This is a genomic window from Acinetobacter sp. P1(2025) (assembly GCF_051390655.1).
Classification (GTDB): Bacteria; Pseudomonadota; Gammaproteobacteria; order Pseudomonadales; family Moraxellaceae; genus Acinetobacter; species Acinetobacter junii.
In genome coordinates this window covers 1-57,444 of the sequence record NZ_JBPKBJ010000015.1, presented here as the reverse complement: position 1 = coordinate 57,444, position 57,444 = coordinate 1, and the positions used below count along the sequence as shown (strand labels likewise).

The 57,444-nt window shown below is 36.6% G+C and carries 56 protein-coding genes; 11 read left to right on the top strand and 45 right to left on the bottom strand.

What is annotated here, in order from left to right:
• Positions 1-126, bottom strand: a 126-nt coding sequence (locus ACSC97_RS05940) for a MerR family DNA-binding transcriptional regulator (protein WP_436659867.1), incomplete at its 3' end; no start/stop codon positions are given.
• A gap of 314 nt (positions 127-440) precedes the next feature.
• Between ACSC97_RS05940 and ACSC97_RS05935 the strand changes: the two genes are divergently transcribed.
• Positions 441-905, top strand: a complete 465-nt coding sequence (locus ACSC97_RS05935) for a dUTP diphosphatase (protein ID WP_436659865.1) — start codon at positions 441-443, stop codon at positions 903-905.
• A gap of 54 nt (positions 906-959) precedes the next feature.
• Here the strand turns inward: ACSC97_RS05935 and ACSC97_RS05930 are convergent, their stop codons facing one another.
• Positions 960-2,984, bottom strand: a complete 2,025-nt coding sequence (locus ACSC97_RS05930; RefSeq protein ID WP_436659863.1) for an AAA family ATPase — start codon at positions 2,982-2,984, stop codon at positions 960-962.
• Complete coding sequence (locus ACSC97_RS05925) at positions 2,984-4,402, bottom strand: hypothetical protein (protein WP_436659861.1); 1,419 nt, start codon at positions 4,400-4,402, stop codon at positions 2,984-2,986. The genes ACSC97_RS05930 and ACSC97_RS05925 overlap by 1 nt, the downstream gene beginning before the upstream one ends.
• Positions 4,403-4,503: 101 nt before the next feature.
• On the opposite strand from ACSC97_RS05925, the gene ACSC97_RS05920 reads away from it, so the two are divergent.
• Complete coding sequence (locus ACSC97_RS05920; RefSeq protein WP_436659859.1) at positions 4,504-5,685, top strand: hypothetical protein; 1,182 nt, start codon at positions 4,504-4,506, stop codon at positions 5,683-5,685.
• A 30-nt stretch (positions 5,686-5,715) separates the two neighbouring features.
• Here the strand turns inward: ACSC97_RS05920 and ACSC97_RS05915 are convergent, their stop codons facing one another.
• From ACSC97_RS05915 to ACSC97_RS05895, 5 genes are all read right to left on the bottom strand, one after another.
• A complete protein-coding gene (locus ACSC97_RS05915; RefSeq protein ID WP_436659857.1) occupies positions 5,716-6,261 on the bottom strand; it encodes a hypothetical protein in 546 nt (181 codons plus the stop codon).
• Between the two features lie 59 nt (positions 6,262-6,320).
• On the bottom strand, positions 6,321-6,680 hold the full coding sequence (locus ACSC97_RS05910) for a hypothetical protein (protein ID WP_436659855.1): 360 nt from the start codon (positions 6,678-6,680) through the stop codon (positions 6,321-6,323).
• 56 nt (positions 6,681-6,736) lie between these two features.
• Entirely contained in the window at positions 6,737-7,432 is a 696-nt protein-coding gene (locus ACSC97_RS05905; RefSeq protein ID WP_436659853.1) for a thermonuclease family protein, read from the bottom strand.
• Between the two features lie 163 nt (positions 7,433-7,595).
• Positions 7,596-7,883 carry a hypothetical protein gene (locus tag ACSC97_RS05900; RefSeq protein ID WP_436659851.1) on the bottom strand — a complete coding sequence of 96 codons (288 nt, stop codon included), beginning with the start codon at positions 7,881-7,883 and terminating at the stop codon, positions 7,596-7,598.
• On the bottom strand, positions 7,883-8,245 hold the full coding sequence (locus ACSC97_RS05895; protein ID WP_436659850.1) for a hypothetical protein: 363 nt from the start codon (positions 8,243-8,245) through the stop codon (positions 7,883-7,885). Before ACSC97_RS05895 ends, ACSC97_RS05900 begins: the two co-directional genes overlap by 1 nt.
• A 155-nt stretch (positions 8,246-8,400) precedes the next feature.
• On the opposite strand from ACSC97_RS05895, the gene ACSC97_RS05890 reads away from it, so the two are divergent.
• Positions 8,401-9,183, top strand: coding sequence for a hypothetical protein (locus ACSC97_RS05890; protein WP_436659848.1), 783 nt, complete (start codon positions 8,401-8,403; stop codon positions 9,181-9,183).
• A gap of 46 nt (positions 9,184-9,229) precedes the next feature.
• Here the strand turns inward: ACSC97_RS05890 and ACSC97_RS05885 are convergent, their stop codons facing one another.
• Both ACSC97_RS05885 and ACSC97_RS05880 read right to left on the bottom strand, forming a co-directional pair.
• The gene (locus ACSC97_RS05885) at positions 9,230-10,546 is read right to left on the bottom strand and encodes a hypothetical protein (RefSeq protein WP_436659846.1); all 1,317 of its coding nucleotides are present in this window, start codon (positions 10,544-10,546) and stop codon (positions 9,230-9,232) included.
• A gap of 134 nt (positions 10,547-10,680) precedes the next feature.
• Positions 10,681-11,445, bottom strand: coding sequence for a hypothetical protein (locus tag ACSC97_RS05880; protein WP_436659844.1), 765 nt, complete (start codon positions 11,443-11,445; stop codon positions 10,681-10,683).
• Positions 11,446-11,850: 405 nt separating this feature from the next.
• Here ACSC97_RS05880 and ACSC97_RS05875 point away from each other — a divergent pair, with 405 nt between their 5' ends.
• Positions 11,851-14,013 (top strand): hypothetical protein, encoded by a 2,163-nt coding sequence (locus tag ACSC97_RS05875; RefSeq protein ID WP_436659842.1) that lies wholly within the window; start codon positions 11,851-11,853, stop codon positions 14,011-14,013.
• A gap of 33 nt (positions 14,014-14,046) precedes the next feature.
• Here the strand turns inward: ACSC97_RS05875 and ACSC97_RS05870 are convergent, their stop codons facing one another.
• A complete protein-coding gene (locus ACSC97_RS05870) occupies positions 14,047-14,604 on the bottom strand; it encodes a hypothetical protein (protein ID WP_436659840.1) in 558 nt (185 codons plus the stop codon).
• Positions 14,605-14,759: 155 nt separating this feature from the next.
• Between ACSC97_RS05870 and ACSC97_RS05865 the strand changes: the two genes are divergently transcribed.
• Entirely contained in the window at positions 14,760-15,701 is a 942-nt protein-coding gene (locus ACSC97_RS05865; protein WP_436659838.1) for a hypothetical protein, read from the top strand.
• Positions 15,702-15,745: 44 nt separating this feature from the next.
• Here the strand turns inward: ACSC97_RS05865 and ACSC97_RS05860 are convergent, their stop codons facing one another.
• The 5 genes from ACSC97_RS05860 to ACSC97_RS05840 all read right to left on the bottom strand — a co-directional run bounded on the left by ACSC97_RS05860 (position 15,746) and on the right by ACSC97_RS05840 (position 19,956).
• Complete coding sequence (locus tag ACSC97_RS05860) at positions 15,746-16,654, bottom strand: hypothetical protein (RefSeq protein ID WP_436659836.1); 909 nt, start codon at positions 16,652-16,654, stop codon at positions 15,746-15,748.
• Positions 16,655-16,689: 35 nt separating this feature from the next.
• Entirely contained in the window at positions 16,690-17,463 is a 774-nt protein-coding gene (locus tag ACSC97_RS05855; RefSeq protein ID WP_436659834.1) for a hypothetical protein, read from the bottom strand.
• A 21-nt stretch (positions 17,464-17,484) separates the two neighbouring features.
• Positions 17,485-17,841 (bottom strand): hypothetical protein, encoded by a 357-nt coding sequence (locus tag ACSC97_RS05850; RefSeq protein WP_436659832.1) that lies wholly within the window; start codon positions 17,839-17,841, stop codon positions 17,485-17,487.
• A 101-nt stretch (positions 17,842-17,942) separates the two neighbouring features.
• On the bottom strand, positions 17,943-18,500 hold the full coding sequence (locus ACSC97_RS05845) for a hypothetical protein (protein ID WP_436659830.1): 558 nt from the start codon (positions 18,498-18,500) through the stop codon (positions 17,943-17,945).
• Position 18,501: 1 nt separating this feature from the next.
• Positions 18,502-19,956 carry an SEL1-like repeat protein gene (locus ACSC97_RS05840; RefSeq protein ID WP_436659828.1) on the bottom strand — a complete coding sequence of 485 codons (1,455 nt, stop codon included), beginning with the start codon at positions 19,954-19,956 and terminating at the stop codon, positions 18,502-18,504.
• 109 nt (positions 19,957-20,065) lie between these two features.
• On the opposite strand from ACSC97_RS05840, the gene ACSC97_RS05835 reads away from it, so the two are divergent.
• Positions 20,066-20,428, top strand: coding sequence for a hypothetical protein (locus ACSC97_RS05835; protein WP_436659826.1), 363 nt, complete (start codon positions 20,066-20,068; stop codon positions 20,426-20,428).
• Positions 20,429-20,461: 33 nt separating this feature from the next.
• On the top strand, positions 20,462-20,941 hold the full coding sequence (locus ACSC97_RS05830) for a hypothetical protein (RefSeq protein WP_436659824.1): 480 nt from the start codon (positions 20,462-20,464) through the stop codon (positions 20,939-20,941).
• Between the two features lie 56 nt (positions 20,942-20,997).
• Here the strand turns inward: ACSC97_RS05830 and ACSC97_RS05825 are convergent, their stop codons facing one another.
• From ACSC97_RS05825 to ACSC97_RS05775, 11 genes are all read right to left on the bottom strand, one after another.
• Positions 20,998-21,933, bottom strand: a complete 936-nt coding sequence (locus ACSC97_RS05825; protein ID WP_436659822.1) for an HpcH/HpaI aldolase/citrate lyase family protein — start codon at positions 21,931-21,933, stop codon at positions 20,998-21,000.
• Between the two features lie 20 nt (positions 21,934-21,953).
• Entirely contained in the window at positions 21,954-23,051 is a 1,098-nt protein-coding gene (locus ACSC97_RS05820) for a cysteine protease StiP family protein (RefSeq protein ID WP_436659820.1), read from the bottom strand.
• Positions 23,044-24,945, bottom strand: coding sequence for a phosphoribosyltransferase domain-containing protein (locus ACSC97_RS05815; protein WP_436659818.1), 1,902 nt, complete (start codon positions 24,943-24,945; stop codon positions 23,044-23,046). The genes ACSC97_RS05820 and ACSC97_RS05815 overlap by 8 nt, the downstream gene beginning before the upstream one ends.
• Position 24,946: 1 nt before the next feature.
• Positions 24,947-26,008, bottom strand: a complete 1,062-nt coding sequence (locus tag ACSC97_RS05810; RefSeq protein WP_436659816.1) for an ATP-grasp domain-containing protein — start codon at positions 26,006-26,008, stop codon at positions 24,947-24,949.
• Between the two features lie 187 nt (positions 26,009-26,195).
• Positions 26,196-26,786, bottom strand: coding sequence for a TerD family protein (locus ACSC97_RS05805; protein WP_436659814.1), 591 nt, complete (start codon positions 26,784-26,786; stop codon positions 26,196-26,198).
• A gap of 5 nt (positions 26,787-26,791) precedes the next feature.
• Positions 26,792-27,517, bottom strand: coding sequence for a TIGR00266 family protein (locus ACSC97_RS05800; RefSeq protein WP_436659812.1), 726 nt, complete (start codon positions 27,515-27,517; stop codon positions 26,792-26,794).
• Between the two features lie 9 nt (positions 27,518-27,526).
• Positions 27,527-28,804, bottom strand: coding sequence for a vWA domain-containing protein (locus ACSC97_RS05795; RefSeq protein ID WP_436659810.1), 1,278 nt, complete (start codon positions 28,802-28,804; stop codon positions 27,527-27,529).
• A gap of 92 nt (positions 28,805-28,896) precedes the next feature.
• Complete coding sequence (locus tag ACSC97_RS05790; RefSeq protein WP_436659808.1) at positions 28,897-29,979, bottom strand: DUF475 domain-containing protein; 1,083 nt, start codon at positions 29,977-29,979, stop codon at positions 28,897-28,899.
• 69 nt (positions 29,980-30,048) lie between these two features.
• Complete coding sequence (locus tag ACSC97_RS05785) at positions 30,049-30,888, bottom strand: SPFH domain-containing protein (RefSeq protein ID WP_436659806.1); 840 nt, start codon at positions 30,886-30,888, stop codon at positions 30,049-30,051.
• Positions 30,889-30,936: 48 nt separating this feature from the next.
• Positions 30,937-31,386 (bottom strand): NfeD family protein, encoded by a 450-nt coding sequence (locus ACSC97_RS05780; RefSeq protein WP_436659804.1) that lies wholly within the window; start codon positions 31,384-31,386, stop codon positions 30,937-30,939.
• Positions 31,387-31,449: 63 nt separating this feature from the next.
• Positions 31,450-32,028, bottom strand: coding sequence for a TerD family protein (locus ACSC97_RS05775; RefSeq protein WP_436659802.1), 579 nt, complete (start codon positions 32,026-32,028; stop codon positions 31,450-31,452).
• 289 nt (positions 32,029-32,317) lie between these two features.
• Here ACSC97_RS05775 and ACSC97_RS05770 point away from each other — a divergent pair, with 289 nt between their 5' ends.
• Together ACSC97_RS05770 and ACSC97_RS05765 are read left to right on the top strand one after the other, a co-directional pair.
• Positions 32,318-32,713 (top strand): IS200/IS605 family transposase, encoded by a 396-nt coding sequence (locus ACSC97_RS05770; RefSeq protein ID WP_436659800.1) that lies wholly within the window; start codon positions 32,318-32,320, stop codon positions 32,711-32,713.
• A 9-nt stretch (positions 32,714-32,722) separates the two neighbouring features.
• Positions 32,723-33,748, top strand: coding sequence for a hypothetical protein (locus ACSC97_RS05765; RefSeq protein WP_436659798.1), 1,026 nt, complete (start codon positions 32,723-32,725; stop codon positions 33,746-33,748).
• Positions 33,749-33,790: 42 nt separating this feature from the next.
• Here ACSC97_RS05765 and trbC read toward each other — a convergent pair whose 3' ends face one another.
• From trbC to ACSC97_RS05685, 16 genes are all read right to left on the bottom strand, one after another.
• A complete protein-coding gene (trbC, locus tag ACSC97_RS05760; RefSeq protein ID WP_436659796.1) occupies positions 33,791-34,687 on the bottom strand; it encodes a type-F conjugative transfer system pilin assembly protein TrbC in 897 nt (298 codons plus the stop codon).
• A 3-nt stretch (positions 34,688-34,690) separates the two neighbouring features.
• A complete protein-coding gene (locus ACSC97_RS05755; RefSeq protein ID WP_436659794.1) occupies positions 34,691-36,031 on the bottom strand; it encodes a TraU family protein in 1,341 nt (446 codons plus the stop codon).
• On the bottom strand, positions 36,015-36,635 hold the full coding sequence (gene traW, locus ACSC97_RS05750) for a type-F conjugative transfer system protein TraW (RefSeq protein WP_436659792.1): 621 nt from the start codon (positions 36,633-36,635) through the stop codon (positions 36,015-36,017). The genes ACSC97_RS05755 and traW overlap by 17 nt, the downstream gene beginning before the upstream one ends.
• Before the next feature lie 21 nt (positions 36,636-36,656).
• Positions 36,657-37,391 carry a DsbC family protein gene (locus tag ACSC97_RS05745; RefSeq protein WP_436659790.1) on the bottom strand — a complete coding sequence of 245 codons (735 nt, stop codon included), beginning with the start codon at positions 37,389-37,391 and terminating at the stop codon, positions 36,657-36,659.
• 2 nt (positions 37,392-37,393) lie between these two features.
• Complete coding sequence (locus tag ACSC97_RS05740) at positions 37,394-37,852, bottom strand: hypothetical protein (RefSeq protein ID WP_436659788.1); 459 nt, start codon at positions 37,850-37,852, stop codon at positions 37,394-37,396.
• A 6-nt stretch (positions 37,853-37,858) separates the two neighbouring features.
• Positions 37,859-38,851, bottom strand: coding sequence for a hypothetical protein (locus ACSC97_RS05735; RefSeq protein WP_436659786.1), 993 nt, complete (start codon positions 38,849-38,851; stop codon positions 37,859-37,861).
• A 203-nt stretch (positions 38,852-39,054) separates the two neighbouring features.
• On the bottom strand, positions 39,055-39,783 hold the full coding sequence (locus ACSC97_RS05730) for a hypothetical protein (protein ID WP_436659784.1): 729 nt from the start codon (positions 39,781-39,783) through the stop codon (positions 39,055-39,057).
• Between the two features lie 124 nt (positions 39,784-39,907).
• Positions 39,908-41,131, bottom strand: a complete 1,224-nt coding sequence (locus tag ACSC97_RS05725; RefSeq protein WP_436659782.1) for a hypothetical protein — start codon at positions 41,129-41,131, stop codon at positions 39,908-39,910.
• Positions 41,132-41,158: 27 nt separating this feature from the next.
• Positions 41,159-42,892 carry a PIF1 family DEAD/DEAH box helicase gene (locus ACSC97_RS05720; protein ID WP_436659780.1) on the bottom strand — a complete coding sequence of 578 codons (1,734 nt, stop codon included), beginning with the start codon at positions 42,890-42,892 and terminating at the stop codon, positions 41,159-41,161.
• A gap of 65 nt (positions 42,893-42,957) precedes the next feature.
• Positions 42,958-43,440 (bottom strand): zinc-finger-containing protein, encoded by a 483-nt coding sequence (locus ACSC97_RS05715; protein WP_436659778.1) that lies wholly within the window; start codon positions 43,438-43,440, stop codon positions 42,958-42,960.
• A gap of 81 nt (positions 43,441-43,521) precedes the next feature.
• A complete protein-coding gene (locus ACSC97_RS05710; protein ID WP_436659776.1) occupies positions 43,522-44,925 on the bottom strand; it encodes a hypothetical protein in 1,404 nt (467 codons plus the stop codon).
• Positions 44,926-45,101: 176 nt separating this feature from the next.
• Complete coding sequence (locus ACSC97_RS05705) at positions 45,102-46,094, bottom strand: DNA/RNA non-specific endonuclease (protein ID WP_436659774.1); 993 nt, start codon at positions 46,092-46,094, stop codon at positions 45,102-45,104.
• 21 nt (positions 46,095-46,115) lie between these two features.
• Entirely contained in the window at positions 46,116-46,643 is a 528-nt protein-coding gene (locus tag ACSC97_RS05700) for a hypothetical protein (protein ID WP_436659772.1), read from the bottom strand.
• 131 nt (positions 46,644-46,774) lie between these two features.
• Positions 46,775-47,491: a hypothetical protein gene (locus ACSC97_RS05695; protein WP_436659770.1), complete on the bottom strand. Its 717-nt coding sequence runs from the start codon at positions 47,489-47,491 to the stop codon at positions 46,775-46,777.
• Between the two features lie 593 nt (positions 47,492-48,084).
• Positions 48,085-53,883 (bottom strand): DEAD/DEAH box helicase family protein, encoded by a 5,799-nt coding sequence (locus tag ACSC97_RS05690; RefSeq protein ID WP_436659768.1) that lies wholly within the window; start codon positions 53,881-53,883, stop codon positions 48,085-48,087.
• A 341-nt stretch (positions 53,884-54,224) separates the two neighbouring features.
• Positions 54,225-55,115: a hypothetical protein gene (locus ACSC97_RS05685; protein WP_436659766.1), complete on the bottom strand. Its 891-nt coding sequence runs from the start codon at positions 55,113-55,115 to the stop codon at positions 54,225-54,227.
• A 163-nt stretch (positions 55,116-55,278) separates the two neighbouring features.
• On the opposite strand from ACSC97_RS05685, the gene ACSC97_RS05680 reads away from it, so the two are divergent.
• A complete protein-coding gene (locus ACSC97_RS05680; RefSeq protein WP_436659764.1) occupies positions 55,279-55,593 on the top strand; it encodes a hypothetical protein in 315 nt (104 codons plus the stop codon).
• Between the two features lie 20 nt (positions 55,594-55,613).
• A complete protein-coding gene (locus ACSC97_RS05675; protein ID WP_436659762.1) occupies positions 55,614-55,868 on the top strand; it encodes a hypothetical protein in 255 nt (84 codons plus the stop codon).
• A 45-nt stretch (positions 55,869-55,913) separates the two neighbouring features.
• On the opposite strand, the gene ACSC97_RS05670 is transcribed toward ACSC97_RS05675, so the two are convergent.
• Together ACSC97_RS05670 and ACSC97_RS05665 are read right to left on the bottom strand one after the other, a co-directional pair.
• Entirely contained in the window at positions 55,914-56,336 is a 423-nt protein-coding gene (locus ACSC97_RS05670) for a single-stranded DNA-binding protein (RefSeq protein ID WP_436659760.1), read from the bottom strand.
• 55 nt (positions 56,337-56,391) lie between these two features.
• The gene (locus tag ACSC97_RS05665) at positions 56,392-56,673 is read right to left on the bottom strand and encodes a hypothetical protein (protein WP_436659758.1); all 282 of its coding nucleotides are present in this window, start codon (positions 56,671-56,673) and stop codon (positions 56,392-56,394) included.
• Positions 56,674-57,444 lie beyond the last annotated feature (771 nt).

Below are 57,444 nucleotides of genomic sequence, written 5' to 3'. Positions count from 1 at the left end.
ATATCGTCTATGATTTTTAGGGGTTCGATCTGCAACCAAAGTGCCTTCTTCATCCCAACGCCTTAATGTTTGAATGGAAACACCTAATGTTTTAGCTGCAACGCTAATGCTTACATATTTACTCATGTTGTATATAATAGTATAGAAATAAGTAGATTTCAATTAGCAGTTACAAACCCTAGCCCAATTATCTCTATGGGTATTTAATTGTAGAACTTGTATATCCATTATTAATTATTCCGCAAATCACCATAAGGTCATATTATACCAACAACTAACCAAAAAATACGGAACATTCAATAAACAAAATAGGCATATTCAATTAATCTTCAATAATGTTTCCTTAACTTTTCAATGGTTTTAATAATGTTTAATGTATAATGTAAAACACTTGTGATAATCAACTTTCGATATTATTCAACCTACCAACGGAACCAATAATGGATATTAAAATCAAACGTCTTAATGACAATGCAATCATCCCTAAGTATGCACATGAAAGTGATGCGGGATTAGATGTAACTGCAACATCTAAAAGCTATGATGATGCGGGTAACATTAGCTACGGAACAGGTCTAGCTCTTTCAATCCCTGCGGGTTATGCAGCATTTTTAATGCCTCGTTCAAGCATTAGCAAAAAAAACCTAGCATTGGCCAACAGCATTGGTTTGATTGATAGCGGTTATCGTGGTGAGGTTTTCTTTAAGTTTAAACCTGTGGCATCAATTTCACCTAAAAATGAAGGTGATGCTGTTGAATACATCTACAACGAAAATGAATATGAAGTCGGGGAGCGTATTGGCCAAATCCTGATTTTACCAATTCCAAAAATTAACTTTGTAGAAGTTGATGATCTTGATAGCTCGGATCGTGGCGAAGGTGGATTCGGTTCAACAGGCAAGTAGAACCTTAGACCATAAAAAAAGGCATATCGAAATATGCCTTTTTTTATACCCGCTTTAGCTTGCTGCTACTTGGGGCTTAGAGAGTGATGTTTTTTGATCAAGGACTGAACTATAAAGAGCTAACGCTTCATCAATATCAATCACATAATCATCCATTAACTTATCCACTAATGCATCAGTAAACCACTTATACAACTGCAATATAGACATTGTTTGGTTGTATAAATCTAGCGACTTGCGCTCAATTAAGCTTACTTGTGCTGTGCTTAAACCCTTTTGATCTAAAAGAACCGAATAGTTGATTTTTGCATCCTGATAAAAACCAACCTCACCAATCATCACTCTAAGAAGCTGACTGACCTTTTCAATATCATTATGCGCCCCTGCCGTTACTCCGACAGAACTATAATAGATTTCTTCATTCGCCATACCGCCGTAAAGTTGGGTAATTTCCGCTTCATATTCGCTTAGAGTATTAAGCTTTAGTTCCTTTTCTTTACTCAATACAAAACCAAGCGCATTGTATTTTGAGATAGATTCAGTCGAGATTTTAATAACATCAATCAACTCTTTAACCTTACTCAAATCATGTCCCGCTTGAGTAAGCGCATGATGAAGCTTCATTATAAAATGCCCCGCTTCATGTCGTGCGATCAACTTACGATGCTCGTAAAGATTTTCTGTTGTTTTACGATCTGCCAAACCAACAGTCACACGTTCAAATGCACGGAATAAAATAGAATTACTAACCAATGTATTTTCTTTGATCGCAATCAAGCTTGCCCGACTTAAGGTATTTTCCAACAAAGCGGGGCTTAAACCACTTGAGATAGAAGCGAGTTTAGATACATCCAAATCATGCTCTGTGGTGTTTTCATCCATTCTAGAAAGCAATCGAGAAATAATCTCTTTGCGTTCCTCAAAGTTTGGAAGTCGGAAGTTGATCTTCAACTGAAAGCGTCTAGACATTGCCTCATCCACTTTCATTTTGCTTTCATCCAAGTTGGAAGCAATGATCCAAATAATTTCACTTTTCGATGTGTTTACACCATCCAACAACGATAAGAGTGTATTGTTCGTTTCACGTTCCCATTTTTCAACACGACCACCTACCCGATCTTGTAACAGGTTTTCAGCTTCATCAAGGAAGATAATTGAGCGATCATGCTTTTCAGCTTCTTTAACAAGCTGTCTTAATGTTTTCGGCCCACCACCCACGTAACCTGTTTCCAATCCCGAACCTGACGCATAAATCAAAGGAATATTTAGGCTTTTAGCCAAACAGCGTGTGATCTTGGTCTTACCAACCCCTGCGGGGCCTGTAAGCATGACGTTAAAATTTTTCTTTACGTTATAACGCTGATACACATCTTGAAGTACGACCATTTCCTCAAGTTGGTTCAATTCAGACTTAATATCTTCCATACCAACCAAGTCATCCAAGTGATCTGTAATATCCTTTGGATGAACGATATTAAAGCTTGATCTAGTTTGGTTACGGAAAAAGATAAATCCGTAAAGCATCATCCCCATAAACATAAGGTTAAATAGAAATGATCCAATACCACCACCACCACGCTGAACATTAGGATTATCAATCTTTGTAAACGATTGTTCAGGCTTACCTTTAAGCTCAAGTAATTTAGGAACCAAGTCATAGCTAGGAACAAATTTAATATCAAGTTTTGTTTTTGGCTGTTCTTTGATGTATGTACCAATCACATTTTGATTAAATAACTCAAATTCCTCAATGCTAACCGACTTATACACATCAACTGTCGTTGCACCCTTATACTTCACCAAAATATCTTTGTTTGATGAATAACTCGGGGAAACAACAACAATCTTCTCAACCTTATCAAGATTCTCATCACGCAAAGAGAAAACAGATTTAACGACTTTTATTTTGTATATAGAATCACTAGCAGCTACTTTTGCAGTTTCCGAATAATTAAGCCATGAGGTATAAGCAATACCGCCGAATGAAATGATAAATCCCATGATCAGGATGCGTAGAGAATATTTGCTCTTGAATAATAAAAAGCCTAGCTTTCTAAGAAACTCTTTAATTTTATCCATTAGTTATAATCCTCAATCCGCTTCATCAAACCTAAACTTTCTGCTATCGCTACAAACCGTGAGTTCTCACGAACACTCAACGGCACATAATCAAATAAGTCTTTTTTCGCTTCAATTGCCTTGATGCACTGATCAACTGTTCTAGAATCCTGTGGGATTAGTTTTAATACCTGTGGAATCGTTTTAATAGCCAAATCATAAAGTTCTCGGCTCTGATACTGCTTAGGAATACTGAAAATCGCATGTGGATTCTGCAAGACAGCTTCACGACACAACACCTCGTTAATACTGTAGTCGGGCAAGTATTTAATTGCTTCACCATTCTGTTTAATAGCCACACTAGGGATCGTGTCATCACGATAGGGCTGCGGAACATGGCGCAATGCCAAACCATTATTAGCAACCGCCACATGATACATTTCATCTGTTTGCGTGATTTTAGGTGCAAACTGCAATGCCATACCATCAATCGCAACCGCTTTTAAGCATAGGACACGATCTCTAAACTCAACAGGCACACCACCTAGTAAAAGAGGGTTAGCCATAACCAATTTATACGCAAGATTGGCGTTAAAGATACTTTCAGGAACGTGATAAAGATGCTCATACCGAGCGATAAAATCAGCTAATTTAAACATCAATTCGTATGTAATTTTTTCAGTAGGAACAGCACTAAGAATTGATGAATCCTTTTTGATTGCCTCTAAGATTAAATGCTCATCCCATTCATCAGCAACCAACAAGCTAATAAGTTGCTTCGCCTCATCTTGCTTACATTGCTGTAAAGCACTATAGACGTAATGGTACGCAACCAAATCTTTTGGAAAGCCAACAAGTTCACGATAATTCTTAGCGAATGCTTTATCACAGCTTTCTTTATCACGCCATTTTTCAGGCAAACAATCCAATGAGAAAGAACTAGATTGAATCGCAATATCACACAACTCACGGTCAATCAGACCATCATCTAAGGCTCTTAAGATATATGGGTTTACCCCACATAAATACTCAATAAAGGCTCTATCAGCAGTTAGCACTTGTGGTAGATACACAACATTGTGATAGTTAATTTCGATAAATTTTATGCAGATATTTTTTGTTTTCAGCACATCATCAAAGAACTTCAATATAGGGGTCTTAATATTACTGTTCACCCATGCACTTCTTTCCGATGGGATTTCAGCCAACAGAGATGGGCTAATTTGACATGCAGCTAAACACGCAAAATTATCCTGACGAAACAACGGTAATTTTCTAAAGTTTTCAACATTCTTCACAATGGCATTTATTACAACATTATGAGTTATAAGTAATTCAGGCAAATTCTCAAGGCTTATAGAACTTTCTTCCAATTTTGAAATTATTTCATTCTCATAAGAAAACAACTCATTTATAAAATTCTCTAACCGATTCTGCATATTCTAATAAACCCATTTCTCTAAGAATAACCTATACCATTTATTTTAATCTCTTTATAATTAAATTAATATTTATTTATTTAAGATATTTGAGTTATTTAATGAAAAAGATATTGTTATGGGCTATCAATATAGGATTGGGGTATGCTGCGTCCTTATTGATTATAAAATATTTCTTAGGTTTAGATATTCAGTCATCATTATATTTAATACTTTTTCTTTGCGCTTGGAACACTTACGGCATATATATAGGCTCTAAATATGGCTATGAGGGGTTCTTTGCCTCTTGGTACGCACCATTCATTGCATTTGATATAAGAATCTGCGCTGCCCTTTTAGCTATTCTAAGCGTATTTGGAAGCCTTGTAATCAATAAGTCGGTAGCTTGGGATTTATCTTGGGCTATTGTTCCTCTTATGCCATTAGGACTTGTGCTACTCACTGTACTACCCTTTTTTAAAGGAACGCCGTACTTAAGATCAATCGCACTCTTATCAACTTTAGAGCTTTATTTAGTCCTAGCCCTTATTGTCTTTATCTTTAAGATCGAAAGCCCTGAACACGCTTTGTTTGAACCAAAATCGGCTGTACATTTAGCATTACTCGTATTCAACACCATTGCGATAACACTAATTACCGTGATAAATATTTTTGCCTTAAGAGGGTATGAGTTTTATCAAAAAATGAGTACCAATCAGGATTTAACAAGCAAATTAACACATAAAAGAAAACTGCAAATTGCGGTGCATGAAGCGGGACATGCAATTACTTACGCTTATTTCAATCCTACACCCGAACAACTAAATATATACCTCTATGAAAAAGCAATGAATATAAATAAGGATTCTTACGGCCTTGTCATTGGAAAAATCCCAAATCTAAAAACAAAAGATTTTCAAGAGTGGGAAATGCTTATGACTATTGCGGGAAATCGTAGTGAAATCTTAGTTTACGGACAACACATACAAGGCTCTGCATCCGATTTTGATAAATGGCAATCACTAGCTACAAACTTTTTACTTCAACATGAAATCGCATACACAGAGCAACCTAGCAGCCCTGCACAAATGCAAACAAACAAAATTCTAGAATCCAAGCTTTTCGAGCGACACACCAAAATTATCGACACCTTTCTAAAGAAAAATAAAAGCATTCTTATGGCGATAGCCAAGCAAGCAATGGTCTTTCATAGCCTAGAAAGCCACCACTTAAAAAAGCATTTTAGTAAGGTGGTTATAACCAATAAATTCCCAACCCAAGCGTCAAAAAGTTTTTTCAAATAAAAAAAATGCCTACTTTAAGTAGGCATTCTTTTAGGCTTCTTCTTCCCACTTTATTCTATTTTCCGAATCAAATTCAATAATATTATCGGAAACCAACCGTGCAATAACTTGATTGAGAGTATTGTCCTGAATACCCCCCGAAACAACAAAATGGTTCTTCAAAAAAGCCTCAAGCTTTACTTTATTTTTAGGCTTCGCTGTTTGTATTTTGGACTTTATCTCAACATAAGAAACGGAAACTCCCCTCTTTGACTTAAAGGAATCAACTTTAGGAGTATCGCCATTACCACTACCAACCTTTCGAGGTTCTTCACTTAGAATCAAATCCGAGCTTTTTTCCCGATCAACGTAAGTAGGCTCAATATTTAATTGCCCTAGTTGGTTTAGATGTTCCGAAGGAATGGTAATTTCAGGTTCGACTTCAACAGGAATAGGCTTGGAAGTAGGCTTAATATCAGTAATCGAAGGTGATAAGCCTGAACAGTTATTCATAATCAATGTGGCAAGCTGTAATTGCTGATCCTTACTAAACTGCACCTTGATGAACTCAAATAACTTAAAAACAGATTCAGACATTTTAAACTCCAACCATGCAATTAAATACAAAGCATGGTTTTACAACAATTCAGATAAAATCAGACAACAGCAGTTCTAAGCTTAAGGTTTTTTACGAAAGGAACCGCAAAAAAGGCATGTTGCACCAACCAAAAGATAAAGAATAAAACAAAGACACCAATATTCGTATAAAGCTTATCTATGTCATAACCAAAATGGTTGAGTACCCGATCTGAAACAAATGCCAAATCCAACATAAACAAGATAAATAAAATTAGAAACCCGATCTGATAAAGTGACAATTTCACAGAGCTATTTTTTGATACCGAGCGAAATACAGCCAAGAAAGCAACAACAGGTAAAAATACAAATACAGATGCAATTGAGGTTTTAACAATATTTTGAGAAAAAGCAGTTTCAGGGGTTTTGCTAAATATCATGCAAACAATGATCTCTAGTAAAAACAAAAAGATCATCCAATATTTTTTTAAAAAAATCATAACCCATCACCTTTTTTCTTTTTACGTTTTGGCAAAATAGAAATAGAAAAGCCTTTGTTATCAAACCAAAATATAAACACCCAAAGAGCAACACCAAAAATCAAACTAAAAACAAAAACCTGAACCCATAACGTAAAGGTGAATCTATGTTTTTCAGCATAAAAAGCTTTTTGATCTTTCTCATCAGTAACAGGAATACCCTGAACAATACAACTACTTAGCAATTGCGAAGCATCATCAGGAATTGATGAAAACAAGAAATGATAGTCGGGGTTCCATAACCCAATATTTGCCGAATGATTTTGAGCTTCAATATCTAAATATCGCTGCGTAGCTGCACTCTGATCAAAAATCCAAGCATAACCTGTCATTAAGAGGGTTTCATTTAGATTAATTCCGTTGCTATATACCTCACCGCTAATACAACGATCCCCAATCTTATTCTTAGTCACGACAGAAACATTGCGTCCAAGAAAAATATTCTCACCTACAATTTTTGCCTGATCATAAACACTTTGATTTGGAAAAGGTGTAAGCAATGAGCGCAAATTAACTTGTACTGTTTGCTTCCCTGTATCTACAGCTATTCGACCACCATCACCAACCTCAACAACCTTTCCTGAAAAATCAGCAAAAGAGGCTGTGGTAAGAAGCATAGCCAAAATCGGTACGAAAGATTTAATGATCTTCATAAACTCGTAAGCCAAGAGTTAATATTTAATTATTTATTCTATAAAATTTCCAAAAATAAAACATTATTTTTTTAAAAACATTTCAATAAAATTAATTAAAAAATGAATAAAAAAAATGAGGATCATTAATCCTCATTTAAAATAAATTAAAATAAATTAAAATTTATTTCCCCGATTTAAGTTTATCAAGGATACTTTGAGCCAATGTTTTAGCATCAACATCTTGGACGAACTGCATAGCATCCTCGCCCTTTTCCGCTAATTCATCCAAAATCAACCACACTAACGGCGTAGCTAATTTTGCGTCAAGCCAATAAGACAAAGCTAATGCATGTTCATCACTCAATTCAACATCGTAACTCAAACCAATAGCCTTACGTGGAGTTCGGTGACGAGAGTTATGCGTGTTATCTTTGCCTTTAACAACATTATTCAAATTTAACTCTTGCATCAAGCTTTCCCCTCTAAGGTAATTTTACGGAAAGACGACATTGCCTCTTGTCGAGAAAGACCAAAAGAAGCAGCAGCCCGAACATAACCGTTAATATCCAAATAACCATTACGGACTAATAACTCCGCAACCTCTTTGGAATCAGAGTTTTTCATCAAATAGGATAAAGCATCACCAACGTATGTGCGCCACGTAAAATCCAATTTAGATGAAGCAACTTCCAACCCACCTTTTTCACCCAAAACACGCTTAGATTCATTTGCTGAACGGAATGCATCAAGTAGATCAAGGCGTTTTTCATTAACATCACGCCCATCTAGAGAAATAAAACCACTCCAACTAACTTTCGCTCTTTCGATCATACGAATCACCTAAAACACTAATACTTTTAAGAATTATATAATATATACCACGTGAACGCAAATAAAAACTCGCTTTAGAGCCATTTCGCAATCTTGCTATAATGATTTTTTAAAAATAAAATAAATTGCATTAGAAGATTGGTTGATAAACAGTTATGAAGCATCAAAAGGGAAGTGCAATCATTGCAATAATATTGCTTTTTATTATTGTCTTAACTGTTTACCTGATTATGTACAAAATTAAGCACCCTAAAAACACCACAAGAAATGAGTACCAATCAGGGCAACAAAGTACACCGAGCAACAATCAACAACCCAATAACCAACAGCCCAACAATACAGCAGCAGATAACACACCTGTGATCCTTGAAGATGGTGAAATAATTAACCCTTTTTATCTCGGCCCAAATAATCTTCAAGGTATTCGTACAGAAAGAGAAGCTGCCAAAAACCAAGATACAGCTACTAGCAATAGCCCTACCCCTGATAGCGATCAGAATGCTATCAGCTACCACCAAGAAATAATTTTGCCAAATGGAAAACCGATCCCACTACAAAGCGGGTTAATCGGGGATATTCCTCAAAAATATAATAACGGTAGTATAAATATCAACATTAATAACAGTATGAGTAAATCAAACATTATCGTTTACTTGTATCACATGCGCCCACTCAACACCCCACCAAGTCAAAATGTAGAGGAATTATCGGCGGGAGCTTTGGTAAATTCAGGTGGGGATTTTAATTTTACAAACATGGAATCAGGGTTCTACCGTTTAAAATGGTATGTTCTATCAAACAAGAAATCCTACCAAAATAATGTTTTCTCGATTTATAAAGATAATAAATACAGCTATGACAGGGAATTTAGATTTAAGGAAACACCTGATAGTGACAAAGTAAGAGCAATGCAAATCAAAAATGATTTTCTAAAATAAAATAAAGCGAACATTGTTCGCTTTATTAATTTGTAGGCAAGGATTCTTAAGATTCCTTATTATTGGTCACATACCCAATCGCATCACTTAAAGCCAAACGTAGTAAGGACACAAATTCCGCTTTAGCTTTTTCCCCAAGCTTACCAATTAAGAACTCTCGATAATCACACCAATTTTTCAATGAGCGATCTAGGTAAACATTATAGATTTTTTGCTCACCCTCATTAATCACATAGACATGGTTAGCCAATCGACTTTCAAAGCTTTCAGAGCGATAAACCGCAATATTCACAGATGGGTTATTCGCACGTATTTCATTGTATATAGCTACCATATCTGCTTCATTCGGGACTGCTACAGTTTTAACACCTGTCGCTGAATGAATGGCATTTGCTGAAAGAAAGTCCGTTGCAATAAAAACCCACTTATCAGCTTCATCAATCTTGCTGCCGAATAATTTAAAGTTAGATAAACCACCGCCCGAAGATATATACAACTCATCATAGCACTTGTTGTTGTATGTACTTTTCACGGTATATGTTTCATTTGAATTTTCATTATCCGCATACTTGATCAGAATATCCCCTCTTTTCAAATAAAGCGGATTCTCATAAACATCCAATACCTCAATATTCTGATCCACGATGCGAACACCCTGTAAATCTTCATCAGTAATACCACTAAATAATTTAGCGTATGAGCAAAGGGTATCTTCCAAGACTTGCGAGTTCTCAAAAAGAATAGCTAAATTCGTTGTACGCTGTTCGCTGTCCATTCGCTCTAGATCAGAAAGGCTTACAGCACGACTTTTAGGCTTTGGGTTTGCTTCTTTTTCAGGAACAGAAGCTACCTGAACATCCTGTTTTGGTTGCTCAATCTCTTGCTCTTGAATTGGCTGTTCAATTTTTTGCTCTTGGATTGGCTGTGTGACAGGAGCAACGTCATCCTGAACATCAGGATCAACAACCCCACCTCTATCTTTAATAAAGTCTTTGATGCGACCAAGTTCATTTACAAAACCTTTTTCGCTTAAAGCTTTTTTTCTCGATTCCTTTAAAATTTCTTCTTGGCTTTTAGCAACTGTTTCAGGAGCATTATCAATCACAAAATCAGCAACTTTCAGCGTTGATTCCACAAACAAAGCATTGTGTGTAACCGAATCATACGCATACAAAGCAAGATGGCCCAAGTGATCAAATATATGATACATACCCTGCCAATACTCACGACTTTTATTGTTATTATCATCAGCCAATGGGATTGGTAAAAGCTCACCAAAAACAAGCTTAATGTTTGATGCATTAAAGACTGAATTAGCAAACTTCTCTTTAAAATACTCAATAGCTTCTGTTTTGATGTTCATTTTACGCACCCTTAAATCTCATTTAATATATAATATATACTATATACCACACCAAAGCAATAAAATATCTAAACTATCTTTATGATGCACATATAAAAAAACGGCTAAAAAGCCGTTTATAAAACACCATGATATTACAAAATTTCTTCTTTCCGATAAAGAACCATGTGATATACAAAGATAATAAAGCTAATGATCATCCCAACCAAGTAAATGTACGTCCACTTCTCAACATCATTCACATACGGATCATACTGCGAAAGCTCGGATTTTATAGAAGATGACTTATATATACTGTACATCACATCATCATCAAAGAATCCACTAAATGTTTGATCTTGCTCTATCATTAAATTTACAGCTTTAGCATCAGCATCAAGCGTTTCTTGATTAGTCGGAGTTGGCGCATCCAAATATTGTTGCAAACTTACTTGAGCATCCATGTATGCTTTTTCAGATTCACTTGATCTATTTTGTGCAATCAAGCTGTATGCTCGTTCATAATCAGCAGAGTAAATTGCCTCTTTGATATTCGATGAAGGTAAATAGCTATCTTCTAACTTTTGGATATAAGGGTAAAAACTAGAGATTGCTAGATAAGATAAAATCAGCACCACACCAAGAGCAAAGAGCCACATTTTTTCAAGCTGCGATATGTAGTTGGTAATAAAAACAAAGCAATAAAACAAGGCAATAATCAAAGTACCAACGATAAATACCGAGCTAAAAATATGAGTAAAATCAAAAAAGTAACTAACAACAATATTAGAATCAGCCCCGCTTGGGTCGTGTGCAAGGAACACAGGAAAAATGGCAACACTTGGCAATCTAAAAAGTTCAAACATAAATAGGAAAAAGATACCAAAGAACAATGTAGCTAATCTCAACCGATTAAACATTTGATCCGATAGAAAAGCCTTAAAGAAATTGAACTTACTCATATTAAAAAATAAATATTAGCTAATTATAAGATTAATATTAATCCAATATACATATTTTACAATACAAATTCATTTTAATTACATATAATAATTGTTTTATAAAACATTACGGCAAAGACGTAGTATATGATTGAGTTACTATTCCTATTATTTGATTACTTTTGCGTTTTTGGCTTCCTGTATTTTTTGTACAGCTTTGCCATAAAGCCATCTTTATCAGACAAAAGCTTTAGTGTATGGGTTGCTCTATCTCTTGCGATATTCTCTCTGCTAATATTAAAAATATCTAACTATCATGGAGTTACGCAACTATATTTCTTTGCCGACATGGTGATCATCTTTATATTTTGCGTAAAGATGTTTATGAGCAGTTTCAAACAAGACAAAGACCTGTCCTTTATTTCCTCAAAATCAAAGAATTTACAAAAGCTATCCACTGATAATTTTTTTAAATTAATTATTATTCTTTTAAAGCAGTACGGTTTTCAATCAATTAAGACATTAAATATTAAATCAGAAAGTACACTTAATCGCTTTGATAACTACCTACTCGCCCACCGAGAGGGATTGTTATACGAAATTAGGATTATCCCCTTTATTTCAAAAGTAACACAAAAGGATATAGATCAAATTGCAGATGCCTTTCGTGATTCAGCATCAAGTGCTGATATACGAGTTGTTTTCTGCACAGCAAAACCACAACCTGAAACAGCAACTTACATCAAAAATTCAGGAATTGATTTCAAATTTTTCGATCAAAATAAAATAATTGAGCTTATTTCCGTTGTCATACCAAGTGGCGAAAAAGGTGGATTCGCCAACTTCATTGCCGACAATATTGATAAAGTTGTAATGATATTAAGTGCTTTTAAAAACAGAATTGCGCCCAATAGACCTGTATCAACCATCGAAGTTGAAGCAAAAGCATTTAATGATCTAGATTCTTACGACACCACAACACCAACAACCAAACAAGAGGTAGAGCAAACCCCTACCACTAATCAATTGGAGTTAATTAAGGATATACCCGATCAAAAAGAAGATAAGTCAGGGGATGAAACTGAAACCAAGTCAGATGATGAAACTAAGTCGGGGGATGAAACTGAAACCAAGTCAGATGATGAAACTAAGTCGGGGGATGAAACTGAAACCAAGTCAGATGATGAAACTAAGTCAGATGATAAAGCTAAGTTAGATGATCTCTCAACAGAGGACACAAACTCACATGAAGTTGCAGATGATAAAATAAATGGCCAAGCTGTAAATGACTTTGACGATGATGAAGATGACACATCATTCTTAGATGATTATGTTCAAACAGCCAACAATTCTGACGATATGGATCAAGATGGCGGGGCAAGCATCAATACAGCAGACTTACTTAGCGAGTTAGATTCTTTGCCTGATGTATCAACTAAACCCGAAGATCAGGACAGCAGCAGTACCGAAGATGACATTCAAGCGGAATTGGATGCACAGAACCAAGTAACAATACCTGTTGAGGAAGCTGTAGAGCCTAAATCAGTTATTGAACCCGAAGATCAGCACAGCAGCAGCACTCAAGATGACATTCAAGCGGAATTGGATGCACAGAACCAAGTAACAATACCTGTTGAGGGAGCCGTAGAGCCTGAATTGGTTATTGAACCCGAAGATCAGCACAGCAGCAGCACTCAAGATGACATTCAAGCGGAATTGGATGCACAGAACCAAGTAACAATATCTGTTGAGGGAGCCGTAGAGCCTGAATTGGTTGTTGAACTCGAAGATCAGAACAGCAGCAGTACCGAAGATGACATTCAAGCGGAATTGGATGCACAGAACCAAGTAACAATACCTGTTGAGGAAGCTGTAGAGCCTAAATCAGTTATTGAACCCGAAGATCAGCACAGCAGCAGCACTCAAGATGACATTCAAGCGGAATTGGATGCACAGAACCAAGTAACAATACCTGTTGAGGGAGCCGTAGAGCCTGAATTGGTTATTGAACCCGAAGATCAGCACAGCAGCAGCACTCAAGATGACATTCAAGCGGAATTGGATGCACAGAACCAAGTAACAATACCTGTTGAGGGAGCCGTAGAGCCTGAATTGGTTATTGAACCCGAAGATCAGCACAGCAGCAGCACTCAAGATGACATTCAAGCGGAATTGGATGCACAGAACCAAGTAACGATACCTGTTGAGGAAGTTGTCGAGCCTGAATTGGTTATTGAACCCAAAGATCAGCACAGCAGCAGTACCGAAGATGACATTCAAGCGGAATTGGATGCACAGAACCAAGTAACGATACCTGTTGAGGAAGCTGTAGAGCCTGAATCTGCTACAGATAAGGATAAGTTTTTAGATGATTATGGCCAAGAAATCCAATCAGATATTGAAAAATTAATTCAAAATGATGTGACAACCCAAAACCTAAAAAAGTCTAAGAAACCCAAGAAACAAGAACATCAAAACTCACAAAGACTGAATGATGCAACTCAACTGTTCTCAAGTCGGTTAAGCCCAAGAAAAAAATTAAAATAAAAAAAAGGAAGCCTTATCGCTTCCTTTTTTTATTCATACTCTTTTCCGCTTTTTTTGAGATTTATTAACAACCTCTTGTTTTGCAGTTGGCTTTGGGATCGGGGCATCTTCTATGATGCCAAGTTTTTTTTGTTGCGCTAACTTTTTCTGTTCCTCATCCTTAAGCATTTGCTTTTCTAGCATACGTCTAGCAATTAAATGATCTTTCTCTAAACCCGCATAATTATTAATTAAGAAGTTATATAACCCTGTAGCCAAGACCGTAGCGTATGCTGTAATAATAAAAACAGTATTATCCCCTGCACTAGAGAAGCCATCAAATATTTTAAAAACAATACCTGAATACGCCAACCCCGAACCAAATCCATATAATCGTGAGTAATATCGCCCTAGATCATCCGTGCTAAAAAATGATTTAGCATGTAGCGACAAAACAATAAATACGCCCAAACCAATCATCCACCACAATATGAATGAAACGGACATTATCTCTGCTTTCTGCAATACAACGGCTATGGGTAAACTTACAGCAAAAGCTATGACAGCAGTTAGAAGTCTTTTTTTTGCAAAAAATGAAAGAAACTTATCCATAATAATAAACATTAAAAAAACATTTCAAAAAAGTATATCACAAAATAACAAATATCATTTTTATATTAAAACTGTTTTCAATCGAGGGATAACATTAAACAATTTCAAAATATGATATATTAACAGTTATTTATATTTTACTTTTGGATGCAAAGATGGGCGAAATTAAAAATCCTTACACGGTTTTAGGCATACCAAACTTTTCAGACTATGACGTTATTGAGGATGCCTATCAAAAGCAAATGGCTGCTTTTGATAACATTGTAAAAATAAGCAATAAACAATCAGAGAAGCTAACAGAGTTAATGGATGCTTACGACTTCCTGATTGACACCTTTAGAAAGGAAGAATTAGACAATAAATTAAAAGAAGAAAATAATCATCAAATAATGGTAAACACCCAAACACCTGACATTGAAGAAATATACGATGCTCCACAGGAAGAAAAAGTTGAGCCAAGCAAAGAAAAGAATATTGTATTAGAAAAAACCAATACAGGATTACGCCCATTCACAATGCTGATCTTAGCTGTAGTCACGCTATTTGCCGTGACATACATTTACAGCACATTGTTCGGGGATAAGCCCAAAGAGCAAGTAAAGGTCGAACAACCAAAACCTGTTGAGGCCCCGAAAGAGCCACAGCAAAACCCGATATTAGAACCCAATGTTAATGCCATGAAAGATGTGGTGAGATACCCAAGCCCAACCGCATTTAACGACCAACAAATGATCTACGACCCAAATGGGAATGTCTTTCCAACCGAAGCAACAGTGATCTCATCACTACCCTACAATGGTGATGGAACCCACACTATCGCTTTAAACAACCCAAGAGATACTGCTATCTTTGGTCGTGTTGTCGATCAGTATTCAGTCGGCATCCCTGTCGCTGTTTTACGACATTTTTACATACCGCCAAATCAAACACTTTATCTTTTTAATATCCCTGCGGGTAAAATTCAGATTCAGATTCTAACACTTAACAACCCAACCGCTTATGTTTCACCAACTTTCAATCTATCTCTTGGTGGAACAGAAACAACAAATCAAGTGGCTAATTGGGACTACCCTATTCAAGCATCTGAACTATTCTAAGACAAAAAAAAGACACATGCCTAAGCATTGGCATGTGTCTATAACTACGTGATATGTTTAAATATATAATCAATCTTTTCTAGACTTATCTTAAACATATTGGTTAATTTCTTTGATCCAAAAATAAAAGCAGCAAGAAATAAGAATAGAATTATCGCAAAAATAGAGAACCCGAAACTTAGTCCAACAAATAGTAAACACCACAAAAATATTGCTGCAAAAACCCCCGCAAGGACAATTGCCAAATAATAAATTGATCCAAATAAGTTTGAGTAAAAAGTGATTTTTTTCTCAATATAACCCTTTGACTGACCAACCCGACTTACCGTTGATGGAATATCCTTTAGCATCAAATCCCTTTCTAAGCTTGATGCTTTTTCTTTAACGAATAATGCTTCACTATCAACTCTTTTACTTAAGTCGGAGTATAAAGTTTGTAAGTTATTAACTGCACCCAACGCATTTTTGCATAGCAAATAAAATTTATATGCCTGTTTATCCGATTTAGCATCAGTATTAATAATAGAGGTAAAACACTCCATTGAATGTTCAGCTTCCTTATCAAAACCCTGAAATTGCTGAACCTCGCCTCTTAGCCTTGCACTCAATTTAAATAATAAATCCTTGAGTTCTTGCAGACTTGAGAAAGCTGAAATTTGATTAGCATGTTCCCAAACATGATCTTTATCAAAAAACTTAGTAACCACATCAACATTAGATAAAGCTATTTGCTTTTGTATTAACAGTTCATTGAACTTGGAGTTGTAATCGACTAACTTTTCGCTAGAACCATTAAACCGATCACCCAAAAAGGCTAACTTAAATAGCGTGTCTAATTCGGATTTATGATTAACAAAATATTGATCCAAAAAACGGTAGCTTTGGTTATCTTTGTTCAAAACATAATTTTTTTGTCGTTCAGCTAAATCACTAACAACCTTATTTCCACGCATATTAGTCACCAAAAATAAGACCTATCAAACACTAACTACTTAACATTAATCATGTTTTGTATTTTTTGAATATTATCATTCAACAGATTAAATGTATATTGCATACTATTTAGTGCATTTTCAATATCACTTTCATTTGTAGATAATGATGTATTTCCTTTCAACTCGGAATTATCAATATCCCTTTCTCTTTGGGAAATAATAATCGCCTGTTGCTTTTTAAGACCGATCCTTAATTCCAATGAAGGGATTAATATAAATGAAAAATTATCAATACTATCAAGTATCATATTATAACTTTCAAGAGATAATCCTGTCGAAACTATGGTTTGCTGCTGTAGCAAATATAACTTTCGGGCATTCATTAAAGTCCGATCCAAGTATTCACCCGCTTCTTTCTTTTCATCACCCTGAAACTGACCAACAATTTCTCTACGAACATCATCCTCAATAGATATTTTTCTATCAAGTTTTGTGTTCGCATCTTTAAGGGCAATCAGCAATTCAGAGATTTCAGAAATACGATCATTTGTCTGAAATTTAAAAAGCTTAAAGTCGGCCATACCTGCTTTAATTTCATCTAAATAACTTTGATACTGCTTGGCTTGATAATTAGCACCCATAATCTTAAAAAAGAAACCCTCTTTAAGAATAAACCTGCCTCGCTCCATCAATGAAGTTAATCGCTCAAGATGATGTTGGTAAGCCTTACCAAACTGCATCAGCAACAATCTAGATACTACCGAATCCACCTGATTGATTTCAGACAGGTAAATTTGATCAATTAGTTGCTTGTATCTTGTCACCATTAATGCAAACCCAAACAGGACTTAAGCCATAAGTACATCATTATTAACAATCACGGAATCAAAATCACCCTTATCATAAACTTTAAATAATTCCGCAACCACACTAAGGCGATAATCAATTAAGCAAATAACTTCATGCGTAGTCGCATTTACAACCTCAAAGCAACCAATAGATTCAACACATACTACATCAAGCCCCATTTTTTGAAGCAGAACCTCTGTAGCAAGAACCTTAGCTTGTTGCCCTCTGCCGACATAAGATTTCAAAGAAAAACTTTCCATCAACTCTGCGAAGTAATCCTCAACAGGCTTCCGCATGTATTTTTTATCATTTCGCTTAAGTTGCTTATATTCAGGATCAAAACGAAGTTGAGCCATAGGAAACTCCATATATTTATTTTGCATGAATAAAATATACCACACATGAGAAATATATACCACAACATACAAAATAAATATTTTGGGTTATTCGTTGTTTATTAAAAATTATTTAAGAGGTTATCAACCTGTGATTCAATAGCATTGTACTCGGTAGTCTTATTAGCCTTTACGAAAGACATAACTTTCTTTAATGAAACGGCGGTACTAGGAATCTTAAGCAAACAAGCTGAAAGGTAGTTCTTATAAAAGTAAGACATACCAAAAGCAAAATTAGAGGAATTTCTTGCAGCCACAACCATATTTTCACATGCAGCCAAGATGGAAATCGCAAAACAGAACTCGGCATTATTTAGTCGGGCGGTAGTTCCATCTTTATTAATAACAGAAATATTTTTCTGCCTATTCTGAATGTGCAAAATAGAGTTCTGATAAAACTGCCAATCCTCATTAACCTTGTTTTGAGTAGCCCCTATGCTCAACAAGACACACATCACCCCCATGTCCTGAACAAAAGACAATTGCTCTATAGTGGTGGTTTCTTGTCTAAGACCGTAATTAACAAGCCCTTGATGGTACTGTATTTCAAATCCTTTAAGATTGGCTATCTCACTATCAGATAGCGCAATCTTGGATAGGTTAAATCCCTTATTCAGCATGTTAAGATTTCTCTTTTATGTGTTTTCCACGCTCAAGTGATGTTTCAGAACGCCCCATATTGCGCCATAGGTTTTCCACTTTTTGAGCATTTGGATTGTCATAAGACTTTGCTTTTTCCATCCATTCATTTGCTTTGGTTAAATCTTTTGCATAACCATAGCCACCAACATAATAAGCATTTGCCAACATCAGCATTGCATCACTATCCTCTAACGCAATTGATTTATTTAAATACTCACGTGCTTTCTCATTATCTTTTTCAAAGCCATATTGACCTTGAGCGTAATATTCAACAACTTTGTTAATTGCGGGAGTATATTCATTATCGGCTGCAAACAAAGCAAGGCGTTTAGCCTCACCCTGATTTGGTGGTGTAAGCATATTTAAAGCATAAGCAGACGACAAATTAAATGCTGCCATTGGGTTGCCTTGAATAGCACCCATAGAAAGGTATTTTTTGGCTTTAACCAAGTCTTTCGGAATGACCTCGCCTTTCAGGTAAAGCATACCCAAGTTATTTTGAGCATTAGAGTAACCGTGATCAGCAGACTTGGTAAATAGATCAACAGCCTTAGCAGTATCAGCCTTGACGTTATAGCCCATTAGGTAAAGATACGCTAAAGAGTATTCAGCTTCGGGCCAACCCAATTTTGCTGATTTTTCCAAATACTCAAGTCCTTTGTCCTCATTGGTTTTAACCATATATCCATTTTGGTATGCCATGCTTAAGACATATAGAGCTTGAGGGTTATCGTTGTTAGCTGCTCGTTGAATCAAGGCAAAGGTTTTCTTCGCATTTGCAGTATCTTCTTCTGTATCTAAACCATCTTGTAGAAGATAAAGTAAAGCTAGTCGGTTGATTGCTGTTTCATCATTTGCATCAGCACCTTTCTGATAATACTGCTCTGCTTTTTTAATGTCAGGTGTAATGCCCTTACCTGTAGAATACATATCGCCTAGTGCAACCATAGCGGGCGCATAACCCTTTTCGGCTGACTTGCTATACATATCCAATGCGAGTTTGTTTTCTTCGGGCTGTGTACGATCAATCATAGCCAAGTTGCCTAAGTTAAAATAAGCAATTTCATCATCTTTGGCTGCTGCCTGATCAAAGAAGCGTTTGGCTCCCTCATAATCCTTATTTTTAATCTTAATTAGACCTAGAGCATTTAGTGCATCTACCGATCCAAGTTTTACTGCCTCTTGGTAATAATATTGAGCTTTCTTTAGGTCTGTTTTGCGACTACCACCCTCGTCATACATTGAACCCATTTGATAAAGCCCAAGCGCATTCGTTGTTTTTTTTGCCTCTTGTTGTTCTTGACTGTTCAACACATCAATAGTGATTGGATCATTATCTTTTGCGCTTGTTGTGTTGCTAGAAACTTGAGAGCTTAAAGGTGAGCATCCGATCAAACCAAAAAGACAAACCGTGATTAAAGATTTCTTGAACATGAGGATCATTACGTTAAAGTTAATTAAATATATAATACAATATTTAATTAATATTTTTCACTTTAATATTGTTATTGAAATATAATAAAAATAATATTAGGAGTATCTAATGATTAAGAAGATATATTTAATTCCATTAATATTTGCATTAAGTAATATTGCAAAAGCTAACGATATACCTGTTGGTAGTTTATTTACTCCAATAATCGACATTAACCCAAGTGAATACAATGGAACCACACCCAAAGACATTCATGTAAAATTGCTCATAAACACCAATGGGTTAATAGAACACATCTATTATCCTGAAAACATGCCGACAGAACTCATTAAGCGAGTAGATTCAACGGTAAAGACTGCACGGTTCACACCATACTACCGTGATGGCCAAGCTGTAAAAAGCATTGTTCCGTTCACAATTAAATTTCAACTCACAGACAACAGCGAAGAAGAAACACCGCAAGATCAATAAGATCAATCCGATTAAATCAACTAAAGGTTAATTATGCGTAAATTTATATTCATAGCACTTCCACTTATTGCTTTCAGCTTTCACACGGCGAATGCGAATGAAGCCCCAAGCCCTGAAACGAATAAAAATTTAGAGCTTCTAACCCAAGATGGTGATATTGAAGGGTACGACAATTACAAAGTCTTTTTAGATAAATCCTCTGTAAAGAAAGTAAAAAACAAAGTGTTATTTAACATGGTCGTTCAAGGTTTAGATGTGGATCGTGATAAGACGTATGAAACCAACAACACTACATCTAACGAAGATACTTTCGACATAAGTAACAACACAATGGTTGTAATCAACGATATTGATTGCAGTACCAAGAAGATCACGCCGTTAAAGTATCTCACTCGGGATATGAGAACAGGCGAAAGAACCGAAGTGAAGGCGCAAGAAAGCGATTATTCTGCCCCTAAAACAGAGGAAGATATTAAGTTTGTGGATAAGATACATCAGCTAGTTTGCAAGTAAAGAAACCATGTAAAAAGCCACTTTGAAAGTGGCTTTTTTTGAATCAAGAATTATATTTATGCCGATTCTAGCGCAAGGGATAAGTCGGTATTTACCCCATAGGTTTTTTGACGCAACATAATCTTTTCAGCCCACCGTTTATGCGTGGTCACTTCTAACATTGATCCATTGCTATTGAATACGCTTTTTGCCGAATCATCCAAGATATTTTTTGCATCAACATAGTCTTGGAATGTAACCTTATACGCACTCATAACAGTCGGGATTTGGGTAGGATGAATTACGGTCTTTGTAAGTAACCCATGATCTATATCCTGTAAGATTTCTTGGTGAAGCAAATCGTAATTAGAAAAATGCTCACAAACAGGCGCACTCAAATCAAAACCATACGGCGCAAACTGACCAACCAATTGAGGAATCAACGTACCGACAGGTGTTTGATAGATCGTTTTATCTTTAGGTCGGCGTAGATTCAAGCTAGACAAAAGATCATTACCACCGATGCGTAAACAGATTGGGCGATCCATTGATTCTTGTAGGGCAAATCGCATATCACGCTGATAGAACGCATCAAAATACTCGAAAGTTTCTAAAGTCGGCATAAAGTGTAAATCATCAGGCAAAATCCCCGCCCAATTATGCATGTTATCCAAGTTAAACTTAGGCAATACGAAACCGACAAAAGTATCGTTAAGCTGCCAATTCAGTATTTTTTCAGCAACATCAATATTACGAGGGCGAATAAACAAAGAAACGGAAGGCGTTTTAATATTTTTCGCTTTAATCCGCATCAACAGGATTTTCAAGTTATCCAATGCATAAGCTAAGTCTTTATCACTTACAGCATCTTCCAAACAAACAACCATTGTTTGCGGAATTAAGGCAACAAATGGGTCAGCAGTCAAAATACCGAACATTTTATCAACGGACAAAGTAGCGGGCATATACATTGTGGCCCCTAACTCTAGTGCAAACTTAATAGATTTTTTCATAACAGCACCTTTTTTATAATTTAAACAGACTTAATGACTGTGACAGCGTGGTAATTACCTAATAAGTTACCCACAACATCAACAGGAACATTGTTCTTTTGCGCTAAATGGCGCAATAACAGTGTGTTCTTATCATCAGGCTCTCTTAATAGAATCCGATCAGGAACACGGCGTAAAACCGCACGTGTGGCTTCTGCGATACTTGGTTTAATTCGGTTGATATTATCAATCTGATATTCACTTTGAATAAATGCAACCACATCATCAGATTTTACTTTTTGGATTGCCCGATCTGCATCAGACCACACGCACTTATCGGACGTTGGTTGCTGATTCATTTGATTGGTTAAATCCTCAATAAACTTTTGGCTAATATCATGCTCTTGTAGGTGTGAGTATTCGACACAACCATGAAGATCACCATTCTTAGCATGTTCATCAATAATACTTCGTGAGATCAAGCCCGAAACAACACTACCCAAAATCCCCGAGGGGATTAACCAATCATCACGACTAGATGCCAACCATGCACCACCCGCAAGATCAGACAAGGTAACAAGCTTAGGGATACTCATTCCATGTTCAAAAAAGACAGGCATACCTTTCAGACTAGAAGTAAGCTCTCTTGAGATTGCCCCTTTACCTGTCCAACCATCAACAAAGACAATATTTTCTAAATCATTTGGATGGTTCAACATAATATGATTTAAAGCAGCTTGATCAATCCCTTTATCTCGGACAATGCTAATCCCATAATGGAAGCAAGCACGATGCTTGGAAATATGGTTTTTTAGCAACACGCCTAGAGGCACACCCGCCCGAACCAAACTCACAAGAATAATTGGTTTTTCAGGATTTAAACGATCCAACAAGGCATTACCCAAAAGCTGTGTTTCCAAAGCCATTCGGGAGCCAAAATGCTCAAGGGCATAATTAAAGTTTTCCCAATGATTTTCAGTCGGTGGGTTTTCCAAGCTAATCATTTCTGAATAATGCTTTTTGCCTGATTGAATCAATTTCTCTTTATCTTCAACATTCGTATGAGCGATATTAAGTTTACGCAATAAGAATGAAACATCATTCGGCTGATAAGAACCACTAAAGCCTAAATTACTCATTTCCGTAATACCCCTTTTCGCTATAAAACTGTTGAACACCGTGATTAGACTGATTGGCCAATTGACTAGCTTTAGGAAAACCAAACCAATCACAATTCTGCAAGAAATCGAAATCCGATAAACTGTCACCAAACCCAATACACGGCGTTAAAGGGTTTTGCTTTTGCATTAAATACAAAACTGCATTTTTCTTACTGATCACATTAGGGATGATTGCAAGATTATTGCCATTGGTATGCACATAGAACAAATCTCTTAAACTTGATGGGATGTGCTGTATCAATGAGGTTAAGAACAACGGCGTAGGCGAGTTTTGCTTCACCACGTAGTACAAAGACATATCATTTTCTTGCACCACCCATGAGCGAATTTCACCATATTGGGAAGCTGCTGCACTGATCACCTGTTCCAAATCAAGCATGTGCTGTTTATACGGCTCTAATAGGTCTTTTTGCTGCTTAAGCCAATACTGATCCACTTCACCATTAGGCAATAAAACCGTACCACCATGCGAACAAACAGCCCCATATTTAAAATCAATCTGAACTCGACTTAGAGCTTCTACCGATCTTGCTGTTACAGGAATCAATCGGGTACTTTTAGCCAACCAATCAACAAAGAATTGTTGTTTTGGGTGCATATAAGCCAAAGGACTAAGATGCTTATCTAAACTCGCCACACGGTCAGTATCTTGAGGTGTGCGTCTGCGGTGAGTTTGGAATAAGGTGTCATCCAAATCCACATAGGAAATAGGCTCTTTATACGAGGCACTAATGATTTCAAGATTTGGGATAGCCTTAAGCGAATCATCAACCTGATCAACATCAGTTTCGACAATCAGAATTAAGCGATCATACGCATCAGGATTGACGTTATAGGCATAATTACGCATTCCCATACCATAATTATCAGCAAACTCTAACTTATGCTGAATGCACTCACCCACTTGAATTGGTGAGCGTGTAGTAGAGCTAAAGACAACATTTGCGCCTTGCTTTTCCAAGTTTTCAGCAATTAAAAAAGGAATCCAAAGATATTCACCCGAGCCTAAGACATGGATACGTTCACCTTTGAATTTCGGCTTTAAGTTTACCCATGCTTGAGGCAATGAGAATGTAGGAACACGCCCCCAATCTTGAGGTGCTGTAATCTCAACACTCCCCGCTTCAACGCCGTTCACATTCGGCATATCAATAGCTTCATGGTCTTTATGCGTCCACGACCAATAACCTGAAAGCAACGAATGATTTTCCCAACGAACCCGATCAAAAGTCGGGGTTTCATCCGACCAATCCACAAGCGTTACCGTAATCACTTGCTCGATGTGATCCATACCGCCCTGAACAAGCGATTGATACAGGTTGCAAAAGGTTTTACCTGTTGTGACTTCATCATCAATCAACACAAGAACTTTGGTATTTTTCAGGTGTTCTTGGATTTTTGAATCGTTAGAACCATGAACGACTTGATCTTGAGCATGAGAGTGTTCTTCTAGGAACTCGCAAAATACAGGCACATTATTGTCTTTGTGGCGTGTAGTGGTCACAAACAAGGTATTGAGATCATGTTTTTTGACAAATTCGCTATACACCCCTGAACCCAAGCCTATTGCGGTTTCTGCCATAGCAACAAAGGTAATTGGTGAATCCACATTAGCCAAGTGATCTAACTTTTCAGCTAAATCAATATAGCTTTGACGCATCGTACTTGGTGCAACAGGAATATGCTTACCTAGCACTTTAGAAACGAATAAAAATGCACGTTTTGGATTGATACGCTCTGCGACAGCCAACAAGTGATTAAATTTATTTGAGGCATGATCTTCTTGGAAAAACGACAATTCCAAGTATCCACGCTTAAGCGGAAAGCCCATTTTCACATTTAAATCTTTCATATTATTTAACTCGCATACTGCTAGTGGTAGGACGCACTTTCACGCTTTCAATTTCAGAATATTCAACATCAGCAAGCCCCAATTTATGAGCAATCAAGTTATTAAACAGGCTAAAACCCAAGTGATGCGTGAATACATAGCCACCCGAAGGGCGAGAATTTACTTCCAATGGAAGCCAAACATCATCACTATGTTGAATAAATTGAATATTGATCAATCCATCTAAATTCAAATCTTTAACGATCAGTTTTGCAGTCTGCACAAGCTGCTCTACTTTTGGTCTTTGGATCAATTGAGTTGAATCCCCTTTGATACGTTGGATCGCATCAAGATACTCACCTTTATCGCAAATAATATCCAATGAGCATTCAGCACCTTTAATGTGAGGCATAAGGACATATTCAGGTTTTGTCACATACTCCGAATACGCTTTAATAAAGTTTTCGGTAGATGCAACATACTGTTCAGATAATTGCTTAAACATCGAAGCATCATCATCAAGCACAAAAAAACCACTCGCATAAATACCTGTAGATGGTTTAACGCAAAACTTAGGTGATCCATCTTGTGCTACATACGAGCAATTTAGGTCAGCATCAGCCATTTTTTCTTTTAATTCTTCCACACTATTAAACAAATAAGTCGGGATGAATGGCAATCCAACTTGTTCACAATATTGAGCAAACAGATATTTATTGTTAATTTGGTCTTTAGTGTCTAAACCATAAGTTCCTGTAATGAGCGTCACGCCTATACGTTCAAAATTGGATCGCATACCCTCAAAAACAGAGGTGTTTTTACCGACAAATAAAATATCCATTTTACCTTGTTCGCAATAACCCAAAATATAATTGGTATAATCATGTAGATTATAACCATATTCTTTAAAGTCGATATAATTACAAAAAACATCAGGAAGATTGTCGCTAAAAATTGGGTTTTCTTTAGTATAACTAAATGCGTGAATCGAAATACGATCCCCAAAAGTTGAGTTCAATAAACTCTCAATTAAATCAAACTGACAGGAAAAACAATCTGCAATGCTCACTTGTAACTTAGACATTACCACTCCAATTTGGGTATTAATTATTTAATGTTTCAATAACGATTAATATAGCATATATACCACACCAAGACAAATAAAATAAAAACGTAATCTTATATTTTATAAAATATTTTTATTAAATTGATTTTGAAGTAGAAACGAAAAAAGATGCAATTTATGCACCTTTTTTCAACCTAGAGCAAGATTACAGAATAACTTGCTTGATGAATGGAATCATCTCTTGTAGATGCTTCCCATTGGTAGGCTCACCCGAAGCAACCATTTTCCATTCAGAATTATGGCGGTAGAATTTACTAATCACCAATGCGGTGTAGTCACCTTTAGCAGAAAGGTCATAACGAGCCAACTCACTACCTGTTTGCGTATCTACCACTCGACAGAATGCGTTTTCCACATTCGCAAAGGTTTGGCCACGAAAACTTGAGATCGTAAAGACAATGCTTTCAATATTGGCGGGAACAGATGACAAATCAACTTTGATCACCTCGTCATCACCATCACCCTCACCTGTTAGGTTATCACCCGAATGAGCGATACTTCCATCACGACTTCTTAACTGACCGAAATACACCTGATCCACAACATTTTTACTTGCATCAAAAAGGATTGCAGACAAATCTAAATCAATGCTTCCACCACCACCACCAAAAAGACCACCAAGAAAGCCACCTTTTTTAGCAACATCCCACCCTGCGCCAAACATAACAGTCTTTAATGCAGAACCATCATTTTTAGACAATGAAATCCGTTGTCCTTTTGCTAAACTAACTGCCATTTCTACTACCCTCGATTGCTATTATTTAAACCTAAAGCAGCTACCAACCATGTAAGGTAGCTTTTACTATTACGAGAACAAACTACAACCGTTCCCTTACCACGAAACTTAAGAACCATACCCTCGCCCGATGTAACACTTCCAAGTAATCCACCTAGAAAGCCACCGTTGCTAGTTGGTAAGCCAATCGTGTAACTAAGCGTATTCGTCCAAGCCACACAATGACCATTATCCACGATATATTCACCACCACTTTGAGTAGTATCTATATCCAACTCCATTAAAGTACCTGATCCACTAATACATAGATCGCCATACCCGCCTGTTTCCATGACAACAAAACCGCCTGTGTCACCAAAGATCGCACCACCCAAATTGGTTTGCACTTTAGCCTTTACTTGCACGGTTTCTGTCGCTGCCAAAAATGAACCATCACTCAAGATATATTGATGTGCCTGATCCACTTTTAGAACTTTCATATCCCCTGAAATTGGGGAAAGTAAACACTCACCATCACCATTGGCTGCTTTGATTTCCTGTTGAAACAAACTCTCGCCTGTGGTGAATTTACGCATAAACGATTGGAATAAACCGCCACGCAACTGACCACCAATGACAAGATTAGGCTCCATTGTCACCATTGCATCAGATTCACAAAAAATCTTCTCACCTCTTTTAAGTCGGGCAAGCAAGAATGGTTCAGGCGAACCGACTAACTGAAATTCAGCCATAACTAATACCTACCGTAAAATGCCTTTTTGTTTTGCCTCTTTGAGCCATTGAGGAAACTCGTTAAGAAGCATGTCGTAAAGCTGTTCTTCACTAATCTGCTCTAGGCGATCTAATGAAAAGAAATTGCAATTATCAATAACACGGCCCTGCATGGTGTCTAGCTTTTCCAAAATACCGTAATTCCGACCACCAATGCCGACAAACTGCCAAAATATCGGATAACTCGCTGCTTCTGTAATGATCTTAGAAATACGCTTATTGTCATGTACGCCACCATCACTAATAAAGATGACATACGTTGGAATATTTCGAGATTGTGAGCTATAGAAATCCAAAACATCACGGATCACGGCGTATTCATTATTAACCTCTGCACCGACACGCCAATTACGCCATGCACCCGATCTACCACTACCAACAATGGTATCGACATTCCGCAAAGACACATCATCCAAGCGGAACGGTTTATCACCAAAAGCCCAAGATTCCATTTCGCCGTTATCATCAAAACTTAACGCCAATGGAATGACACGATCCACAATTTTCTGAACATCACCACTTGCATATTGATTATACATAGAGCCTGAACGATCCAAGACCAAACAAACCCGAGCCTGAACCCCTAAAAGATTATTCTTTTCGAGAGAAATCAAACTTTTCTTCGTCAAATCAACCAAACGAGGTTTTTCAAGAGAAACACGATTTACGATTTGTTCTTTCTTAAGACTAATAGCATTTACTTGAGGCTGTGGTGCTTGTTGTGGTGCTTCTTGAGCGACTTCCGCACCAAAGTACACAACCAATGCGTCCAACCCACCATTAAAGCCCTGACCATTCACACCTAACCGCCAAACAGCATCTTTCACATAAACATCAACAAGCATTAACGCTTTTTCTTGGTTTAGCGTACTTGCATTGAGATCGTATGTTGCAACAACTGCACCTGACTGATTTAGTATTTCAACCTTACCCGATTGAATAGCGGATAAAGGCTGATTTGCGGTTGCAACTAAGGTTAATTTCTGAATTTTAGGATCAACTAAACCTAAGTCAATTTCAAAATGACCGCTAGTTGTTGTTAAATCCTTAATAGAGATTTCACGATTAGGTGAAACACGGTTGTTAAAAAACACCATGTAAGGATCAGATATAAGATGCCCGACAGGGTTTAAACCGAATAAAGAAATATCAACATCAAAACGAGCATTGAAAGAAACACGTAACGAAAACTTTTGCTGAATTTGAAGATCAGACAATTTTATTTTTTGACCTGTTTGTAGATTCATTACCTCTCTCTTTTTTTGATCTAAGAATAGATTAATCGAACAATGATCAATCTAGTCTTAAATCAATCGTGATGATTGATTTAAGGTGCTTTTTAGTCGGATAACCGAGCTTCTTTCTTCTTGTATGCAATTGAGGAAAGTACAGCCCAAACAATAAAGGCAACGCCAATTAAGCCTGTAACCAATTCGGGAACATGAACACCTGTACCACTCGCAAGCATAATGATTGCCAATGCACCGATAGCGTAATGTGCGCCATGTTCAAGATAGATATAAGCATCCAATGTTCCTTTTTCTACCAAGTAAACAGTCATAGAACGGACAAACATTGCACCAATTGCTAAACCTAACATAATGATCACAACATCATTGGTGATCGCAAAAGCTCCGATCACACCATCAAAGCTAAACGAGGCATCCAAAACTTCAAGATATAAGAACCCGCCAAAACCCGCTTTAATGACGTTTGTAGCCACTTTCCCGCCGTTACCGCTTGATTCAGATTCTTCTTCTTCATCACCACCACCCTCAAGCAAGTGACCAATCACCTGAACACCAACATAAACCACAATGCCCCATATACCCGCAACCGTTACCACTAGCTTGCTTTCATCAGGCACATACGCTGACATAAGCAAAATACAGATCAAGGCAATAAAGACAGACATAGCTTGCACATTAGCAAGGTGAGCCAACTTTGTTTCTAACCAATGGAACCAATGAGTATCTTTTTCATCGTCAAACAAGAAGTTTAGGAAAACAAGCAATAAGAACGATCCACCAAAAGCTGCGATTTCCGCATGGTGAGCGATTAACTTTTGCGAATACTCAACAGGATTGTTCAATGCCATATTAACTACATCAGCAATCCCCATATCAGCCGTAACCGCAACAATAACCAAAGGAAAGACTAAGCGCATACCAAAGACAGCGATAACGATACCAACCGTTAAGAACAAGGTGCGCCAAAACTTATCCCAATGCTTCAACACAGAGGCATTTACTACAGCATTATCGAATGACAATGACACTTCCATAACCGCTAGAATGCCTGTAATTGCCAAACATTTAAGCATCATTCCAACACCCGCATCAGCCCCATGAGTGAAGCCCCAATATGCAGAGATTGCTAAACAGACAATCGTAAAAATTATAGAAAAGCCAAAGTGCTTCATGTGTATAGATTCCAAATCAAAGTATAAAAACGTGATCTAACCAAATCGGCTAAATCACGCACTTTTCAATTACCTACCCATAACACCACGAATGGTATTAAGAATATCGCTAGGGAGTACAACAGTTTTGGCATTGTTTGACTTAGCCATGTCTTGCATAGCCTTGATGTACTGCTCACCCAACAAGTACGCCACAGGTGTTTCTTCATCACCGATAGCCGAGCTAACCATTTGAATTGATTGTTGTGATGCTTGCGCTAGGATGACTTGTGCTTCCGCATCACGGCGAGAGGCTTCCAATCGTCCATCAGCTTCCAAGATCGCTGCTTGTTTTTCACCATCAGCCTTAGTGACTGTCGCTCTACGCTGACGTTCTGCTGCTGCTTGAGCTTCCATTGCAGACTGCATAGTAAGTGATGGTTTAATGTCTTGGACTTCACAGCCTTTTAGCGTGACACCATATTCAGAAATTTCATCAGAAATAGCAGCTTTAAGTCGGGCTTTGATATGGTCACGTGATGACAAAGCATCATCCAATGTCATTTCACCCACGATTGAACGTAACGATGTTTGCACTAGGTTTTGAATGGCCCATTGATAGTTTTCAACACCATAAACCGCACGTTCAGGAGTTGTCACATTGATATAAGCAAGCGCATTCATCATTAATACAGCGTTATCAGCCGAAATAACTTCTTGAGTAGGAATGTCTAAAACAATGTCCTTTGTTGTTACACGGTACGCAATGCTATCCACAAAAGGGACAATAAAATTCAATCCCGCACCCAAAGTTGCATGATATTTTCCTAATCGCTGAACAATATATTTATTACCCTGCGGAACTAAAACAACAGATTGAAAAACAGCAATACCAACCAATACAGCAAGAACAACAACAGAAACAAACATAATAAACACCTCTCAATAATTTATTTATTTTTTAATAAGAGCAGATACTTAATAAGAATCAACCACAAGCTGATTACCTAAAATATCTTTAACAGTCACACTATCGCCTAGAGATACAGGACTAAGAGTTCTACAACTCCACTCGTCATTACCCAAAATCGGCAACACGAATCGAACTGTTACATCGTTGGTATCCGCAACCACCTTAACAACAACACCTATTTGCCCTATCGTTGCTTCTCTTGGCATTCCCGCCAAAGTTTTATCTTTTGATAAAGGCTTAATAAATTTAAACCAAGCAACCATTACAACAACTGACAAAATTGACCATGTAAGAATTTGCGAAACAACAGTAAATTCAGGAAAAATAAATAAAATTAAACTAACTACAACAGCAGACAAACCAAACCAAAGCAGGGTAAAACTTGGTATAAAAATCTCAAAAACAGATAATGCAATACCAAAAACAAACCAATGGTACGGCTCAATCACGAACATAAAACACCCCCCTTTTTTACTATTTGATTAGAGGGCGCACCCGAAGATGCGCTTTAAATTACATCATGCTGCGTTAATGCCAAATTGAGCGCACATTGCAGCCAAACCGCCTGAATAACCTTGACCAAGAGCTTTAAATTTCCACTCTGAACCATGACGATAAATTTCACCAAATTCCAAAGCAGTTTCTAATGAATAATCTTCTGACAAGTCATAACGGACAATTTCAGTATTATCCGCATCATTCACCACACGAATGAACGCATTTTTGATTTGACCAAAGTTTTGATTACGAGCAGCAGCATCATGGATCGTTACAGTTAAAACAATACGTGTTACATCAGCAGGGACTTTTGATAAATCAATTTTGATCTGTTCATCATCACCATCACCATCACCTGTGCGGTTATCACCTTGATGTACAACGCTTCCATCAGCAGAGGCTTTTTGACCATAAAAAATAAAATCTGAATCGCTACGAGCTTTACCATTCGCACCAAGCAAGAAAGCAGAAGCATCTAGGTCATAAGCTGCACCATCAGTTACACGTGCATCCCAACCCAAGCCCAACAACACATTTACCAATGTTGGTGCTTCTTTTGTTAAAGAGATATTACCGCCTTTAGATAAGCTAATCGCCATGTTCTTCTCACTTTAATTTAAGATTATTAATACTAATAAATGCTTTGGTATTGTTTATATAATATTAATAATATAAAAACGAATACCAACCTCAAGATCAATATAAGAATTTTTAAATTAATCTCAAATAACTTATATCAACCCTTAATTAAATATAAGAAATTATATACTTGGTGTCAAATAACCTATACTTAGATATATCAATTACTTAGTTAATATTTGCAAAATTAGCGTTAAATATATTAATATTTAGGTAATGTTTTTTGATTTTTATAATGGCTTTCCAAAAATGAAAGAAAATTATTACCTAGATTACGAGCTTTATTACGTTCTTGCCTTAACGACAAAGAACAAGGCTCAACTACTCACCAAAGAGCTAATTGAGTGTATTAGCAATGCTATTCAGCGCAACAAAGAGGCATGGCATATTCAGGATGTTGTAATCGAGAGTGGATCACTAGATTCCTTAGTTGTTCACTTTAAGGCAACACCAACAACCGAACTAAGCAAGATGATCAACACTCTTAAGACTGTGACAAGTCGGGAAATTCACAAGGAGTTTCCAAATACAAAAGCAATATCATTATGGCAAAAGGGTTATGCTTTATTTACAAAATCCACCCCTACAAGCGATCTATACGCTAAACTAGCAGAACATAACAATCGAATACTACCAAACGCCTAGTTTGGTAATTTGTTATTATCTCTTGGAGTTCCCATGAAGGGCAAAACACTAAAAATACTGATTACACATTCTTATTTTTTTTACTACAAACATCTAAGTAGCAAGTTAGCAGACCAATATGATTTCATCATGCTTGATCCTGAACTTAAGGACGAAGTGTTCTTTATCAACAATACAGAGCATACCCTCTTAGATACGCCGTGTGATTCGTTTAGCATTTTGTATGGGAACTCAAAAATCATAAAACAAGCAATCGTAATGAATCCCAACCCGCCCAACATTAAAGGCACAGAGATAGATACATCCACTCTATTTAATGACGCTTTAAAGCTTTTGCCAAAAATGGCCCAAGCATTAAACATCAAGCCTAAAAAGATAAAAAAAATTGAAATTGATTACATTGAAAACAATGTCGCCAATATAACCATGCAAGATAAAATCATTTTTCCAAATGAACAAAGCAAACATACTGTTGAATTTAATCAAACAGACTTACTAGATTCAGCAGACCTTATTGATAAAGAACACCTCAAAATAAACAAGAAACAGCTAGAGAAGTTAAGGAAACAACTTGCTTCAACCAAGCACATAACTCGACAGCTACTCACCGATGATATAAAGCAAGAAAGCATCTTGGCCACACACTTAACAGCATCAATCATGCGAGTATTTAGATATTCACTCGATAAAAGCCTTAAGTTAATTCAGAACCTTGTTTACACAGGTCACTTAAGATGTTCCTACATAGATGGTTCAGAAAGCATCACCATCAGCTACACAGGTGATCATAAAGTTAAGAATATTGAATACATGATCGGTAAACGCTTTAAAAACTCAAGAGAGCAAGCAACAATTGAAGTCGGGAAAAATATCTCTAAAGAATTTGATAAAGATCGTAGTGCAAATCAAGTTGAAATAGAGATTAAAAACGAAGTCATCAAGGCACAGAGCAACCAATTAACCATAAAGCAAAAGCTAAAAGACAACCAAACTGTTGCCGACTACTTAGATTCAGAATTACCAACGATTGAGTAAAAAAAAGCATCCGATATAAGGATGCTTTTTTTACAAGTGCCGTTACTGTGTAACAGCCCCCGCCTTAATAAATTTCTGATACTGCCGAGCCACATCTTTAATATCAGGACTTGAAGCATTCTCGTAAATCTTATTGAGATTGTATGCAATATCCAAGTCACCATACACAATGTCATAGTCGGACAAATCAGCACAGCCTTGTTCATCTAAACGATCTTTAGCATCCGAAGCTGCCACAACTAAAGCGGGAACTTTGTCGATTTTAAACATCTTGAAGGCATCAGGATGAATATATAGTTCAGGTGGAGTATCAATCTTTAGCTTTTGCATAAAGGCTTGAGTACCCGCAAACTTTAACGGATCATCACCAATATTGCCCTTAAGGAAAACAGCAACATTGTATTTACCCGCATCGTTCAGCAATTTCTCTAAGGTTGTTTTAGGAATCGTAGCAGAGATAAATAAGTACGCTCGACCAACTTCAAAGTCACTAAGCGAATCATGCTTATTCTGTTTTTGAGCATCCTTAACCAACGCATCATTGTACTGCTTTGTGATCTTAGTAAGATCAATCATGCCACGCTGTTTCTCAAGTTCCTTATCATTTATATAATCAGGAACTTTTGGTTCAGCAAGCCGAACATTACTTATGTCGGGAGCTTTGGTTTTAACATCACCAACATCGACACCACTTTGAACAACAGCTTTACCAATAGTTTGTTGGTTCTTTTTGCGGATCGCCTCAATCGCTTTGTCATCCAAACCGCTTAAATCAATATTTTTGCGAACACTATCAATATCAACAGTACCCACAACCTGATTTTGCATTGCACCTGTTTGAACACCAACTTTCTGACCATCAAATGCTTGGCTTGGTGCTGCATAAGCAGCACAAGCAACCATATTGAACAGGACTAGGCTTAATAGACTTTTTTTCATGTATTAATCCCCATATCCATATACTTTTTGGCAACAGTCACGTTTTCGATAGATTTGGAAACTCATATCTTCCCCTTTAATCGGGTAGTAACGTCCTGAACCCCAAATAAACGTACTGCGACCAAATGGCTGACAGCATTGTTTTTTGGTTTTGTCATTGGTACTTACAAAGTCGATTGCATCTTTAACCGTTTCACCGATGCCACCACCCTCGCTTGTAGTTCCCGTATCACCTGTCGCACCCGCCGTACCACTTAAAGCGGTCTGCATAGCCTTAACCACCGACTTAGTTTGCGAAACAGGGAACAACATACTGTATTTATACTGTCGCTTATTCATCAGCAATTGACGATAACCACCGCACAAACCATTGTTGCCGTAATAACTCAAGTTAATACCTTGACGATGTAGCTTATTCAGTAGGCGCAACATAATTACACCACTCGCATCAATCGTTGATGACGTATCTTGGATAACCCCTGTCATTGGGTACATCAAACCATTACAACCCACACACCAATGCATTTCAGCAAAGCCAAAGCTTTTCGTGGCTGCAATACAATCCCCTGTACAGGCGACTACTGCGGGAAGTGATGAATATAAGAAACCATCAGGCGAAAGCATGTTTGCATATTCAGGTTCCAACCAAGATGGATCAACCTCTGTCATGTAAGCCACATCAAAACCACTTTGTTCAAAGCATTTTGAGTTATCCATGACCTGACCAAGAATGTACATGATCGGGTTAATGTAGTAATGCGCCTGATAAACGTGTTTTAGCTCGTTTTCTTGTTCTTCACCAACAAAACCGAAGCTATCACCCTCAAAGGAACCTGTATCACCAAAAGAGATACCGCCCAAACCAACCATACAGTAAGGCTTTGTAGTTACATCAATTAGTCGAGCAGGCTCATAGAATGAAATCGGGACACCAATGTATAGATCACAGGTACAAACATACTGCTTCCAACCTGTTAAATCCTTAGTACCATCCTGATTCCCTTTAAAGAAAACACTTGAGATACCAATCGGCATAACGCATGACCAACACATGCCATCAACAGGGTTTACAAACTCACCTGTACAAACACTAGCTGATAACTTTTCATTAACCGTACTGCTTAAGCCACCATCTTCCACATCAACACGATCACCCAATGCGCCCGAAGCTGTACTTGCACCATCACCACCCGCATCAGCATAAGTAAATGTTGGGTGCATCATAAAACCAAAAAACAAGAATGCGAAAACCTGTAGGCTTCTTATGGTGGTTCGATAGCAGTAAAATACCACTTGAGCAATCAGCATAAATAATGCGTCTAAAAACTTAGTAAGCAACTTCATCTACTCTCAACCTCAATCCATCTTGTGTGACTAAACTTGGAGTGCGCTTAATATCAAAACGATTAATAAACTCACCTGTTTGGTCAAACCAAAACTTAGTTTTATTTTTGACACTTAGCTCATACCAACTTCCATTTACGAGCATGATTGTCACTCTTGGATTTTTCTTATGCTCCGCTAAAGCCCAAGCCACCTGTTTTGGCTCATCACCATCAATGAAGGCAATTGGTCTAGACATATTGCTTTGCTTAAGTGGATTAATTCGATCACCACGCCTTGCTAAATATTTACCATCAGGAAGCTTAATATCCATTTCCAAAATGATAGATGGATCAACATAGCGTGTCTGTGTGGTGAGAACGTGAGGTAGTTGAGTACCTTTAGGACGCTTTAAACCATCAAGCGTTTTTTCTGTATATTCCTTTCGATACTTATCCCATTCACCGTTGTCAACCAACGCTTGCATTTTTTTCTGTATCGCCTCAATGAAGCTTACCTCTTTGACAGGGTAAGTTTCACCGAAAGTTCCGAAGTTCTTTGCGTGAACAACGGAACTAAGAGCAACTAAGAGAATGCAAACAAACTTAAATAGGCTTGCTTTCATATCTACGCTCCAACGATCAAATTATTTTTTCTTTGCTTTTAAATCACTAGCAACTTTATCAAGCTTGTAGTCCAATTCCCCTGCTGAAACAGCACCCGCAACAACAGAACCATCCTCAAGAACGGTCATTGGTGTTCCATCAAAGCCTAAATCACGTGACAACTGAACATTCGCATCAACAGGGTTATTACAAGTACCATCAGAATTAGGTGCAATGCTAGAAATCAAGTATTCACGCCATGCCTTTGCACGATCAGGCGCACACCAAATCTTTTTCGCAACATTACGTGCATTTGGATGTAAGCCAACTAAAGGATTGGTAAACACGTAAATCGTTACGTTATCTAATTTTGCGAGTTGAGGTTCAAGTTGTTTACAGAAAGGACAATCAGGATCACTAAATACAGCGAGTTTACGAGAGCCATTCCCTTTTTTGTAAGTAATGGCATCTTTAAATGGAAGTTTATTAAATTCAATTTTATTTAGTTCATCACGCTTTGGTGAGGTAATGTTCGCCTGATCTTTCATGCGAATAATGTCACCAAACAAGAAATAAGCACCTGTTTCATCGGTATAAGCTAAGTTCTTACCCAATACCACTTCGTAAACACCTTTAATCGGGGTTTCAGTTACCGATGTAATCGTGGTTGCGGGATACTGTTTTTGTAGATTGGCTTTTGCCGTGTTCACATCTGCACTTGCGCTCATTACCGCAACAGAAGCTAACGCACCAACTAAAAGAGATTTTAATTTCATCACTATTCCTTTCTAAATACCTTAAATGGTGTGGGGATCGCTTGAATCGCTTGTTGATCATCCGAATCATTAGAATCACGACCTAAAGGCGATTCAAACGACTGCTCTGAATGCTCCGCAAATGTTGATGGAACAGAAATATCCGCATGACTTACACTTGCTGCGGGAACAACACCGCTTTTTAATAAGGCTGAAATTTCTTCAACCCTAATTAAAATCTTTTCTTGTATATCGCTATCAATCTCACGGTGCATATCCAATGGTTTTTTTTGGTTTTCAAGCAAAATATCAGGCGAAGCCATACTGCCATTAACCAACAAACCCTTTTCATGCATCCATTTCAGATTTTCAACTACAAGTCGGGAAAAAACGCCGTAGGATAAACTTTCTACCCAACGGTACAATTCAGGGTCTTTATCCCCTGAAATTGTCACTTTAAATTCCTTTTTCTTCCTCGACATACTTCATCATTCCACGCAAGATGGATCAGACAAAGCAACGTGAATGCCGTATTTACGCATTCCCACGACAACAGAGAATCGTGGATCATCAATTAAAATACATTGTGGCCATAACGCTTTAAATTCATCAAAAACGCTACTCGCACCACCACCCGCAATTAAAATACGGTCAATAGTACGTGCTTGTGATCCAAGCAAGTTATTTGCAAATTGAACGATCTGTGAACGTGCGCTTAAAATAGATTTCTCAACCAAATCATTAACATCACGGTAAGAGCCATACTCTTTAACTTTTCGTGATTTCATAATTTCTTGAACTTCAATCGTAGTCGCTGTAATGCCTTGCGCTGCGAGTAAAGTTTGTAATTCGGAACAAGATTTACTCATTCCAATCGTTGAACCTGAACTTTCCTGAATCCAATTACCATTACTCATTAAAAGAATATCAGTCGTGAAATGACCAACATCAATAACAGCATCACGTTCAGAAAGTGCTTTAGAGTTTTTCAATCGACCTGAATCATTTAACAAATAATCTTGGTAAACACCCCACGGTTGAGGAACAGGCAATACACCACAGCCAAAAACGGCGGTAACTTGCTCGTAAAGCTTTTCCATGTAGGCATTAAAGGTATCAACAGGCAAACCCGCAACAATCAACTTAGGAACCACACCATAACTGCTTAAAAGCGATTTACAGCGCAATAACAACGCACGATGCTCAAAACCCTCAAGCCAATTTTGCGTTAAGCCAACGGTATGCTGTGCGCCCTGCTCAATCGCCGTTTCCCCAACAAAATATTTAACACCATCCAACTCAACAGTATTTTCTTGCGTTAATCGTTGATTGGTATCGTAGGTAATTGTCTTGGCGGGAATAACAACAGAAGGGATAAAGTAAGTCTTAACCTCACCCCCAAAGAAGAAAGCAAGCTTAACACCGCTTCGACCTACATCTAGTCCAACCACGACATTTATTGGGTTGTTCGCTTTAGCCAATTTTCTACTCCAAACCTATAAAATTTTTAAGATATTAAAGCCATTAATAACATGCTAATAATATATTATTTATAAAATAATAACCACAGTAATAATATAAATTATAATAATGTTTTGCCATTAATTAATATTATATTTTAGAAACATTAATAAAATATAAACAAAAAAAAGAGGCAAAACGCCTCTTTCCTTTTACATTAAAATTACTTAATTGATCGCAACAGGTTATCTTCCAAGAATTTATTACCAAGACCATTCTCGAAAGCACGTAGAGCTTCGGGTGAGTAGTAGATTTGCGTATAGATGCGACTATCCACACCAATCGTTGAGATCGTTTGCCAAGAGCGTGTCATAATCGCCACAGCCGAACCTGTCTTATCAAATTCAATAAATGCGTTATCAATACCGTATTGGTTTTCAGCACCCTTAAACTCAACAGGATACTGCTTAAGGTATTTATTAAGCTCTTTGTTCACAGGAGCTTTATAAACACGCACTTCATGGCCTTGAGCCAAAGCTTGCTCAACAAATAACTTTGCTGCTAAATCCTTTTCAGAAATATAAGCACCCATACGGATTTTACGGTTTGCTTCTGCAAAGTTAGCTTCATGTAGGACATAAGTTTCAAGGAACAAGAAAGATTCAGTACGCTTCATTAGCGTAAATTTCTCTTTTGCAAGCAAAGGATTTATAGCAATTCGCTTAGAACCATTTTCAGTTGTTGTTAGTGTAAGGAATTTATCTCGAATCGACTTATTCTCAAATTCATCCCAAGTTCGTTGTGTTCCATTGCTATTAAACTTTTCAATAGCACCAACACCCTGATTTAGTTTTTGAGTAGCCACTTGTTTTGCAGTTTCAATTTGCTGACAACCTGAAACAACAGCACCAAAACCAACCAATGCTAAGACCAATGCTTTCTTATTCACCATGCCCTCGTTATATAATTAAATCCCATTTGGATAATGTAATTATAACATTGGTTTTTTGGATAATGAATCGAATTAATACCCAATCAATCCGATTAATAAGCAAAAACATTATTTTATTGTTAATTTAAACAAATAATTCGGAAAATATATCACCTGAACGTGTTTTGTTTAATTCGGCATAATTCTTCAAGTCATCCAACTCAACCCCATACGCCGTACACGCCATCTTGATTGCTTCCCACTTTCCAACGATATTAAAATATTCTTCCTGTCTGTGAATCAGGGCCAACATATCTTGATCAGACATTATTTCCGCTAGGTCATTCCAATCACTTCTATTTTCATTTTCTTTCGTTTCATCAAATTTCGGAAATAAGAAAGGAAACCCTGTTTGATAGGCATAATCAAAGCCTTTAAAAAGCCCAACCCTTGTTTTCTTCTTGCGATCATTATCAGTACAAAATGAGATTTTCACCTTACCTTTGTATTTAGCAATAATTGCTTTTGCCACATTCAGGACATTATCTACATCGAAGCAAACCAAGACTGTTAATTGGGTAGCTCTAAACAAACTCGCCCCTGTCGCATAACCCTCGCACAAATACACCCTAACGGTATTTTCATCCAATGTACCAAAGATAAAAAATGCCTCTTTCGTAGAAACATCTATACGTTGTCGCTTTGATCCATCAGAACGAATAATCTGATAAGTCATAAACTCCCGATCAACATTCATAGCAGGGATAATAAGATCACCACGCTTGATATACGTGTATGTCTTATTTTCATCATTTAGCTCTTTGTTGTAGTGTGAATCCACAGTTAAATCTTTAATCGCCAATGCAACCCCTTTGGCTGCCTGTACTTTTTTCTTAAGTAAGTACGGATGATTGTTCACATCATTAAAGCTACGCACATCGAAATATTCAGATTGTGCTTGTTTGCGTAATTCAATCTGTAATTGTTGGGCTTTTCTCTCACGTTCAGCACGTTGCTTCTTATAATCATCACTTCGCTTTTTCGCTTCTTTAACACGCTCACCATGATCACTAGAATTGCCCTCATTGGGTGGCTTGTACCAAAAGTAACTCGTTTGTGATGCTGACGTTTCCTTGCCATTTTTATCGGTAATAGCAAAGATCGTCCACATAATTAACGGATAACCACTATCACCCTCAAATATATATTTATATCGACCTACAGCTTTCCTTTTACCATTCACACTCTCATAAAACCGTTCACCCTTACTTGATTCAGTAAATGGTTTAGTAAAATAAAACCCCTGTGATTCGATCATGTTTTCAAATTCAGAAACAAACAATGCATGGTTATAATCTAGCATTGACATAACAACTACTCCAAAACCGCACGACTACTACGCTTTAATTTCACCAACCGCATCTAAGAACAAACTCGCCGAATAGATTTCCAAATCAGTAAGTGTTTCACTAGAAAGCGCATTCACATACGTTTTTACAAACAATGGGTTATTTTTAAAGAACGGCGTAGCTTTCCCACTCTCTAAGTATGCCTTTACAGCAAAGCTCACAGCATTCAAAACATTCTCTTTAGGCTTAAACGGCGCAAGATCAACCTCACCTTTTTCAGCCAACAGCGCAACATGCTTCACAACTGTGGTAAGCGACAAGTTCTTATCTTTTGCGAGTTTCTCAAGGTTTACACCCGCAACAATCTCACTCTTATTCTTTTGAGCATTTTTCTCTGCCACTACTCCGACAGGTGGACGCTTCTTGGTGTAGCTAGACGTTGAACGAGCCTCATAACAACAACCTTGCTCAAAAACATGCTTATAAAACTGCTTATGCAAATCTTTAAAATCAGCATCTTTAAACTGTTCTTCAAGCTCATTTGAAAGCTCAAGAAAACGAGCATCAGCTTTACGCACAATAGGCGCAATCGAAAATACAGTTTCATTCAAACCAAGTAAGCGCATCCCATCCAAAGAACGCAATCGGGACAGTGCGACATATCCCATACCTGTTTCAAAGGCTTCACTTAAATCCATTTCAGCAGCATCTAGGGTCATACCCTGACTTTTATGTACAGTGATGGCCCATGCAAGCCGTAATGGTAAAGTTGTAATAGACGCTAATTCATCACCGTTTGCATCAGTAAACTTCCAAGAATCAGGCTCAACAACAATATTTTCCTTAGTCGAGGTGAGCTTCACAACAGGCAAAGACATACCACCATCAATAACCACATCAACAATAACGCCACATGAACCATTAGAATAAAGCTGTTCAGGATGATTTTTACTAAACATCACCAATGCACCGATCTTATATTCAAACCTATCAACTAAACGGTTTTGGTTAGCGATCATGTCACACAAGGCTGCATTCCCACTCTTTTCCCATTCATGGATAAATGACTTTCCATCAATAGCCTTAAGGCTCTTTTTATTAATGCGATCCACATCAATATTGTGCGTATAGAGCCGTGTAAGATTTTCAACTTCAAACTGATTAGTCTTGGTTTCTTTAAGAATTTTCTTACTATCAGGACTTACACAATCAGACCGAATCTCATTAAGAATATCCGTTAAAGCATCACCGTTTTGACGATATTGCTTAGTTAGATATAGAGGCTTAAATTTAGCATTTACCCAAACAGGCGACATAAAACAGAATTTGGCATTACCTGAATCAACATTACGCTCTACAGGTGGCAACTGAAAGAAATCACCACACACAATGACCTGCATCCCGCCAAAAGGTTCATCATTCTCTCGGCAATATCTAAGGATTTCATCTACCATTGAAAGCTGTTTAGCATGGAGCATTGATATTTCATCAATAAATAAAACGCCTGTATCAGCCAAATAGGGTTTTTTTCTTTTAATGCTGTCTAGTTTTTCATGGGTAAGGCTCTCTGAAACACCCATGCCACTCCATGAGTGAATAGTAGAACCATCCAAATGACTTGCTGCAATACCTGTCGATGCTGTTACCGCATAACGAATACGTTTTTTCTTTAGGTACTTAATATAAAGCCCCAAAGTATAACTTTTACCTGTACCCGCCTGACCTGTTAGAAAGGCACAAGCACCCGATTTTAAAATATCTAACGCTAAAGCCTGTTCCATTCAACAACACCACTTTCATCAAAAAACTATATATACAATATACCACAAAACGGAAATAAAATAAACTAAGAAACCCCACCTACATTAGCTTTAGTGGGATTAACTGCACTGTCAATATTAAGTAAAAAGGATAAATCTGCATCCTTTAATTTCCTTGTGTGGTGCATGGCCATATTACATTGCTCAACATCAAACATCCCGATATGACAATCCTCGAATGGAATCCCCATTTTTTGCGAAAGCCATGTATAAATTAATGTCCTTGCTTGAGGTTTTGGCAACTTAAATTGCTCTATTAGCCTAGCCCATAAAGGATCAAGTAATGTGTGAGCAACAACCCGCTTATTCCTTAACTCTTTGTTGGCAAGCGAACCAAATGGTTTACGGCTATGCTTATGCATTCCTACCCAAGCGTCACAACCCAAACACGCATAAAACATATTTTTCGACAAAGGATTCTTTTCAGCATACAACTCTGAACCATGAACAGGCTGTGCCTTTTGGTTGCAATACTGACAACGAATATTTCTATATCTAGGAAACCCCATACACCAATACCAATTTAATATAAATATTTCCAAAACATTAACTACAATATAATATAAACCTTATTATAAAAATATAAAGTTTTAGTTATAAATATACATTTCTAATTTAAAAAACCGATCAACATTAACAACCGCATCTTCAACTGAATGCTCATAAAAATATTGCATTTGATTATTGTAGATTTGAAGCAGCGCATCATCATCAAGAACCTTTTGAAGATCATTCCAAGTCTTGTATTGATCGTATTTCACATCATTTGGGAATTTAGGTAATACAAAAGGACAGTTAAATGCTAAGGCAACAGATAATGCTTTTTTAATTTTAGCTTTGCTTTTAGTAATAATATCTCGACTACCCGCAATAACAAAAACAAGGTGCGAATATACTCCATTGATTGCATTACCCACAGTTTCAATATTCTGAATATCAAAACAAACAACAACCGTTTTACCTGTTACACGGTGCAAGGTATCCCCTGTTAAATAATCCTCACACAATATACATTCATCAACATTTTCCAAATCCTCACCAATAACAAAGAAACCACCCTTAATGCTTGCCCCAATACGAAATCTTTTTGCTTGTTGCAGATTAATAATTTGATAGTTAATTGTTTCGCCGTGAATATTTTGTAAAGGGATCAATAAATCCCCTTTGTGAATTTCTAAAGCAGAATGAACGACCTGATCTGTACCCTTGCGTTGGTTATCTATCTTCAAAACAACACGCTTTTTAGCAATAAAAACACCTAACCGTGATGCTACTCGATTACCGTGCAAAAACTTATGAGAGCTTTTTTTAGCAACTCGCCCTGAAATATCGTTTAACTCTTTTTCAATAAAGCTTTGTTTTAGTCGGGGGGTGATTTCTTCTTTTGCCGATTTAGGTTGATGATGATCTTTATGTGCGTTATTTGCGCCTGTATTGCGATTTACAGCTTCAATTGAATCTGTGTGTTGATAGACTACCGCACCTTGATTGTCAGCCGAATACTGACCTGTTTGAGCAAATGAGAATGCAGAAACACATTCCTTATATTCAATAATCTTAGGCTCTAATGATTGCTCTACAGCATTAGAACCTGATTCCTTTTTTCCTGTACTAATTTCAACATCATTCGCCGTGATCTGATACGAAATTGGGTGTGCCGAAATAGCTTTAGTTTTAAAAGTTACAACGTACATACCAAACGGCGTTTTGCTTTGTTTTGGCTGAACGTAGCTATACTCACCAACATACTGATTGAGCTTTTCATCATAGATCAAGCCACCCTCTACAGATGAACCATTAGCAGCAATGTTCAAATGCAAAGATTTAATGTAGCTCAAAAACTCGGTGAAATACTGCTTTCTTTTAGGATCATCATTTAATTTAGCGATTTTTGATTGCTTTAGATTTGGAAGGCTATCTTTAAATAAAACCGCAAGCAAACCACCAATGACGATTAGAAATACAAGTATTCCAAAAAAATAATTAGAATCCATACCATCAACAACCAATCTGTTTGTTATGGGTAAATAATAGCATATATACCACAACAAAAGAATAGTTTTTGAGTTCTAACAGCGATTTAAACAAGCAAAATATTATTTATTTTACAAGCTAAAAGCCTTACCACACAAAGCTTTTAGCAAAACAACCCAAAAACCAAAAACAGGATTTACCTCAAAACATCTTTAATTAAACCGATACCCGCATCCATTACATCATGCGAATAACTACTACCCATTTGCTTCAATTCTTCCCTGTTCTTTTTATAATTATCTTCGTTTGGATTTCTACTAGCTTTTTGCTTAATGTTTTTATCAGGCATATAAGAGAAGATTTCACTATTCTGATTATCACTTGAAACCGTAATAGCTGACATTTTATTTGCTTGTTTTGAATTAAGTGGAAGCATATAGCGATAATTAAGAGGTCTTGTATCTCTTAAAGTCGGGAAAAAGGTCATTCCACTAAATCTTTGCAATTCTGCCACCGACACTACATCAAGTCGGCCCGAATCATCATTCACAGCCACCCAAGCACCAACAACACCTGTCGTTGGAAATAAAATAACTTTGTAAGTATGCGTTGGAACAAACACATTATTACCAACAGTTCTTAGCTTTTTACCAAGATACAAGCCACCTGTAATAACATAAGCGGGCTGTTTTGTTTTTAGAACCATTGATCGAGCAGCTTCCTCAATTAAACGCCATCCCTCTTGGTTGGAGTATGAAGCTTGAGGCACAATATTACTTAGTATAAAGGATTGATCCTTGTCATCAGCATCCTTTCTATCCCCTGCGGGCGATAAATGCCCTCGATCCATACCACTACCCCGATAATCAGAAAGAAGTGATCTGTATTTTAATGGGATACGCTGATCTTCTCGAAAATTATCTACCCGAGATACGCTTTTAGCATCAACAAGATGCTGATATGTGAGAAGCTCTGCTGAATAAATTGGATTTTTTGCCACACCCGAATAATTAACAGCAAAAGTCGGGAAGCAAAGTGGGAAATTAAGCTGCGCCATTTTAGGATTGCCAACTTGAGGTGGCGTATTGTTATAAAAGGACTGATTACAACGATCAAAACCATTTGCTTGTGCTTGAGAAGCACCCAAAATAGAAAAAACTACCGCAAACAAACAATTTTTAAACTTCATGTCCACAACACCCTAAGCCCATCACTTTTCCGCTTTAGAACTCGCCTTTTCAAGCTCTATACACTGATAAAACCAATCCATATACTCCAAATATTCCTCACAAACTTTCACAGCCATAGGGATTGGAAGTACATTTTTACGCAAATACTCAATATCAAACAATGCTAAATCAGGAAAACTATCACCAACCTTTTCCAAACCATAATAAGCAATAATCTTTTTAGCGATTGGGACATAAAACTTATTATCGCAAAAAGACGCTAACCCATAGGCGATACCGTTTACAATCACATAATTAATCAAAATCGCTTTTTTACGCTTGATTAAATTATGCAATATACGAGTACGCATTGCTTGTAACTTTCGATATTCAGAACGTAAAGCGGTCACAGCTTGCTTTGAATCATGGCTTTTAGAGTTTGTTAAAACCAATATCTCAAAATTCTTCCTTAAAGCCATTTGAGATAAAACGAATAATGCGCTTGATAACTTCGCATTGCCATAAGAAAATGTTTTTCTCTTATGTTTTTTATTCTCTTTATTGCTCATATTAACAAGCTCCAATAACAACAAACCTTATAATGCAAATTATACCACAATATAATAAGTCATCAACATAAATTAATAGTTTTATGCATTATTTTTTAATAAATACAAATAGAAATTAAAATAAAAAAATCCTAGAAAGATAATCTCTTATTAACATAATTAACTCGGTCAAAATCATAATTAAATAGGCTTTTTGAATCACTAGAAACATCTAAAACAACACAAGAATCATCCAAAATATCCGAATAAGTATGAGCGTAACTAATGACGAACCTTTGCACATCACTGTGATTAAACAACCTATAAGTCATATATTTAGGGTAGAACTCAAAAACATTACCGCCTAAATGCAATGATCTTTTTACCCAAAAATAGTGAGCATTAATCAAGCCCGATTCAATATCATTGCAAGAAAAATAAATAACATGCTCATTCCCAATCTCTGCAACATGCGATAAAACAGGTGAATTAAAGTTATAATCCAATATTTTAAAATTAGGCATATCTATATACAAGGAAATATTAAATATTGATTCAACAGAAGATAAAAAAGCCTCTAAAAAAATAACCTTAAAAGATGTTATAAAGTTAAATAACCTTTGATAATCAAAATTATTAAAATCAAAACTTCTAGAATAAAAATAAGTAACTGTCTTTAAGAGATCAGAAACAATATGACCATCAGAATCACAATGTATCTTAAATTGGCATTCAGCATCAGCAACAGAAACAGAAACTTTATAAATTAATATATTTGGGTTTTTATCAACGCCAAAAAAATCAAATCTAAATAAAGCCCTTGTTTCCATAAATCCAAGCCCAAAAAACAAATCAAAAATCAATAACAAGAATAATTAGCAAAACAAGATAAGGCAATGACAACAACTAAAATTTGACAGCTATATTTTGAGAACAAAACAATAAGCGGAAGCGATATTGTTTGAGCGTAAGCACTAAAATTTGAGCGCAAGCGATAATTTAATGAGCGAAAGCGAAGGCTGCGAATCGTCAAGCGGGTGCAACCGTAGGCTTAGAATTAGGCTTGGGAACCCGATTCAGTAGGGGAAAATTATGTCAGGCGGGTTTCATTCACAAATGTTTTTTTGCTTCACCTTAAAAAAACTTTATGTGAACCAAGATTGGTTGGAAACAATCGCAACCCACCATTGAAAACAGCATTTAGGTTTACAATGGCAAAGCGAAATACAGGACGTATGAGCCAACAACAGTATGAGCAATCAGCGAATGCCGAGCTTTTATTTGTGATGTAAACAACTTACAGCACAAATCAAAAATAGGAAAAAAGGAAAAATCAATATTGGAAATATGAAGCTATTTTGTGAATACGGTTGTAGTCCAAGCGTGAGCATTGGACGTACCGAGCGAGAGCGAGGCCATTTTTTAAATATCCCAAATAGCACTCGCTACTTGGGATATTCCTTTAAAACAATTGCATTTGTTCAATCGTTTTAATTTCACCATTAACACTAATAACAGCAGTTTTAGCTTTAGCTTTTTTGGCTCTAGATTTCTTAATACACTCAACACCATCTTTTGTTAGATCAACAGCTTTTTGAATACCTTTCATTACTTCATCAATAACTTTTTCAGCTTCAACCGATTCAGTCACAACAGGTTCAATAACTTTTTCAGCTTCAACCGATTCAATCACAACAGGTTCAATAACTTTTTCAGCTTCAACCGATTCAATCACAACAGGTTCATCAATGATCTGCACTCGCAATCTAGATTGAAAAAACGAAATTTCGTCTTGATTTAATTCCTCAAGCTGTCTTATTTCATCTAAAGGCGATTCAGCAGTTAAAGCCTTTTCAACCAATGAAAGTCTAAATTGCTTATATTCAAGCTCTACATCTTTACTAAAAAGACCGCCTATCAATGGGGTGACTTGGCGAACCGTATCTTGAGCAGACTTAATTTTACTCGTTAAAATTGAATCAAAGTCTTTTAACTCTGTTCCAATACCTTTTGCACATCTAATTAATGCCGATGTTAAGATGCCACTTGTAACACAGTTTTCAATATCCATTTCCCCTAATGCAAAACTAGCATCATGTGTATAGACTGCCATTGTATAAACTTTATGGCGCATACCTCTGAAACTTGATGTATTGCACTCTAGAGTTAATGGCAAACCAAATAAAAGCCCCAAGTCTAAGCAATCACCCTCACTCATTTTTTGAGCTAAAGGCAAAATCGCTTGGGCTGCATCTTTTACTCGACTAAAAGAGCCAAAATCAGCATGTAAGGAAAATAATTTTTTCCCCTCGAATACATAAGCAACATGCTCTCTCGCAAATGTAACTTTTACTAATTCATTGCCGATCTTAATTGGCTGTCTATCAAATGAAAGTTGATTAACCTCGTTAATTGCATCATCAAAGTTAAAATATTTTTGACCGTTGATTTCAACAAAAATATCTTTTGTTTTCTCATAAGCCACAGTTAAGGCATCGGCAAAAATATCATTTGTGACCTTGTAAGAAGCTAGGCGTTTAGGCTCATGCTCAACAATTACTTGCGCTCGTTTCAACTGAATAGAAAGGCTTGTTTGTTTACGTTGGAATGTCTTTTTTAGACGTTCTAAAGACTGCAATTCTGCGGTTAGCTCTACACGTTCAAGCATCAACGGATTACCTGTTGCTAAAGCTGCTATCTCTTGCATACCGATTGCATCTGCATCAGCCCCAAAATCAATCGAACTCTGCCCCTTATAGTTAGTAATCGCTGAAAGCATTTTTTGCTTATTACTATTAACTTCCCAAAGTTTGGCATCTACTGTGCGTTCACAAACATAACAAAAAATGGAAACTTCAAAATTATCATGTCCGTATTTTGCTAGTAAATCATTGCCCTGACGAATAATGCGCCCCTCTCGCTGCGCTATTGAACTTGGGAGCCAAGCAATATCCACATGATGTAATGCGACCAATTTATTTTGTACGTTTGTTCCTGCGCCCATTTTTGCAGTAGAGCCAATCAAAACACGAACAGCCCCCGAAATCACCATATCGAACAAATCTTGTTTTTGTTGATCTGTTTTAGCCTCTTGAATAAAACGGACTTCACGTTCAGGGATACCATGACGAACAAGAGAATCTTTAATCTCTTGATAGGCGTTCCAAGTAAAGTTTTGAGCGAGGCGTAATTCGTCAATTTCTACCTCGTTAAACTTATCAAGGCGTTCAGAATAAACACGGATAGCAGTTTCATCATCTGCATTTTTCGCTTGCTCTAGTTTTTCAACTAAACTGTCATACTCTTTGATAATTTTCTGATCTTGTGATGTTTTTGGAATTGAGCGATCAAGGAAAATAAGTTGTGTGCCTTTATCCTCATTCCATTTTAAGTATTCAGAATAAACATTATCAGCAACAGCCTGTAATTTACCGCCTGTTTCATCTTCATAAAGATTTGGGTTCACACATCGAGCAGCTATTGATACCTTTCTTGCTTTATCCATTAAGCGCAATCTCTCTGCATTGCGCTCTACATAGTCCGAAATGGTATCTAAATTCTCAAAGTCAGCTAGAACACGATCTAAAACCTCTTGTTGCTCATAGCTAGGCTCAACAACAATTGCTTGTCGCCCACCATTTTTAACTCTAGGTATTGGAAAATGCTTTTTATGCTGTTCAAAATATACCTGTTTAATATCATCATTGGTAACTGAATCCACTACTTGATGCCACAACTGCATCAAACCATGTAAGTTATTCCATTGACGAGCAAAACGAGTGACAAATTTTAATTTACCTGATTCAGTCGCCTCAAATTTACCTGTATTTTCACAAAAATTTGTCGCCCACGAATCAAAATTTTCAAAGTTTAAAGATTTCAATTCATCTAGCATTAAATAGCGTAACATAACGTGCATTTCTACAGCACTATTACTAATTGGCGTACCTGTTAGTAAGAAAACAGCCCCACCATTATTACGCAAATAGCGTGTTTTTAAATAGAAATCTAAAGCCTTATTACTGCCTTCGGGTGGGTTTAACCCTGCTACAGCAGTCATTGAAGTTGTGTAATACAAGTTTTTCATTGTATGCGCTTCATCTAAAATAACCGTATCAATGCCTAGTTCTTCAAAAGTAAGCATACGATCACTACGACTGCCTTTCGTAATAGCCTCTAAACGAGCCTCTAGCTTCTTCATTTTCTTTTGAATAGCTTTACTGCTTCTTGAGCTAAAACCCTCGCTTTTCTCGCTTTCTGAACGAATTAAACCAAGCTCCAAAGCATCCATTTCTTCTTTTACAAATTTTGCTTCCGTTTCAGAGCTAAGAGTTAAGAACTCAAAACTAGAGTGAGCCATGATGATAATGTCATAATCACCTGTCGATATTTTAGATAATAAACGTCTGCGGTTTTTCTTTTCGCAATCTTTCTTACGAGCAGCTAGGACAACGGCACTTGGGTATAAACGGTAAACATCGGCTGTAAATTGCTCGACTAGGTGATTAGGAACAACAATTATTCCCTTGTTCGTTAAACCTAGTTTTTTACGTTGCATCATTATAGCAATCGCTGTGTAAGACTTACCCGCACCAACAACATGATCAAACAACGCTGAATTGCTGTGTATTCCTCGATATACGGCATTTTTTTGATGTTGGCGTAGTTCTATCACATCATCAGGAACTTTGCCTATAAGAGCCAATTCAGAGCCATTATAGCTAGGGGTTACATAGCAGTTAAAAGTATCGTTATAAAGTTGCTCTAATCGCTCTAGCAAGTCGGGCTGTTGGTACACCCAATCAAAAAACTCATTTTTCATTGCCGTAGCTGAAACAATAGCTTGCTCTGTCGCCTCTTGATCTAAAACAGTTCGTTCCACCCCACCATCATAAATAGTCTTAGTGATACGAATACTCACCTTGTTTAAAACACTTTCTAACAGGCGGGTTAAATCCATTTTTTCAGTACCAAAAATAGTTTGTTTCGCTTCTGTTGGATTGGCTTTAACATCAAAAACATTAACTGAATCATTAAAGGTAACAGTAGAGCTTTGATCGTCAGTTACAGAGCGCACAAAGCTAGAATAAACATCACATGGAATCCAAACCATACCCATTGAGATATTAATATCTTCAATGTCAATTCGCTTTGGTTGTACCGATTCTAAAGCCCTGATTTTTTTATCATCTTCTGAATGCGATTTAACATACTTTAGCTTTCGAGAAACATTACCCGATAAATACTTAGTGTGATCTTCCCATTCACCCAACTGATCATTAAAGAAAATTTTAGGTTTATCCAAATCAGTATAAAGCGCATCAATAACAGCCTCATTTTCACAGTCTAGCAAGTCTGCCATATAATCAATATCAACTCGCCCTCTATAATTCATTGATAGAGATAATGCGTGTTCCGCATCGGTGGCTGTTTCAGGTTCAGCATGTTTAAAAACAACTCGTTTAAAGAAAATATCTGATTTTTTAGCTGTTTCAGGGCTTACCGTTTTGTAGCGATTTTTGCCTGTTGCTGTAAATCCTAAAAATTCTTTAACCTCTTTCATGTAGCCATGTTCTAACGCAAGCAACAAACCACCATCAGGCATAGTATTTACTAAAGCCATGTTGCTTGAACTAGAAATAAAGCTGTATTTTTTAACAAAAGCATCATAAATCTTATTTAATTTCGCTCGGTTTTCTTCCATACCCAAATAATCATTAGATTCTTTTTCCACTTGGGTTTTTAAGCAGACCTTTAATTCATGCAATTGGCATAACTTGTCATAACGAGTTTCACCTAGTCGCAAACGTGGTGAAATTTCATCGTCATTAAAAAATACTTTTTCATAAACCAAACGAGTAGTAGGCACACCTTTATCATCTAAGATGTAAACCTTTTCGCCCAACTCATTTAGCTGTGGTAAATTTTCATAATACCGACCTGATACATCTAACTCAAAACGATCTGACCACACGATATAAGGCGTGACTTCTTGAACTTTCAAGAAACTCTTATTATCAAAAGTTTGCTCAACAATACGGCACAAAACATCTTTTTCATTGCGATAAATACTGCCAATTTCTAATTTATGTTTGTTAATGTAGATATGGCTAACCAACATATCAAATTCAATTTGAGTTTTAGAAATATCATCACTACTAGCGGGTAAAAAGTCACAACCACGACCAAATGAATTAACCCATGCTTCCAATTTTTCATTTAGTGTATTGTTATCTTCAACATCTAAAGCATAACCAAATTGAGAAGTTTTGAGCTTTAACTCACCACCAACATTTACCGTATTATCAAAATATGTGTTGTAGTGAACACTAGATTCATCACCACAAGGAATAACCCCGACTGAATCAACCCAATTAGCACGACTACTTGTTTTATAGTAATTGTTTTCTAATTCTAATTTTCGTTTGTCTGAATTTTTGCAAAAAACCAAAATATCAGTCACAACCTCTGTGTTTGCCTCGTTTTTAAAAACACTAGAGGGTAAACGGAAAGCACCTATCAGATCAGCCAACCATGACATTTGAAGTCGGGCATTATTGTTTACACTATCCATAACATAACGAGAAACCACATAGACAGCATACCCACCACTTTTAACCTTATCCAAAGAATCTAAAATAAATTGGTTGTGAACTGAATAGCTATTAATTGCCGTGTTTTGATTAAAACGCAACTTAAAATCGCCATAAGGGGGATTGCCAACAACTAAATCAACTGCTTGTGATGGAGTGCTTACTTCTTCATAACCCATATTAAAAATATATGCGTTTTTATTGTGTATAGCCCCTGCGATACGTGCAGTCAAACTATCTTTTTCAACACCCACAAACTTAAATGCACCATTGGCATTGTCGCAAGCCGAAATAAAGTTACCAATCCCGCAACTTGGCTCTAAAACAACACCATAATTAACCCCTAAATTTTTAACAACTGACCACACAGCTTTAGTTATTTTTTGCGGAGTGTAAAAAGCATCTAAGATAGAAGCATTAACTTGTTGATACTCTTGGTCTGTTAGCAATTCTTTTAATTCTGCATTTCGTTTTTTCCACGCTTCATTTAAAAACTCACCTCTAGAGTTAGGGAAAACGTCAGATAAACCGCCCCACCCTGCATAATCACTTAAAATCTGAATATCATTAGGCGTAATATCTAGAAAATTTTGCTCAATATTTTTAATAGTTTTAATTGCTTGGATATTTAATTCAAATTGCTTTGATGGGCTAAATTTATTGCTCATGTTGATGCTCACATAAGGTACTTAATATATGAATATATTAGCATATATACCACACCAAACAAAATAGATTTTCACCCAAAGCGACACACGCTGTCGCAACATAACGCTATAAATACATAGTATTAAAATATAAAAATTAGAAATACAAAAAACAATTTCCCACAAAATAGATATTCAAAAACCAACGAACACTCAAAGAAAAAAGCCAAGTCGGGCTTGATGCTTTGAAAACGCATTTAATGATCGAGCGACAGCGAAGATCAAAAAAGCGCAAGCGTAGGCAAAAGAAATTAAGCGAAAGCAAAATTTCAACGAGCGTCAGCGAGGACTAGGTGCAACAATTAAAAATTGTCACACCGACAATTTACAACAGCAATGTATTCATCAGGCTCCAATTGATCAATAAACTCTTGAAAGTTAATTGTATTTTCACCATTTTTACAACAATCTATCCATTTAGGATTTTCTATATCCCGAGCATCCAAAATCGACTTTTTCATAAAAAGCGATTGAAGGTGCTGCCCTAACACATAATCCAAATCACCCAAATATTCATCAATATTTAATGCACCACCACCAAAGAACCGATTTTTATAATCTCGCTCTTTAGCATACTTAATCACATCTTGATTCAAGTAATCCTTATAAGAATCGGCCACAGGTATATTTTTAGATTTATAATCCTTAGCAATATCAACCCAACGCTTCCACGATTTATTCTTTATTGGCAAAATACTTTGCAAATAATGATAGTTTTCTGTCACCTCGACAGTTATTTTGCGCCGTGCATTTTCAATATCGAGATCAGAAACAAGACAAATCGGACTTTCACCTTGTTTTGTTAATAACAAATCACAAGGCTCCCCTGCCATATTCCATTCAGACCATCGTTTATGCGGATTATCAAAAACAATAATGTCAATTACACGGTTTGGCTGATCATCAGCAACAAGAACGGTTACTGCACTTGATGCCGAATCTCGCCCCGAAAAAGGAACAACACCCACCGAATTACCAAACTTGCGTTTAGTAAGCGAAATCAAACAACCCGAACCAATATCGAATAACTTTTCTTTCAAACTTAAAATATTCTTAAAAATTGAATATTCTTTACAATATTCAAAATTTAAAGTTGCATAAGGGTCTTGAAATGGCGCAAGCGCATCATGCAGACAGTTTGACGAGGCGGGATCAAGCTTAGTAACAATAAGCACAGTATGTTCAAATACCATTATGCACCTTTCACAAGCAAGTGAAGCTTGGCATCACTTTTATTAAAAAAACATTAATTGGATTATAAAGTAATTATTAACTTAATAACATAAAAACATTTGTAAATTATCAACCCATATATATAATATATTATATCATTAATATTATTTAGGTCTTAAGTTTATGAAATATCAAATATTATCATCATTATTATTTATTAGTTTCATATCAACAGCGCAAGCTGAAACAGATTTACCAAAAAACAACACTGTTAAAGATAATACAACAGAACAAAATTCTTACTTTAAAGACGTAGAAAAGCGTTTTAAAGATGGTTGGAAAGACCTATCAAGCACAAATGTAACAACAGTAAATAAACAATATGACATTGTTCAAAACGCAAATGTGACGATCCCATCACACAACAGCAGCTACATCCCACAAGATTCATCTAGTCAGCAGCATAAACACCAAACCACAAACGATAATGCAAACTAAACATAAAACAAAGGCTTAAAATGAACAAGTTAATATTGAGTGCGGTTTTTTTTGCATCACTATCCACAATGGCTTTTGCGGGCGATAAAAAACCAAAAGACTGCGATAAAAAACCAAAAGTTGAAAAAAACATAAGTACGGATGTTAAGAAGGAAAAACCTACAGCCCCACAACAGCAAGCATTAATTTACGAAAGAAAACAACCGAAAACGCTAAATTGCACAACAAAAGAAAACGATGCAGTTTCACAAGCAAAATCAATATTGAATTTATAATAAAAAAGCCGAATCAATATTCGGCTTTTTTATATTTAATATTAATCAATATGGTGAATCAGGTATTTTAACATTAGCATAACCATAGCCACCCGCATCCACCTCATTGACTTCATTTACTTCATTAGCACCTGAATCTTGATCGTTTGAAAAAGGTGTTTTTCTATCAAAAGATATATCTTCCGCCCAAATTTCTGTTTCCTTTCGACTATTCCCACCTTGATCTTGCCAAGTGCGATATTCAATTTTTCCTTGAACATGAAGAAGATCGCCTTTATTTAGCGATTTAGCGATTTCAGCTAACTTACCAAAAAATACAACTGTATGCCACGCTGTACGCTTTGTATCACCATACCCCTCATCTGTAGGTAGTTTTATAATTGTTTTACATTCACCATTGTCAAAGTTAATAACTTTTGGCTCCACCCCTATCCTACCTAAAAGCACAACCTTATTTACCGTTTTCATCACAAACTCCAAATCCACTGATCTTTATATTTTACCTAAAAAAGAATGAAAATAATTAAATAATATTTATTGATTTAAATCTTTTAATTTTTCTAATTGTTCCAATAACATGCAAAGGAATAATAATAACAAAATAAAAGAATGATAAAAAAACAATAAGAAATCCAAGAAGCGAGTATATTAAATCAATTATAGCCTTTCCCCAATTCATAATAAAAAAATTATATAAAGAAAAAATAAAAGTTTTTATGCTTCCATAAAGACTAAAAGCCAAATCATCAATAACTTCACCAATCCCACGAAAAAAAACATAGAAAAAAAACATGACGTTTGACATATAGGAAGCCTTTTTTGTTAAGCAAGTAACTATATCATATATACCACAACAGAACAAATAGATATGTTCCATATATTATTGTAAATAATGAAATATTTATAATTTTAAAAACAAATAATTTATGACGAATCATTAACGCAATAATTATCAACTTAGAACATTAATGCAAATTAAAACAACTATCCTAAATTCATTTTATAGCCTTTTCCTAACAATTATTCAAACCAATACATGAAACAATTTTGACAGTTGTATATTCAATTTCGTTCAAGCTGCTGCATCACAAAAACCTTGCGTGTACGCAAGAAATTAGACCAACAGAAAAATCGGGCTGCAATGACCAAGTGCCAAAAATTTGCGTGTACGCAAGAAAATCTTAGCTTGAGCTTCAATGGTTAAATGCCAAAAATTTGCGTGTACGCAAGAAATCACCTACCCCAAATTTCGCTAGAAACAATTTTGACAGTTGTATATTCAATTTCGTTCAAGCTGCTGCATCACAAAACCTTGCGTGTACGCAAGAAATTAGACCGACAGAAAAATCGGGTTCCAATGGCCAAGCGTCAAAACCTTGCGTGTACGCAAGAAATGGACTGATCTCAAATTTCATTCAAAGCAGTTTTGACAGTCGTTTATTCAATTTTGTTCAAGCTGCTGCATCACAAAAACTTGCGTGTACGCAAGAAATTAGACCAACAGAAAAATCGGGCTTCAATAGCCAAGTGCAAAAACCTTGCGTGTACGCAAGAAAATCCTAGCTTGGGTTCCAAT

Excerpts from the sequence above, each read along its gene's own strand:
- ACSC97_RS05935 (WP_436659865.1), top strand. The coding sequence starts at position 441 with ATGGATATTAAAATCAAACGTCTTAATGACAATGCAATCATCCCTAAG.
- ACSC97_RS05930 (WP_436659863.1), bottom strand. The coding sequence starts at position 2,984 with ATGGATAAAATTAAAGAGTTTCTTAGAAAGCTAGGCTTTTTATTATTC.
- ACSC97_RS05925 (WP_436659861.1), bottom strand. The coding sequence starts at position 4,402 with ATGCAGAATCGGTTAGAGAATTTTATAAATGAGTTGTTTTCTTATGAG.
- ACSC97_RS05920 (WP_436659859.1), top strand. The coding sequence starts at position 4,504 with ATGAAAAAGATATTGTTATGGGCTATCAATATAGGATTGGGGTATGCT.
- ACSC97_RS05915 (WP_436659857.1), bottom strand. The coding sequence starts at position 6,261 with ATGTCTGAATCTGTTTTTAAGTTATTTGAGTTCATCAAGGTGCAGTTT.
- ACSC97_RS05910 (WP_436659855.1), bottom strand. The coding sequence starts at position 6,680 with ATGATATTTAGCAAAACCCCTGAAACTGCTTTTTCTCAAAATATTGTT.
- ACSC97_RS05905 (WP_436659853.1), bottom strand. The coding sequence starts at position 7,432 with ATGAAGATCATTAAATCTTTCGTACCGATTTTGGCTATGCTTCTTACC.
- ACSC97_RS05900 (WP_436659851.1), bottom strand. The coding sequence starts at position 7,883 with ATGCAAGAGTTAAATTTGAATAATGTTGTTAAAGGCAAAGATAACACG.
- ACSC97_RS05895 (WP_436659850.1), bottom strand. The coding sequence starts at position 8,245 with ATGATCGAAAGAGCGAAAGTTAGTTGGAGTGGTTTTATTTCTCTAGAT.
- ACSC97_RS05890 (WP_436659848.1), top strand. The coding sequence starts at position 8,401 with ATGAAGCATCAAAAGGGAAGTGCAATCATTGCAATAATATTGCTTTTT.
- ACSC97_RS05885 (WP_436659846.1), bottom strand. The coding sequence starts at position 10,546 with ATGAACATCAAAACAGAAGCTATTGAGTATTTTAAAGAGAAGTTTGCT.
- ACSC97_RS05880 (WP_436659844.1), bottom strand. The coding sequence starts at position 11,445 with ATGTTTAATCGGTTGAGATTAGCTACATTGTTCTTTGGTATCTTTTTC.
- ACSC97_RS05875 (WP_436659842.1), top strand. The coding sequence starts at position 11,851 with ATGAGCAGTTTCAAACAAGACAAAGACCTGTCCTTTATTTCCTCAAAA.
- ACSC97_RS05870 (WP_436659840.1), bottom strand. The coding sequence starts at position 14,604 with ATGGATAAGTTTCTTTCATTTTTTGCAAAAAAAAGACTTCTAACTGCT.
- ACSC97_RS05865 (WP_436659838.1), top strand. The coding sequence starts at position 14,760 with ATGGGCGAAATTAAAAATCCTTACACGGTTTTAGGCATACCAAACTTT.
- ACSC97_RS05860 (WP_436659836.1), bottom strand. The coding sequence starts at position 16,654 with ATGCGTGGAAATAAGGTTGTTAGTGATTTAGCTGAACGACAAAAAAAT.
- ACSC97_RS05855 (WP_436659834.1), bottom strand. The coding sequence starts at position 17,463 with ATGGTGACAAGATACAAGCAACTAATTGATCAAATTTACCTGTCTGAA.
- ACSC97_RS05850 (WP_436659832.1), bottom strand. The coding sequence starts at position 17,841 with ATGGCTCAACTTCGTTTTGATCCTGAATATAAGCAACTTAAGCGAAAT.
- ACSC97_RS05845 (WP_436659830.1), bottom strand. The coding sequence starts at position 18,500 with ATGCTGAATAAGGGATTTAACCTATCCAAGATTGCGCTATCTGATAGT.
- ACSC97_RS05840 (WP_436659828.1), bottom strand. The coding sequence starts at position 19,956 with ATGTTCAAGAAATCTTTAATCACGGTTTGTCTTTTTGGTTTGATCGGA.
- ACSC97_RS05835 (WP_436659826.1), top strand. The coding sequence starts at position 20,066 with ATGATTAAGAAGATATATTTAATTCCATTAATATTTGCATTAAGTAAT.
- ACSC97_RS05830 (WP_436659824.1), top strand. The coding sequence starts at position 20,462 with ATGCGTAAATTTATATTCATAGCACTTCCACTTATTGCTTTCAGCTTT.
- ACSC97_RS05825 (WP_436659822.1), bottom strand. The coding sequence starts at position 21,933 with ATGAAAAAATCTATTAAGTTTGCACTAGAGTTAGGGGCCACAATGTAT.
- ACSC97_RS05820 (WP_436659820.1), bottom strand. The coding sequence starts at position 23,051 with ATGAGTAATTTAGGCTTTAGTGGTTCTTATCAGCCGAATGATGTTTCA.
- ACSC97_RS05815 (WP_436659818.1), bottom strand. The coding sequence starts at position 24,945 with ATGAAAGATTTAAATGTGAAAATGGGCTTTCCGCTTAAGCGTGGATAC.
- ACSC97_RS05810 (WP_436659816.1), bottom strand. The coding sequence starts at position 26,008 with ATGTCTAAGTTACAAGTGAGCATTGCAGATTGTTTTTCCTGTCAGTTT.
- ACSC97_RS05805 (WP_436659814.1), bottom strand. The coding sequence starts at position 26,786 with ATGGCAGTTAGTTTAGCAAAAGGACAACGGATTTCATTGTCTAAAAAT.
- ACSC97_RS05800 (WP_436659812.1), bottom strand. The coding sequence starts at position 27,517 with ATGGCTGAATTTCAGTTAGTCGGTTCGCCTGAACCATTCTTGCTTGCC.
- ACSC97_RS05795 (WP_436659810.1), bottom strand. The coding sequence starts at position 28,804 with ATGAATCTACAAACAGGTCAAAAAATAAAATTGTCTGATCTTCAAATT.
- ACSC97_RS05790 (WP_436659808.1), bottom strand. The coding sequence starts at position 29,979 with ATGAAGCACTTTGGCTTTTCTATAATTTTTACGATTGTCTGTTTAGCA.
- ACSC97_RS05785 (WP_436659806.1), bottom strand. The coding sequence starts at position 30,888 with ATGTTTGTTTCTGTTGTTGTTCTTGCTGTATTGGTTGGTATTGCTGTT.
- ACSC97_RS05780 (WP_436659804.1), bottom strand. The coding sequence starts at position 31,386 with ATGTTCGTGATTGAGCCGTACCATTGGTTTGTTTTTGGTATTGCATTA.
- ACSC97_RS05775 (WP_436659802.1), bottom strand. The coding sequence starts at position 32,028 with ATGGCGATTAGCTTATCTAAAGGCGGTAATATCTCTTTAACAAAAGAA.
- ACSC97_RS05770 (WP_436659800.1), top strand. The coding sequence starts at position 32,318 with ATGAAAGAAAATTATTACCTAGATTACGAGCTTTATTACGTTCTTGCC.
- trbC (WP_436659796.1), bottom strand. The coding sequence starts at position 34,687 with ATGAAAAAAAGTCTATTAAGCCTAGTCCTGTTCAATATGGTTGCTTGT.
- ACSC97_RS05755 (WP_436659794.1), bottom strand. The coding sequence starts at position 36,031 with ATGAAGTTGCTTACTAAGTTTTTAGACGCATTATTTATGCTGATTGCT.
- traW (WP_436659792.1), bottom strand. The coding sequence starts at position 36,635 with ATGAAAGCAAGCCTATTTAAGTTTGTTTGCATTCTCTTAGTTGCTCTT.
- ACSC97_RS05745 (WP_436659790.1), bottom strand. The coding sequence starts at position 37,391 with ATGAAATTAAAATCTCTTTTAGTTGGTGCGTTAGCTTCTGTTGCGGTA.
- ACSC97_RS05740 (WP_436659788.1), bottom strand. The coding sequence starts at position 37,852 with ATGTCGAGGAAGAAAAAGGAATTTAAAGTGACAATTTCAGGGGATAAA.
- ACSC97_RS05730 (WP_436659784.1), bottom strand. The coding sequence starts at position 39,783 with ATGGTGAATAAGAAAGCATTGGTCTTAGCATTGGTTGGTTTTGGTGCT.
- ACSC97_RS05725 (WP_436659782.1), bottom strand. The coding sequence starts at position 41,131 with ATGTCAATGCTAGATTATAACCATGCATTGTTTGTTTCTGAATTTGAA.
- ACSC97_RS05720 (WP_436659780.1), bottom strand. The coding sequence starts at position 42,892 with ATGGAACAGGCTTTAGCGTTAGATATTTTAAAATCGGGTGCTTGTGCC.
- ACSC97_RS05715 (WP_436659778.1), bottom strand. The coding sequence starts at position 43,440 with ATGGGGTTTCCTAGATATAGAAATATTCGTTGTCAGTATTGCAACCAA.
- ACSC97_RS05710 (WP_436659776.1), bottom strand. The coding sequence starts at position 44,925 with ATGGATTCTAATTATTTTTTTGGAATACTTGTATTTCTAATCGTCATT.
- ACSC97_RS05705 (WP_436659774.1), bottom strand. The coding sequence starts at position 46,094 with ATGAAGTTTAAAAATTGTTTGTTTGCGGTAGTTTTTTCTATTTTGGGT.
- ACSC97_RS05700 (WP_436659772.1), bottom strand. The coding sequence starts at position 46,643 with ATGAGCAATAAAGAGAATAAAAAACATAAGAGAAAAACATTTTCTTAT.
- ACSC97_RS05690 (WP_436659768.1), bottom strand. The coding sequence starts at position 53,883 with ATGAGCAATAAATTTAGCCCATCAAAGCAATTTGAATTAAATATCCAA.
- ACSC97_RS05685 (WP_436659766.1), bottom strand. The coding sequence starts at position 55,115 with ATGGTATTTGAACATACTGTGCTTATTGTTACTAAGCTTGATCCCGCC.
- ACSC97_RS05680 (WP_436659764.1), top strand. The coding sequence starts at position 55,279 with ATGAAATATCAAATATTATCATCATTATTATTTATTAGTTTCATATCA.
- ACSC97_RS05675 (WP_436659762.1), top strand. The coding sequence starts at position 55,614 with ATGAACAAGTTAATATTGAGTGCGGTTTTTTTTGCATCACTATCCACA.
- ACSC97_RS05670 (WP_436659760.1), bottom strand. The coding sequence starts at position 56,336 with ATGAAAACGGTAAATAAGGTTGTGCTTTTAGGTAGGATAGGGGTGGAG.
- ACSC97_RS05665 (WP_436659758.1), bottom strand. The coding sequence starts at position 56,673 with ATGTCAAACGTCATGTTTTTTTTCTATGTTTTTTTTCGTGGGATTGGT.